The following is a 56,164-nucleotide window of genomic DNA, read 5'->3' as shown; positions in this document are numbered from 1 at the left end:
CTGGTGTCGTTTGCGATCAACCCGTCATGGCAGACGCAGCTCTTGATGTTCGCGGCGTTCGCGGCTGCGTCGGTGCCGGCGTGGCGGCATTTTGCAAAGAGCGCCGGCAGCAGCAGCCAGAGCAACCCGTTCCTCAACCGGCGGACCGAAGCGATGATCGGCCGCGAGTTCACGCTGGAAAAACCGATCGTCGACGGCACGGGCACGGTGCGGATCGACGACACGATCTGGCGCGTCGCGGGCCCCGATGCGCCGGCCGGCAGCCGCGTCAAGGTCGTGCAGGCCGATGGGGCGAGCTTGACGGTGGCTGTGGCCTAGATTTGCTTGCTCCACCGCTCGGCAAAGCGGTGGAGAGGAAGGAAGGTTTCGTTCAGCTCTTGGCCGAGCCCGGTCAGGCCGTAGCCGTCGCCCGGCAGCAGTTCGATCAGGCCGGCCTCGCGCAGTTCGGAGAGCCGGGTCTGCATGACCGTCGGCGAGGCCTCGTCGCAGGCGGTGCGCAGCGCGCGCGAGGTCAGCGCTCCCTCGCGCAGCTCCCACAGGATGCGCAGGGTCCAGCGGCGCCCGAGCAGGTCGAGCAGCGCCATCACCGGCCGGCCGGTGCGGGAGCCGCGGACCGCGCGTTTCTTCATAACAGGGGCCTGTTTCGGCATCGGGAAGCCTCTTGCGAGCTGCTACAGATATTGTAGCGTGTTGCTACATTTATTGTAGCACAGGAGTGAACGATGTCACAGACCGCGCCCCGGATCGCGCCGCTGCAGCCGCCTTATCCACCCGAGATTCAGGGGCAATTCGACCGCATCATGCGCGGCGCACCGCCGCTGATGCTGTTCCGGGTGATGGCCGGCCAGCCCCGCGCCTGGGAGAAGTTTCGCGCCGGCAGCTTGCTGGATCGCGGCCCGCTCAGCTTGCGAGAACGCGAGATCGTGATCGACCGCACCTGCGCGCGGACCGTTTGCGAGTACGAATGGGGCGTGCACGTCACGACGTTTGCCGAAGCCGCCCACCTGACCGCCGAACAGGTCCGCGCTACCGTGCTCGGCGATGCCAAGGCCGCCTGCTGGTCGGAAGCCGAACAGGTATTGATCGCAACCGCCGACGCGCTGCACGACCGCGCGACGCTTGATGAGACCGAGTTCAAGGCGCTGTCGGCGCATTATGACGACGCGAAAATCGTCGAGATCATCCAGCTCTGCGGCTTCTATCGCACGGTGTCATATCTGGCCAACGCGCTGGCATTGCCGCTGGAGGAGACGGCGGCGCGATTTCCGAAGTGAGATGTCGCCCCGGCGAACGCCTGTAGGGTGGGTTAGCCGAAGGCGTAACCCACCATCTTCGTGCGTCGTGGTTCGGTGGGTTACGCTTCGCTAACCCACCCTACGAAGTCCCCTTGGGCCTAGGCCACGCCCGCGCGCAGCAAATCATGCAGATGCACGATGCCGACCGGCTTGCTGGCGTCGGTCACGATCAAAGCGGTGATCTTCGACGAGTTGAGGATCTCCAGCGCCTCGCCCGCGAGCAGGTCACGGCCGATGGTCTTGGGATTCTTCGTCATCACCTCGTCGACGGTGGCAGTCATCAGATCGGGCCGCATGTGGCGGCGCAGATCGCCGTCGGTGACGATGCCGACGATATGGCCGCGACCGTCCGTGATGCCAACGCAGCCAAAGCCCTTCGACGACATCTCGACCAGCGCATCCGACATTTTGGTGCCGAGCGGCTTCAGCGGCACCGCGTCGCCCGAATGCATGAGGTCGCGGGTGTATTTCAACAGCGCGCCGAGCTTGCCGCCGGGATGCAGCACGCTGAAATCGACCGAGGTGAAGCCGCGGCCTTCGAGCAGCGCGATCGCCAGCGCGTCGCCGAGCGCCAGCATCATCAGCGAGGAGGTGGTCGGCGCCAGATTATGCGGGCAGGCCTCGCGCGCCTTCGGCAAGGTCAGCGCGACGTCGGCGGCCTTGCTCAGCGTCGATTCCCGGTCCGCGGTCATCGCGATCAGGGGAATGGAAAAGCGGGTGGCATAGGTGATGAGATTCTTCATCTCCGGCTGCTCGCCGGACCATGACAGCGCCAGGATGACGTCGTCAGCGGTGATCATGCCGAGATCGCCGTGGCTGGCTTCGGCGGCATGGACGAAGAAGGCCGGCGTGCCGGTAGAGGCAAAGGTCGCGGCGATCTTGCGGCCGATATGGCCCGACTTGCCGAGCCCGGTCACGATCAGCCGGCCCTTGGCGTTGCCGATGCAATCGACGGCCGCCGCGAACGGCGCGCGGAGGTCGGACTGCAGCGCCGCCGTGATGGCGGCGATGCCGCCAGCCTCGACATCGAGCGTGCGCAGGGCCGACTCGATGGCGGCGTTCGCATGATCGGTGCCGGATGATTTTGCCATCAGCGGTTTCGGCTTGGCCATGTCTCAAATCCAGGGAGGAGGGGCAGAAGCCCCCGGACCCCTCCTTAGCACGGCCGATTTGGCGATGCGACGCGGGCCGCCGGCTCTCAACGGGTCATTAACCATAATTGTTTTAACTCCATTAACGACGTTTTCCCCGCGCGCTCGGAATGCGTCGAATAAGTAGCTGACGTTGTTGGAGTATTTTCATCGTGATGGCAGGTCCAGTAAGGGGCCAAAGCAGGCGCGCGACAGTGTTCCGCGCGGTATTGCCATGCCTTGCGCTGATCGCCCTGACCGGGACCATGGCGCAGGCCCAGACCGTCACGCCTGACCTGTTCAGCCCGACCCGCAGCAGCCAGCTGATGCCGGTTGATTCGCCGCTGCGCCGGACCAGTGCCGAGGCCAACGACAAAACCAGCGACGAGGCCAACGACGCCCGGGTTCGCGACAAGGAGAAGCCCGCGCCGTCGCGCATCGGGGCGATCCCGCGCTATGGCCTGCCCGCCGCCAGCGGCGCCTCCAGCTCCGGCTACGACTCGCTCAACCGCAAGCTTCAGAAGCCGAAATATTATCCGGGCCAGGCCCGGCCGAAACCGCCGCCGGGACCCGGCAGTCGTCCACCGCTGCTGTCGAATACGCCGCTGCGGCTTTCGATTCCGCCGTCGCAGACCGCCAACAAGGCCCCGATCCCGCCCGCGATGGCCGGCACGGTGGTGGGCCAACCTGCGCGCAAGCGGCTCAAGATCGATGACGATCCGTTCGGCCCGGTCGGCGATTACGCCGGCAGCTTCCTGATCAAATCGGCGCTCGAACTCTCGGGCGGCTACAACACCAACCCGCGCCGCACCGTCGACGAGAAGGGCTCGCCGTTCTATGTGATCGCGCCGGAACTCCTCGTCATGTCCGACTGGGAGCGCCACGCGGTGGTGGCGGACTTGCGTGGATCGTTCACCGGCTACGGCAACACCTTTCCGCCGCCGGCCGACGGCACGGTTTCACCGGCGCCGGTCGTGGTCGATCGTCCGGATTTCACCGGTCATGTCGACGGCCGTCTCGACGTCTCGCGCGACACGCGGCTGCTGGCGCAGGCGCGGCTGCGTCTCGCCACCGACAATCCGGGCAGTCCGAACATTCAGGCCGGCCTGCAAAGATATCCGGTCTATGCCACGTTCGGCGGCACCTTCGGCTTCGACCAGAATTTCAACCGCCTGCAGGTTTCCGGCGGTGCCACCGTCGACCGCACCGCCTATACCTATTCCAAGCTCACCGACGGCACCTCGACCAGCAACGACGATCGCAACTTCAACCAGTTCGGCGGTGTCGGCCGCTTCAGCTACGATCTGATGCCGGGCTTGAAGCCGTTCGTGGAAGCGCAGGCCGACAGCCGCGTGCATGATCTGAGACTCGACCGCAGCGGCTTCGCGCGCGATTCCACCGGCGGCTACGTCAAAGGCGGCACCAGTTTCGAATTCTCGCGGCTGCTCACCGGCGAAATCGCGGTCGGTTACGCCGCGCGAGACTATGTCGACAGCCGCCTCAACCGCCTCGAAGGCCTGCTGACCTCGGCTTCATTGACCTGGACGGCGACACCGCTGACGACCGCCAAATTCTATTCCGACACCACGATCACCGAGACCACGCTGCCCGGCGTATCCGGCGTGCTGACGCACATCTACACCGTTGAAGTCGACCATGACTTCCGCCGCTGGCTGACCGCGATCGGCAAGTTCACCTGGGGCACGCTCGACTACCAGGGCGACAACCGCAAGGACAAGATCTACACGGTGTCCGGCGACCTCATCTACAAGATGAACCGCAATCTCTGGGTCAAGGGCACGGTCCGCCGCGATTGGCTGGATTCAAACCTCCCCGGCAACAGCACCGCCGCCACCATCGTCATGCTCGGCGTGCGTCTGCAGCACTAGGCTTTATCTCTTCGCTTGTGTGCTCGAGTGTGCTTGAGTCGAGGCAGGGAACTATGACACACTGCTAATCGGTTGTGTGACTGTGTGACAGTGTCACACCCACTAGCGCTTGACCGCGGAGCAAAGCAGCCCCACTCTGTCCGCCTTACAGAAGGAGTCTCAATGGCCCAGCGCAAGACCGCGTCTCGCAGCATTTTATCGCGAACACTGGCTACGATTATTCTCGTTGGCATTTACTGTTTCAGCATCGTCGGTGTGACGGCGCTGATGGTTGGAGGATCGACGACGGCTGCGTACGCGCAGCGCGGTAATCGTGGCGGAGGCCGCGGCCGAGGTTCCAGCCGCGGCGGTCGCGGTCACCGCGGTCACCACCACGGTTACCGTGGCCGGGGTCGCGGTTATGGTCGCGGTCGTGGCCGTGGCTATGGTTACGGCGGCGGCTACTCCGCCTGCTACTATGTTGCTGGCGTTCGGGTCTGTCCGTAACACCGACATTCCGCAAGAGTGACATCTTCAAGAATGGTGCAGTGTGCGAGGGCACGTTGCACCATTTTTGATTCCTTGCCGTTCAATTGCGGCCGGCTCCGCTTACCGCGGCAGTGTGGTCGATCCCATCAGATACTGGTCGATGGCGCGGGCGCAGAGGCGCCCCTCGCGGATCGCCCACACCACCAGCGACTGGCCACGGCGCATGTCTCCGGCGGAGAACACGTTCGGCACTGACGTCTGGTAGTCGGTCAGGTTGGCGCGAACGTTGCCGCGCTGGTCGAGGTCGACGCCGAGCGTCTTCAGCATGCCGTCATGGACCGGATGCACGAAGCCCATCGCCAGCAGCACCAGCTGCGCGTCGAGTTCGAATTCGGTGCCGGCGATCGGCTGGAATTTTTCGTTGACCTGCACGCAATGCAGCTTCTGCACCTTGCCGTCGACGCCCGAGAATTTTTGCGTCAGCACCGCGAATTCACGGCGGGCGCCTTCGGCCTGGCTCGACGAGGTCCGCATTTTCAACGGCCAGTTCGGCCAGGTCAGGCCCTTGTTTTCGTGCTCGGGCGGCGCCGGCATGATCTCGAGCTGGGTCACGGACTTCGCGCCCTGCCGGAACGACGTGCCGATGCAGTCCGAACCGGTGTCGCCACCGCCGATCACGACGACATGCTTGCCGCCGGCGAGGATGTCCGCGGCCGCCCCGAGCGGCTCGGAGGAGACGCGGCGGTTTTGTTGCGGCAGGAAATCCATCGCGAAGTGGATGCCGTCGAGGTCGCGGCCCGGGATCGGCAGATCGCGGCCGGCTTCGGCGCCGCCGGTCAGGGCCACCGCGTCGTATTGCCGATGCAACTCGCGCGGATCGATCGCGCCCGGCGAAGAGCCGCCGACATGGACACCGTAGTGGAAGGTGACGCCCTCGGCTTCCATCTGCGCCACGCGGCGGTCGATGATGTGCTTTTCCATCTTGAAATCGGGAATGCCGTAGCGGAGCAGGCCGCCGGCCTTGGCGAATTTCTCGTAGACATGGACGTCATGGCCGGCGCGCGCGAGCTGCTGCGCGGCGGCAAGGCCCGCAGGCCCGGAACCAACGATCGCGACCTTCTTGCCGGTCTTGCTGGGGGCAATTTCCGGCTTCAGCCAGCCATTGTCCCAGGCGCGATCGACGATCGCGCATTCGATGGTCTTGATGGTGACCGGGTTGTCGTCGATGTTGAGCGTGCAGGACGCCTCGCACGGCGCCGGGCAGATGCGGCCGGTGAACTCCGGGAAATTGTTGGTCGAGTGCAGATTGCGCGAGGCTTCTTCCCAATTGTCCTGATAGACGAGGTCGTTGAAATCAGGGATCTGGTTGTTGACCGGGCAGCCCGGCGTGCCCGGCTGAACCGAGCCAGTGCCGTGGCAATAGGGAATGCCGCAATTCATGCAGCGCGCGGCCTGGTCGCGGGTGTCTTTCTCGCTCAGCGGAATGACGAATTCGCGATAGTGCTGCAAGCGGTCGGCGACGGGCGCATATTTGCGGTCGTGCCGGTCGATTTCCAGAAAACCTGTGATCTTGCCCATTAAACCCAACGTTCCTGCAACTTAAGCTTCGTCGTCTTCATCGTGCTCGTCATCCCCAGGGTGCGCGCTCTTGCGCGCTTCGAAGGATAAATTTGTCGTCCCAGCCGTCCTTCGAGGCCCGAGTTTCGCTCGGGCACCTCAGGACGACGGCGTCGCCCAGTCTACGCCCCGATCGCGATTTTCGGCTCGGCGTCGGCGTTCGCCTTCAATTCCTTCAGCGCGCGGCGGTATTCCACCGGCATTACCTTGCGGAATTTCGGCAGCCAGGTCTTCCAGTCGGCGAGGATCTCTTCCGCCCTCTTCGACCCGGTCAGCTTGGCGTGGCGCGTGATCAGGACGTGCAGCCGCTCGACGTCGGAGTCGAGCAAGTTCTGGAACACGTCGACCCTGCCATGCGCTTCGAGATCGCCGGAGTGATTATAGGTGCCGGCGTTGATCAGTTCCTCCGACAGCACCGGCTCGAGCTCGACCATGGAGAGGTTGCACAGCTTCTCGAAGTCGCCGGCCTCGTCCAGCACATAGGCGATGCCGCCGGACATGCCGGCTGCGAAGTTGCGCCCGGTCTTGCCCAGCACCACAACGATGCCGCCGGTCATGTATTCGCAGCAATGGTCGCCGGCGCCTTCGACGACCGCGACCGCGCCGGAGTTACGCACCGCGAAGCGCTCGCCGGCGATGCCGCGGAAATAGCATTCACCCTCGATCGCGCCGTACATCACGGTGTTGCCGACGATGATGGACTCTTCCGGCACGATGCCGGAATTGCGCGGTGGCTTGACGATGATGCGGCCGCCCGACAGGCCCTTGCCGACATAGTCGTTGCCTTCGCCCTCAAGCTCGAAGGTGACGCCGCGCGTCAGCCAGGCGCCGAACGCCTGGCCCGCGGTGCCCTTGAGGCTGACCTGGATGGTGTCGAGCGGCAGGCCGGCATGACCGTAGATTTTGGCCAGCGTGCCCGACAGCATCGCACCGGCCGAGCGGTCGGTGTTGTTGATCTCCTCGTCGATTTTCACCGGCGCGCCGCGGTCGATGGCGGCCTGCGCCTTCTCGATCAGGCGGCGGTCGAGCACGGCTTCCAGATGATGGTCCTGGCTCTCGGCGTGGTAGATCTTCTGGCCGGGCTGCTCCTTCTGGCGCACGAACAGTTTTGAGAAGTCGAGGCCCTTGGCCTTCCAGTGCGCCACCAGCGTCGACTGGTCGAGCATCTGGGTCTGGCCGACCATCTCGTTGAAGGTTCGGTAGCCGAGCTGGGCCATGATCTCGCGGACTTCCTCGGCGACGAAGAAGAAGTAGTTGATGACGTGTTCGGGCTGGCCGGTGAAGCGCTTGCGCAGCACCGGATCCTGCGTTGCGACGCCGACCGGGCAGGTGTTGAGATGACACTTGCGCATCATGATGCAGCCGGCCGCGATCAAGGGCGCAGTGGCAAAGCCGAATTCGTCGGCGCCGAGCAGCGCGCCGATCACGACGTCACGTCCGGTGCGGAAGCCGCCGTCGACCTGGACCACGATGCGGCTGCGCAGCCGCTCGCGCACCAGCGTCTGGTGGGTTTCGGCAAGACCGATTTCCCACGGAGAGCCTGCGTGCTTGATCGAGGTCAGCGGCGACGCGCCGGTGCCGCCCTCAAAACCTGCGATCGTCACGTGGTCGGCGCGCGCCTTGGCAACGCCGGCGGCCACGGTGCCGACACCGATCTCGGAGACCAGCTTGACCGAGACCTGACCGTCCGGATTGACGTTCTTTAGGTCGTAGATCAGCTGCGCCAGATCCTCGATCGAATAGATGTCGTGGTGCGGCGGCGGCGAGATCAGGCCGACGCCCGGCGTCGAATGCCGGACGCGCGCGATCACGGCGTCGACCTTGTGGCCGGGCAATTGGCCGCCTTCGCCGGGCTTGGCGCCCTGCGCCATCTTGATCTGCATCATGTCGGAGTTGACGAGGTACTCCGTCGTCACGCCGAACCGGCCGGAGGCGACCTGCTTGATCGCCGAGCGCATCGAATCGCCGTTCGGCATCGGCTTGAAGCGATCGGCCTCTTCGCCGCCTTCGCCGGTGTTGGACTTGCCGCCGATCCGGTTCATCGCGATCGCCAGCGTCGTGTGCGCCTCGCGCGAGATCGAGCCGAAGCTCATCGCGCCGGTAGCGAAGCGCTTGACGATGTCCTTGGCGGGCTCGACCTGGTCGAGCTTGATCGGCTTGCGCTTCTCGTCCTCGGCGGACTTGATCCGGAACAGGCCGCGCAGCGTCAATAGCCGCTCGGATTGCTCGTTGAGGATCTTGGCGAACGCCTTGTAGCGCTCCAGTGAATTGCCGCGCGCGGCATGCTGCAGCATCGAGACCGATTCAGCGGTCCAGGCGTGGTCCTCGCCGCGGGTGCGGTAGGCATATTCGCCGCCGACATCGAGCGCGGTCTTGTAGACCTGCGCGTCGCCGAACGCATCGCTGTGACGGCGGCAGGTCTCCTCGGCGATTTCGGCAAGACCCACGCCTTCGACGCGGGTATGGGTGCCGGCGAAATACTTGGCGATAAAATCTGCCTTCAGGCCGACGGCGTCGAAAATCTGCGCGCCGCAATAGGACTGGTAGGTCGAGATGCCCATCTTGGACATCACCTTCAAGAGGCCCTTGCCGATCGACTTGATGTAGCGCTTGACGATCTCGTAATCGTCGAGCGAGCCGGGCAGGCGGTCCTTCATCGCGATGATGGTTTCGAACGCCAGATACGGGTTGATCGCTTCGGCGCCATAGCCGGCGAGGCACGCAAAGTGATGCACTTCGCGCGGTTCGCCGGATTCCACCACGAGGCCGACCGAGGTGCGCAGGCCGGTGCGGATCAGATGATGGTGCACGGCGGCGCAGGCCAGCAGCGAGGGGATCGGAATCCGGTCCGAGCCCGCCATGCGGTCGGACAGGATGATGATGTTGACGCCTTCGCGCACCGCGCCTTCGGCGCGCGCGCAGAGTTCGTCGAGCACTTGTTCGAGGCCGGCCGCGCCGAAGCCGGCATGGAACGTCGTGTCGAGCGTGCGCGACTTGAAATGGCTGTCGGCAACGTCGGAGATCGAGCGGATCTTTTCCAGATCCGCGTCGGTCAGGATCGGCTGGCGCACTTCGAGACGCTTGGTCGAAGCGAGGCCCTGCAGGTCGAACAGGTTCGGCCGCGGCCCGATGATTGAGACCAGGCTCATCACAAGCTCTTCGCGGATCGGATCGATCGGCGGGTTGGTGACCTGCGCGAAGTTCTGCTTGAAGTAGGTGAACAGCGGTTTCGGCCGGTCTGACAGCGCCGAGATCGGCGTGTCGTTGCCCATCGAGCCCGCGGCCTCTTCGCCGGTCGAGGCCATCGGCGTCATCAGGATGGTGACGTCTTCTTGGCTATAGCCGAACGCCTGCTGCCGGTCGAGCAGCGGCAGGTTGGAACGCATGCCCTTGCTCGAGGCGGCGGGCAATTCCTCGAGCTGGATCTGGGTGCGATGCAGCCAGTCGCTGTAGGGGTGGCTCTTGGCCAGATCAGCCTTGATTTCGTCGTCGGGAATGAGGCGGCCCTGTTCGAGGTCGACCAGCAGCATCTTGCCGGGCTGCAGCCGCCACTTGGTGATGATCTGTTCCTCGGGGATCTTGAGCACGCCCATTTCGGACGCCATCACGATGCGATCGTCCTTGGTAACGAGATAGCGCGCCGGCCGCAGGCCGTTGCGGTCCAGCGTTGCGCCGATCTGGCGGCCGTCGGTGAAGGCGATCGCGGCCGGGCCGTCCCACGGCTCCATCATCGCGGCGTGATATTCGTAGAAGGCGCGGCGCGTCTCATCCATCAGGGGGTTGCCGGCCCAGGCTTCCGGAATCATCATCATCACGGCGTGCGGCAGCGAGTAGCCGCCCTGCACCAGGAATTCGAGCGCGTTGTCGAAACAGGCGGTGTCGGATTGGCCTTCATAAGAAATCGGCCACAGCCTGGAGATGTCCTTGCCGTACAGTTCCGAATGCACCGAGGCCTGCCGCGCCGCCATCCAGTTGACGTTGCCGCGCAGCGTGTTGATTTCGCCGTTATGGGCGATCATCCGGTAGGGATGCGCCAGCGACCAGGCCGGGAAGGTGTTGGTCGAGAAGCGCTGATGCACCAGCGCCAGCGCGCTCTCGAAATCCGGCTCGTGCAGATCGGGATAATACTTGCCGAGCTGGTCGGCGAGGAACATGCCCTTGTAGATCACGGTGCGGCACGACATCGAGACCGGGTAATAGCCGGCAAGGCCGCGATCGCGGCGCTGATAGATCGCCTGCGAGATCGACTTGCGCAGGATATAGAGCCGGCGCTCGAAATCATCCTCGGTCTTGGTCGCGCCGTTGCGGCCGATGAACACCTGCATGCAGGATGGCTCGGTCGGCTTGACGGTTTCGCCGAGCGAGGAATTGTCGGTCGGCACGTCGCGCCAGCCGAGCAGCTTCAAGCCTTCGTTCTTGATCTGGTCGGCGATGATGCTCTGGATGACTTTGCGCCACGCCGTCTCCTTCGGCAGGAACAACGCACCGATCGCATACTCGCCGGGCTTCGGCAGCTTGAAGCCGATCTCGGCGGCCTTGCGCGCGAAGAACGCGTGCGGGATCTGCACCAGGATGCCGGCGCCGTCGCCGGCGCGCGGATCGGCGCCGACAGCGCCGCGATGTTCGAGGTTGCAGAGAATGTTGATCGCGTCGTCGACGATCTGATGCGACTTCCGGCCCTTGATATTGGCGATGAAGCCGACGCCGCAGGAATCCTTTTCGAGGCTCGGATCGTAGAGGCCTTCAGCCGGCGGACGCCAGCTCCACTCGCGCTGAGGCTCGGTATGATACGCGGCGTCGTCCGGTTTCGAGATAGCGGTCGCCGACAGCGTTTCTGTCACGATGTTTTCGCGCTCGAATTCCGACCCGCTCATCTTAGTCCTCTCAATCAGGTCAAGGGCCTTAACTGTCACCGGCGCACCTTGGGCGCTTGCGGCACCCACCGGGCCACCGCTCGTCCGCCGCGAGCCGAGATTTCCTAAATTCAGGCTTGGGCGTTCAACGTCCCTGAGGAACGGCCTTGCCTGTACTTGCCTGGAGCTCGAAGCCGCCAGGCTTTCGTTGCAATCCCTGTGCCGGGAATGCCCACAATTGAGACAGTGATGCTGTCCTAACTCCCGACCATGCCAAATTTTTCTCTATCACACAAGCGCGTGAAAGTCCCTTCCCGCATGGCTGATCCGTGCCTGTAACCGGCGAAACACACTGCCCCGGCTTGCCGAAACATACTGCCCCGGATTTGGGGCAAACGCGCCGCGATCCGGCCCAAGGACCGCCGAATTTCACAATGAAATTCGGTTCCGGGACGGCCGGGCAAGAGAGCGAACACGCTCCAGGCAGGGGCTAACAGGAGCAATGGATGATGAAGTTCTTCACAGGATGGGTTTTTGCGGCGGGAATGGCTCTCGCCACAACGGCCGCGCAGGCGCAGGTACCGGCGCCTTACGAGGCCGGACGCTCGCCCTATTATTCGGTATCCGACATTGGCGATCCCTATTATGCGCCGCCCCGTTATGCGCCACCGCCCCCGGCGCAATACCCCGGGCCGCGTTACGGCTACGGGCAGGGGCCGATGCTGCTGCCGCCGACCGAGGTCTACACGGTGCTGCGCGAGAGCGGGTTTTCGCCGCTCGGCATCCCGCAGCAACGCGGCCTCGTTTACACGATTTCGGTGATCGACCGGGGCGGCGATGACGGCCGCCTGATCATCGACGCGCGCACCGGCCGGATCATCCGCTTCATACCGGCGCACCGGATGGGCGATAATTTCAACGACGATCTGACCATGAATTACGGCCCCCCCGGACCGCTGCCGCCGACCCATGTCCGGGGCGCGCCGCGGTCCCCGAAGCCGGCCCCGCAGGTCGCCAGCCGCACGGTGCCGGTGCCGAAGCCGAGCCCGCTCGCGGCGGCCGCCAAGCCGGCCGCCGCTGTCGTACCGGCGGCCAAACCGGTGGCCGCCGCCCAACCAGCCACCGTCGAGCCCGCGGCCAAGCCCGCAGCGGCGGCGGAACCGGTGCAGCAATCGGCGGCAGCCCAGCCGAAATCGGCTGAAGCGCAAACGCCGCCGCCCGCGGCGGTGACGACAGGTGCGGTCCCGGCCAAGCCCGCTCCGCAGATCGCCCCGACCCAGGACATGCCCAACGTGCAAGGGCTGGAGTAGAGACCAAACCGCAGCGGCGCTTGCTGATCCCTCCCTCATATGCGCGGGGAGGGATCAGGCGAGCGGCCACCTATTCCTTATGACCCGCCGCCGCGAGGATCAGGTCGGCGATCTCTTTTGGATGCGACAGCAGCGACAGATGACCCGCGTCCAGTTCGACCGTGGTCGCCTTCATGCGCTTGGCCAGAAACCGCTCAAGGTCGGGATTAATGGTCTGGTCCTGCCTGGAGACCGCATACCATGACGGTTTGGAGTGCCAGGCGGCCACGGTGGTGCGTCCAGCAAACAGGGAAACGGCGGTCGGCTCCTGTACCGCGTAGAGCACCTCCGCCTTTTTCGGCTCCACGCCGTTGGCGAAATATTTCAGGAACGAATCCTCCGACAATTTGGTGAAGCCGTCATGTTCCCGGATCCCGGCGCGCACCGGCCCGGCCGGGAATTTTCCGGAGAGCGCGACAAAATCCTCGCCCGCATCAGGGCCGCGCGCGGCGACATAGACCAGCGCCGATACTTTCGGATCCGTTCCGGTCTCGCTGATCACGGTGCCGCCCCAGGAATGCGCGACCAGCACGGTCGGTCCGTCCTGCATCGCCAGCGCGCGGCGGGTTGCGGCGACGGAATCGGCGAGCGACGTCAGCGGATTCTGTACGGCGGTGACCTTCAGCCCCGCGGCCTGCAGATAGGGGATGACTTCCGACCAGCTCGAACCGTCCGCCCACGCCCCGTGCACCAGCACGACATTGCGCGCCACCGGCGTCGCTGCCTCGGCCTGCGCCGGGAGTGTGCCAAGCGATCCCGCAAATGCCGTGACTGCGAGCGCCGTTACCAGTTGAACCATCTTCATCGAACCTGCTCCGAGATTTTTTCAGCGTGATGCGCTGCCCATGGTTGGAGTTCGATGCGCGGGGCGTGACGTTACGGCGCTCACGGCAGTGTGAATTTCTCTGAGTTTCGATGGCGTCATTCCGGGGCGCGCAAAGCGCGAACTTCAGATGCGCAATTGCGCATCTGAAGTCTGGTCCTCCGGACCATCCCGGAATGACTGCGCCAACAAAAAACGCCCCGGTTTCCCGGGGCGTTTTCGCGTTCAGCCAATATCTGCTGAAAGCCTGATCGCGTTAGGCCGCAACCGCCGAGCTGTCGACGACCCGCGGGGTTTGGGAGCCGTTGCTGATCGGAATGCTGCGCGGCTTCTTGGCTTCGGGAATCTCGCGGACGAGATCGACATGGAGCAGGCCGTGCTCGAGCGAGGCGTTCTTGACCTGCACGAAATCGGCAAGCTGGAAGGCGCGTTCGAAGGCGCGCGCCGCGATGCCGCGGTACAGCACTTCGGATTTGTCCTGGCCGTTCTCGTTGGCAGACTTCTCGCCCTTGATCGTCAGCGTGTTTTCCTTAGCGACGATCGAAAGCTCGCCTTGCGAGAAGCCGGAGACCGCAACGCTGATGCGGTAGGCGTTCTCACCGGTGCGCTCGATGTTGTAGGGGGGATAACCGGGGCTGCCGTCTGACGCTGCCTGGTCGAGCAGGGAGAAGAAGCGGTCGAAGCCGACGGTGGAACGATAAAACGGGGCGAGATCGTAGGTACGCATAGGGTAGTCCTCCATTGAGCGACTGTTGCAGTTAACCCGCCCGCCATCGGGCCGGGCTTTCGTCCATGTGCAGCCATGTGTTTTGAAGCCAAAACACGAAATGTTCGGGTTCCCGAAACACTGGTAGCGGCCTGCACAGAAATGATATGGGAGGGGCCGAACACCGTTCAAGAGGGGCCGATTCGAGCCTCTTTTTGCCAGCCCGCCTTGATTTCCATTCCTCCTTTCCTAGCCGGTTCCCCGTCCATGACGCTCGTCTCGATCCCTGCCAATCCGGTTCCGGAGGATGTCGTCAGCGGCACCATCAAGACGCCCGACGGCGCTGAACTGCGCTTTGCACGCTGGGCGCCGCCGGCGGGCCGCAAGGGCACCGTCTGCGTCTTCACCGGCCGCAGCGAGCAGATCGAGAAATATTTCGAGACGGTGCGCGACCTGCGCGATCGCGGGTTCGCGGTGGCGATGATCGACTGGCGCGGCCAGGGTCATTCCTCGCGGCGCTTGCGCGATCCACGCAAGGGTTATGTCCGCGATTTCTCCGATTTCGAGATCGACGTCGAAACCTTCGTGCAGCAGGTGGTGCTGCCCGATTGCCCGCCGCCCTATTTCGCGCTGGCGCATTCGATGGGCGGTGCGGTGATGCTGCGCGTCGCGCATGCGGGAAAACGCTGGTTCGACCGCATGGTGCTGTCGGCGCCGATGATCGATCTGCCGGGAAGCCGGACCTCGTTTGTGGCGCGCACAATGTTGCGGGTGCTGCGGCTCGCAGGCCAGGGCGGCCGTTACGTGCCTGGAGGCAGCGACGCGCTGACCGGCACCGAGTCCTTCATCAACAATCCCTTCACCAGCGATCCCGTGCGCTTTGCCCGCAACGCCGCGATCCTGGAAGAAGACCCGACGCTGGGCATCGGCTCGCCGACCGTCGCCTGGGCCGACACGGCGTTTCGCGCGATGCACGGCTTTCGCGCGTCGAACTATCCTTCCGAAATCCGCCAGCCCATCCTGATGCTGGCCGCCAGCAGCGACACCATCGTCTCGACCGCGGCGATCGAGGAATTCGCCTATCATTTGCGCGCCGGCTCGCATCTGGTGATCGCCGGGTCCAAGCACGAGATCCTGCAGGAGCAGGACCGCTACCGCTCGCAATTCTGGGCCGCGTTCGACGCCTTCGTACCGGGCACGCCGCTGTTTAAATAGTTGCTTGCCCTGATTTGATCCGGTTCAATCGGACGCGAACCGCGCTGGCGATATTTCGAGTCTGGAGGTGCCATCATGATTCGTGGAAGCTGCCTGTGCGGCGCGGTCAGGTTTGAAGTCGATAAAGTGCGATCGATCACACACTGCCATTGTGCCAATTGCCGCAAGCTTACCGGCGCAGCATTCGCAACATACGCTCATGTCGAAGTGGACAAGTTCCGATTTTCGGCAGGCGAGGACATGACCGTGCGCTATGAATCCGCACCCGGCAGTTTCCGCTATCGTTGCAAGATCTGCGGTTGCCTGACGCCAGGCAAGGCAAGCTATCTGGAGACGGTCAGTATCCCCGCCGGTTTGTTCGACGACGATCCCAAGGTTCGGCCGCGCCTGCACGTATTTACGTCGTCGCGTGCGCCCTGGTGGACGATTCATGACGACTTGCCCCAGCATGAAAAATGGGTTCCGGGCTACGGGCCGAAGCCGTAGCGAATGCGTGGCCAGCCGCAGCGGCCGTCGGTAGTTATCTTCCGGCCTGTGGCTTCGGCAGCCGCGCCGTGATCCGCTCGGGCAACCGCCGCTCCACGAAGAGGGTCCTGACTTCCGCCACGCTGAGGTAGCGCGTCTCGCCGTCGCCCTTGCCGAGAATGTCGAGCAGGACCGGCCATTCGCCCTTCATCATGATCGGATAGGTCCAGCGCGCCTTATCGCCGTCGCGCTTCAGATTGTCCGCCATGAAGGTCTCGATCTGCTTGGCGTTCAGCCCGGGCTCGGTGCCGCCATCGGGATTACGGTATTTCTGGCCGAAGCTCGCGAAGCGTTCGATCTGCTCCAGATTGACCTGTCCATCGACTTCGAGGATGCGGGAGCCGGCGCCATGCTTGTCGAGCGGGCCGTTGCGCAATTCATCGAGAATTGCGCCTGATGTCACGCTCCTCAAGGGGTGGCCGTTTGCGATCATCGCAATGCCGTAGGTGAGCACCTTCGCCCGGATCAAACCCATTCCGGTTTTGCCGCTCGCCAGCCCGATGTCTTCGGTCAGCGTACCGAGCGGCACGATGTGGCCGTCGACATAGCCGTTCGCGACCAGCGCGCGCAGGAACGGGCAGGGATTATTCTTGGAGACGGCGATCCGCGTGGCCGGTGCTTGGTCTGGCATGGATCCAATCCTGAAAAGGCAGCGAATATGAAAAAGACAATCGGCCTCGGTCTGAAGGGGAATGGATTCGAAAAGGGAATCCGCCGGTCGTGTACTACTTCAGGGTGCAAACGATTTTCGCCGGATTCGAAGCCGTGTCAACCAGCGGCCGAAGGCGCGCCGGCCGGGATGACAATATGGCGCAAAGCAACGCGGCCGCTTCAGGAATCGGCGGCAAGCTTCGGCGCCGACTCGACGAGCGTCAATCTGGTGGAGGGAACGCCGGCCTTCAGCAGGCCGTCGCGGTAATGGGCGATGTCGTCGGGCCGTTTCCAATGGAAATTGCTCAAATGGCGTTCGACGGTAAAGCTCGGATAATTGTGCAGCAGGACCTCGGTGGCGTTGGCCGCTTCCTCGGCGCGCCCGAGCTGGGCGAGTGCGGCCGCCCGGATCGCGAGCGCCTGAAGATGATTGGGGTTGAGGTACAGCTGTTCGCGCGCCCAGGACAGCGACGCGTCATATTGGCCGACGAGGTAATGGGCGAACGCATTCACCCCTGCCCATTGATATCGGGGGTCGGAATTGCCGCGCTGCGCCGCCATCGAAATCAGTTCGATGGCCTGGCGATGGTCGCCTGCGTAAAAATAACAGAAGCCGAGAACACCGCGGGCGCCCATGTCGTAGGGGTTCAGCCCGACCGCCCGGTTCGCGGCATCCATGGAGACCTCGTGATGCCCTTCCAGGGCGTGCAGATAGGCGACGATCTGGAAGGCAAAGGACGAGCGCGGATCAAGCCTGACGCTGCTCTCGGCCAGATCCATCGCCGTGGTCCACAATTCGCGCGTGCTCTTGATCCATCCGAACTGGATGCTCTGCATCATGATGGTGGCGAGATAGGCGCGGGCGATCGACAGCGTCGGATCGAGCGCGATCGCCTCCCTGAACAGGCCGATCGAGGTTTCGAAATCGGCTTTGGTCTGCAGGTAATAATAGGAAAGCCCCTTGAGGAAGCGGTCCCATGCGGTCAGGTCGTTCGACGACGGCCGGGGAGGGGCGGAAGCCTCGGCCCGGTAGATCTCGGCCGCGATCGCCGCCGACAGGCTGGTGGTGATCTCGTCCTGCATCGCGAACAGGTCGCCCATGTCGCGGTCGTAGCGGCCGGTCCATAATTGCTCGCCGTTCTCGGGCGCGATCAGCTCGGCGGTGACGCGGATCTTGCTGCCGGCGCGGCGCACCGAGCCCTGGATCAGGTAGCTCGCGTCGATCTCGCGCGCGATCAGGCGCGTGCTCAGGTTCTTGCCCTTGAAGGAGAACGTCGAGTTGCGGCTCAGCACCCGGTAGAACGATTGCAGCGACAATGCGTGGATCAGGTCCTCGGTGAGGCCGTCGGAGAAATACTCGTCGGCGCTCTCGCTCAGATTGGCGAACGGCAGCACGCCGACGATCGCGGTCCGGTACTGCGCAGGCAGGTTCGCGGGATCCCTCGCCTCGCGGCTGCGGTGGTCGGCGCCCTCAGGCTCCCAGGACCAGACGCTGACCGGCTCCTCGATATTCTTGAACCGGTGCGGGCCGGCATCGATGAAGGGCACGCTGAGGCGCTTGCCGGCCTCGCCATAGGCCTTGCCCGACACCGCCACGCCGCCCGGGGCGGCCACCGATTCGAGCCGGACCGCGATGTTGACGTCGTCGCCGAACACCTCGTCCTCGTCGGCCATCACGTCGCCCATATGGATGCCCATACGGAATTGCATCACACGGTCGGTGGGCAAATGATGGTTTCGTTCGGCCATCATCATCTGCATCGCGACCGCGGCCTCGATGGCGCCGACGATGCTGGGAAACTCCAGCAGGAAGCCATCGCCGGTGTTCTTCACCAGACGGCCGCCATGGTTGAGGATGATCGGGTAGATCGCGGTGCGGTGAGCCTTGAAGGTGGCATGCGTGCCCGCCTCGTCGGCTCCCATCATGCGGGAATAGCCGGCGACATCAGCGCAAACGATGGCGGCTAGCCGTCTTTCCATGTATCCCTAAAACTCCCGCGCTTGCATACCACTATGCGGTCGGCCAAGCGATTCCAATGATTATTAAATACGCTGTATCTGGCGGAAGGCCGATCCAGAAGTGATAGTAACGCAATCCAATTGCGATTGGCATGCGCTGGACCAATGGATTGTCACGAGGGAACTGGTCAAAATCATGGGCGAGCTGCTCGGCATAAACGAACTCTGGTTGTTCATCCTCTCGGGGTTGCTGCTTAATGTCACGCCGGGGCCTGATACCGCCTACATCATCGGCCGCAGCATCCAGTTGGGCTGGCGTGGCGGGGCGGCGGCCGCGCTCGGCATCTGCAGTGGCTGTCTGGTTCACGTGTTCGGTGCCGCGATTGGCCTGTCCGCGCTGCTGATGACGTCGGCGGCCGCCTTTACGGTCCTGAAGCTGGTCGGCGCGGCCTATCTGGTGTTTACGGGCCTCCAGATGCTGCTGTCGCGCGCGCCCCCAATTGCTGAAGCAGCCGTGCAGGACGGGACGGTCTCGCTGCGCCGCGTGTTCTGGCAGGGGGCCTTGACCAACGTCCTCAATCCCAAGGTCGCACTGTTCTTCCTGGCGTTCCTGCCACAATTCGTGGCCGCCGATTCGCCGCACAAGACGGCGGCCTTCCTGGCCCTCGGCCTGATCTTCATCTTCAACGGCACCATGTGGTGCCTCGGCGTCGCAGCCTTTGCGTCGAAGGCCGCCTCCCGCATCAGGCACTCCCAGCGCGTGATCGCCTGGATCAACCGCGTGCTCGGCGGGATGTTTATCTATCTCGGGATTCGCGTGGCGATGCTGCAGACCCGCTGATCTACCCCATTTGGGTGAGGCGCCTTTCAGGCCAGTTCGCGTCAGGAAAACGCGTCAAAGCAAGATAGCTGGAACCTGGTTCTGATCCAGCCAGAACCGGGTTTTAGCCGTGAATTTTCAGAAACCCGCCGACGGCGAGATAGAGCCCGAGGAAGATCATCGCGATCAGGAACCAGCGGCGGAACACGTCCGGCTGCATCCGCGTTCGCACCGCCTGGCCGATGAACATGCCGGCAAAGGACGCCGCCATCGCCACCGCGCCCGGCAGCGCGGATGCGGCCGTCAGCAGGCCCGCCGCGGTGATGTTGAAGGCGAGCGCCACGGTGGCGACCGTGAAGAACACGCCGAGCGCCTGCACCAGTTCGTCCTTCTGCATGCCGATCGCCTGCATGAACGGCATTGACGGGATGACCTGAACGCCGGTCGCGGCCGAGATCACGCCGGTGACAAGGCCGACGATGCCGCCGATCCACTTCTCGTCGCGTTGCGCGACCTTGAAGCTGAATTTGCACAGGCCGACGATGGCATAGATCACCAGCAGCACGCCGAGGATGACGGTGCCATAGGCCGCATAGGGCCCGGTCAAGAGCCCGCCGTTGAGCCAGATGCCGATCACGGTGCCGACCATCAGCGGCCACAGCCGCCGCATGATGTCGCGCAGATACGGGCCGCCGAAGGTTTGCCAGATATTGGTGACGATCGCCGGAACGATCACGATCGCGATCGCCTGGCCGGGCGGCATCGTTACCGCGAGCAGCCCCATCGACACCGTCGGCAGGCCGAGCCCGATGACGCCCTTGATGAAACCGGCGAGCAGGAACGCGGCCGCGATGAGAATGAGCATGGAATCGATCATGCGGCCACATTGACCGATCGTGCTATCAGGCACAATCTGGAGATTACGGAGACAGCATTCGGCCCGTCCGAAGGCAGATATCGGAATTCGTGATGCGCTTCGATCTGGTCGACCTACAGCTCTTCATCGCGGTGGCCGAGACGCGCAGCATCACCAATGGCGCGAACCGCGTGCATCTGGCGCTGGCCTCGGCCAGCGCGCGCATCAAGGGCCTGGAAGCCGCGCTCGGCGTGTCACTGCTGCAGCGTGGCCGCCGCGGCGTCGAACTGACGCCGGCCGGCGAAAGCCTGCTCGATCATGCTCGCATCGTCATGCACAATGTGGACGCGATGCGCGGCGATCTCGCCGCGTTCTCGCGCGGCGTCAAGGCCACCGTCCGCTTCCTCGCCAACACCTCCGGCCTGTCGGAATATCTGCCGAAGGCGCTGGCCGCGTTCCTGAGCCAGCATCCGCATATCTCGATCGACGTCGAGGAGCGCGAAAGCGCCGACATTGCGCGCGCCATCGCCAGCGGCGCCGCCGATCTCGGGCTTGCCGCCGAACACGCGCTGCCCGACAACATCGAGCGGATCCCCTACAGCGAAGACCGCCTGGTGCTGGTCACCGCGCGCCAGGACGAATTGTCGAACCGGCGGCAGGTCGATTTCCGCGAGGTGGTGGAGCGGGATTTCGTCGGCCTGATCACCTCGAGCGCGCTGCACGCCCATGTCACCGGCCACGCCGCGCGGCTCGGTGCACGCTTGCGGTTTCGCGCCCGGCTCAACAATTTCGATGCGATCGGGCAGATGGTTTCTGCCGGCATCGGTGTCGCCGTGATGCCGGAAGTAGCGGCCAGGCGCTGCGCGCGGTCGATGAAGATCAGCGTCGTCAGGATCAGGGATCCCTGGGCCAACCGCAGGCTTGCGATCTGCGCCCGCAGTTTCAAGTCGCTGCCGAAGCCGGCGCAGCAGTTGGTGGAACATCTGCGCAAGATGGCGCCGAAGTAATTTGGAGAAAGAGAATGCTCAAGGTCTGGGGACGCCGCAGTTCATTCAACGTCCAGAAAGTCATGTGGCTGATCGGTGAGTTTGAACTCGCGCATGAACATATCGACGCCGGCGGCTCGGCGGGCGGACTCGATGCGCCGGCGTTTCTGGCGATGAACCCGCACGGCCGCATTCCCGTGATCAAGGACGGCGAGACCATTGTGTGGGAATCGCATGCGATTCTCCGCTATCTGGCCGCGCGCCACGGCGCTGGAAGCTTCTGGTCCGATGATCCCGTCGTCCGCGGCGCGGTCGACGGCTGGATGGACTGGTCGCAAACCGCGCTGCAACCGGATTTCCTCACCGGTGTGTTCTGGGGATTTTACCGGACACCGGAAGACAAGCGAAACTGGCCGGCGATCAAGGCCGCATTGGCGCGTTGCGCCAGGGATTTCGAAAAACTCGACCGGTTGCTGGAGGGGCGTAGCTTCCTGCTCGGCGAGGCCTTGTCGCTTGCCGACATCACGGCCGGGACGTCGCTCTACCGTTACTTCGAGCTGGAAATCGACCGCCCGTCATTGCCGCAGGTCGAGCGCTGGTATCGCGCCTTGCAAACGCGCGAGGCGTACCGGACCCACATCATGATTCCGTTCGGGGAATTATTCGGGCGGCTGGATTACTGAGGGCCTCCTCGCCAATCGGCGACATTCCGGCAGCCCGACGGCGAACAGCGGCCATCAGCGCTTATGAGATTCCTATATCGCGCGCAGCTTTGTCATATCGACTTTATATGCCAACGGACCAATCTCTATCGTGCTGTCGGAAGTCACTACCGAGCGGAATGGAGAGTGCGCCTCGCCGTACTGCTGGCGCTCTTTGTTCGTGGCCCTGCGTCCCAGCCAGGAGTCGAAGCGATGGTCGATATTGAATCGAAGCTGCCGTTGGACATTGCACCGGCGTCCGATACCGATAGCCTCCAGGGCCCGATAGCTTCGCCGGTGATGCGCTACCTTGCTGCAATCGCAATGATCGCCCTCGCGACGGTCGTCGCGATCGGTGTGGACAGCAAGATCGCGATCCCCAATTTGTCGCTCGTATTCGTCGTACCGGTGATCATCGCGGGCGTTAGCCTCGGCCTCGGACCGGCTCTCTGTTCGGCGATCCTTGGCGCCCTTGCTTTCAATTTCTTCTTCATTGATCCTCGCTACTCACTCGCCGTCGACGATGTGGCAAACATCTGGGCGATCGGGCTATTGTTCGTGGTCGGCCTCATTGCGAGTGGCGTTGCCTTCACCTCTGGCCGGAGGGCGATCGAGGCGGCCTCGTTAAGAAGGCAGGCGACGGCGCTGCAAAACTATAGCCGTGACGTCGTCGCGGCCGACGATACCAACGCGATCGTCTCGATCGCTTCCCAGGCCCTTGAAGCGATCTTCCAGGTTCCCGCTGTCGTGATGCTTGTTACCGGGGACAGGGTCGTTTCCCTCAAGGCAGCCGGCGACGTGGAACCCCAGGAGGCCGAACTGAATGCGGCGCGATCATCGCTGTCGACGGGAACTGTCCAGCGTGGCGAAGTCTATCCGAATCTGGCGTCGCGCTTCGACTTTTGGCCCGTAAAGACGGCCGGAGGCCCGAATGCCGTCATTGGACTGGCGTTCGACCCGGATGAACGTCCTTCGGCGCCGGATACGCTCGTCAACATCGTTGCGAGTGTTTTGGCCCTGGTGCTAGATCGTCAACATGCACGGGCTGGAAGCCCCGCTGAATAGGTCGTCCGGAGGAAGTTCGTTGTGAGCGTCGTGGCTGCCCACCTGTATCGCAACGGCAAGAGTGCAAGGGCCGTTTCGCTGGACGAGCCCATCGATTGCAAGGGCAAGCCCGAGTTTGTCTGGATCGGGTTGTTCGAGCCTTCGAAACGAGAGCTTGAGCAACTCGAGAAGAACTACGGGCTTCATCCGCTCGCGATCGAGGACGCGTTCAAGGCAAACCAACTGCCGAAAGTTGACGTCTACGGCGACCAGCTGTTTGTCATGACGCGCACGGCTCATCTTGAGCAGGATCACATCGCCTATGGCGAAACAGCGATCTTTGTCGGAAAGAATTTTATCATTACGGTTCGGCATGGCTCGGCGCGGGCGCACAGCGAACTGCGCGCCCAACTCGAAGCGGCTCCCAGCTTGCTGAGACATGGTCCGGATTATGTCCTGCACGCCATCCTCGACTTCATCGTTGATGGATACCTGCCGGTGGTCGAGACGATCGAGGAACACGTTCTCAAGATGGAGCAAAGCGCGCTTGACAGCTTTCTCAGTCGCGCAGACGTCAAACGGCTGTTCGGGCTGCGTCAGGAACTGATCCGCTTTCAGCGAATTATCGGCCCCATGATGGAGGTCTGCGGCCGGCTCGTCCACCTTGAGACACCGTGCCTCGATGCCAACGCCCGGCCCTATTTTCAAGACGTCCTGGACCACGTGCGGCGCGTCGAGGCGATGGTGAACTCGTTGCGAGACGTGCTGACCTCGGTCTTCGAAGTGAGCAATCTATTGGAGCAGCAGCGTCAGAGCGCGATTACGCGGCAGCTGGCCGCGTGGGCCGCGATCCTGGCCGTGCCCACCGCGATCGCCGGAATCTACGGCATGAATTTCGAAAACATGCCCGAGTTGAAGACGCAGTACGGCTACTTTGTCGTGGTCGGAATTATCGCCCTGCTTTGCGCGGTGCTTTATGCGCGTTTCAAACGCGCTCGATGGCTCTGATACGAGTTTGTGGTTCGCCGCATGACCGAGTTGGGGGCAATTGATAGATCACGCTGCGGCCGAATGTCCGCTATCCCGCCAAAAGCGGCAATAAGTCATCACTTCTTGCGCCAGATATCCAGCAATGCGTCGGCCTTCGTTCGCAGCGGCAATCGTTCGTTGGTCAGCGCATCGAGGAAACCGGCAATGCGCTGCGACTTTGCCAGCGTATAGAGCGTGAGCGCGGCGAAAGCGGTTGCCGTTACGGCTACGTAAATTGCCTTCGCCGCGAGATGATGGTCGGTTGCGGCGATCAGGCTGCTCATGCCGAGGAAGCCTGTCGTGGTGGTGCCGATCAGGCCGATCATGGTCACGACGGTCAGCCTGAGGAAGATGTTCGACTGGCGACGCAGCAGATCGCTGTCGAGATAGGCGCCCATATCCTTCAGCTCTTCGCGAATATCGACGTACAGGCGGTCGGTGCCGAGGTGTTTGACCAGGGCGTGGAACACCTCGCGCGTCTGCACGTGCTCCGATACGTCGTGAAACCAGTAGCGGTGGGTGAAGCGAAGGAATATTTCGAGTAGGCCCCTGATCTCGGCGCGGAATCGTCGCACGGTTTCCTGCTGCTCGATATTGAGGCGCGTCACAGCGTGCACCAGGCGGTCGGATATCATCAGCAAGGCGCCCTTGTGCATGTGCGCGATCAGCGCCAGCAGAAAGAACTGATGACGGAACTGGCCAAGAACGCCGCGCTCCGCATCCAGGAATACGGGCCTCGCGGCGTCGCCGACGATGAGGAACGCGTGATCGCAACACATCACGCGTGTGCGCAGCCGGGCGTCGGATTGCGTTTCGTCATAGTACCTGTCGTAGCAATGGTTTTCTTCGAAGCTCGCCAGATATTTCTCGGAGTAGGGCAGCGCATGCCGGTCGCCGGGCGCGTTCGCGTAGGCCAGCCGGGCAAAGTCTGCCCGCGTCAGTTGCTCCGGATGTTCGACGGCGAGATAAGCCATCAACGGCATGCGGTAATATTCGAGTTGGCGGAACCGCAGCGCGCCCGCCTGATCGGAGTGATGGGCCGCCATCGGGTTGAGCAAATATTGCCAGTGCGCCGCGAGCGGCGGCGCCCGCTCGCGACACACCGATGCCAGATACTGTTTTCTGTCCTCGTAGTCCGACACCGCGAGCACGCGCCCGTCTGCCGCCAGCCATTCCACCTTGCGGGGGCAGTTGATGCCGTCTCCCTCTGCGGTCCAGCCCGCGGGATAGGCGCGGCCGAACCGGTGCAGCGAGTCCTGCACCACGTCGAGCGGCACGTCGGAGCCGGATACTTCGACGGCAAGAATGACAAGGTCGACGTCATAGAAAAAGTAGAGATCGACGTGCCGGACGTCGAACACCACAGGTGCGTCCCGTTCGGGGAAGAGTATCCTCACCGCTGCCACGTCCGTCCGGCGGTAGGCTTTTATCGGGGATTCGCCGTAGGCGGCCATGGAGCGGCGCTTGGCGCCTTCGCCGTAGAGCAGACGCTGCACATAGGGCAGGAACGTCACGAACTCGCGATAGTGCCGTTCCTGGAAGGCGTCGGGATCGGCGCAGAATTCGTCATCCACTTCCTTCCAGATCCGGCCGGCATCCTTCTCGAGCAGCTCCCAGTGATGATGGATCTGCGAGCCTTCCTTCAGCGGCAGCAGTTGAAGCGGCCAGAGCAGGATCTGGTGAAACGTACGCACCAGCGGTGTGGATTCGGGCGTGGATTCGATCGGGTCCGATGCCAGGCGCGCCTTGGAGTCCACCTTGGAGTCCAGCCCGCCGATCCTTTGCGACACCATGGCGCGTCCTCGACATTCGGTTTGGAGGCCAGAATACTGAACCATACCGCAAAAGCACCAAGCACTGTCCGCGCGTTGCTGTCGCACGCCGAAAGCGGACGACGCCAAATTCCGCATTGCAGCGGGAATGCCGCAAAGGCCAATAGACGACATTCCCGAAAGGAGTAGGCTGGCGAGCGTCTCATGCTTTTCTCAGGAGGTCACATGATACGGCACCTTTTCTTTGCCATCACCTTCATCGGCACCGGAATGCTCCTCAATGCACGGGCAGAAGCAGTTTCACCCTTGCGGTGCGAGGACCGAGCGGCAAATTGCGTTGGCAGATGTGCCAACCCCACTGGCGGGGGCGGTGACTGGCGAGGACATCAGAACAAATGCATGCGCTACTGCGAGCAGCAGGTGGGCAGGTGTCTGGCCCGCGCGCAATGACTCGCCGCTAGTAGCGCCTGGTGTTGGCGGAGATGCCAGAAAGATTTCGTTGCGGCGTCTTTTTTCTGCCTCCCGCGCAGAAACGAGAGCGGCAGCAAGGCGTGAGCACAGCGCCGTTCTTGAAGAGAATTACGCCTGGAGAGAATTACTTCGCCGTCTCCAGTCCGGCCTCCTTGATCACCTTCGACCACTTCTTGATTTCAGAGTCGATGAAGCCGCGGAAATGTTCCGGGCTGTCGCCGGCAACCGTGAGGCCCTGATCGGCGAGTTTTGCCTTGACGCTCGGATCGGCCATCGCCTCGTTGGCGATGCGGTTCAGCTCAGTGATGATCTTCTCGGGCGTGCCGCCCGGCGCGATCATGCCGTACCAGTTCTCGATCAACAGATCGGGCATGCCGACTTCCGCCGTGGTCGGCACGTCGGGCGCGGTCGGGGCGCGGGTGGGGGCGCCCAATGCAATTGGCTTCAGGGAGCCCGCCTTGATATGCGGCAGGATCACCGGCAGGTCGAGGAACGTCATCTGCACCTGCTGGCCGAGCAGGTCGTTGATGGCGGGCGCGGCGCCGCGATACGGCACATGCACGATGTCGAGTTTTGCGGTCAGCTTGAACAGTTCGCCGGCCAGATGCGGCAGGCCGCCGACGCCGGCGGAGGCAAAATTGAGCTTGCCGGGCTGCGCCTTGGCGAGGGCGATCAGTTCGGCCATGTTGTTGGCCGGAACGTTGCTGGCAACGACCAGCATTTCCGGCACGGTCACAACAAGCGTGACCGGTGCGAGCTCCTTCCGCACGTCGTAGGGCATTTTCTCAAGCGACGGGTTGATGACGAGCGAACTCGCGCTGGTGATGGCGATGGTGTAGCCGTCGGGCGCAGCTTTCGCGACCGCGTCGGTGCCCAGCACTCCGGCCTGTCCGCTGCGATTTTCGATCACGATCGGCTGCTTGACCAGTTCCGACATGCGCTGGCCGACCACGCGGGCGATGATGTCGTTCGGCCCGCCGGGTGGGAACGGCACGATCAGTTTGATTGGTTTGGTTGGAAAATCCTGTGCTGAGCCCGCGGCCGGCAATAGCAGCAGCGACAATCCGGTCGCCAGCGCGCCCCAAATCCTCATGCAAGCCTCCCTGCGCAGATGTCTAAAGCGTCTGTCGCGTCGCGGCTTATAGCAGATTTTTTGTACCCCGGGTTACGTCATCGCTTGGTCAAGGCACGAGTTCGTCGGTGGCCGCGAGGCGGACGGGTTTTTGGGAAATGAGATTGCACCAGACCCAATGATGATGCCGCATGACGCTGACCGCATCGAGGTGGGGGCGGTCGCTCAAGGTGTGGGCATCGGTCACTACGACGACGTTGTGCTGGTTCGAGACGGCGGATCGGACGGTCGCATCGACGCACAGATCGGTGGCCCAGCCGGTCACCAGCACGCGGTCGGGTGCGATCCTGCCGAGGCGGGCCTGCAACTCGGCGCCGGCGAAGGGGTCGTTCATGCTCTTCTGAACGACGACATCGGCTGGATCCCTGATGAGTTCGGGAAGCAGCGCCCAGCCCGGCGATTGCGGTTCGAAATCGTCACCGGCATCGCCGCAGTGCTGAATGAAGATGACCATGCCGGACTGCGCGCGCACGCTGGCGGCGAGCCGGTTGATGCGGTCGATGACCCCTGGCAGATCGTGCTTGGGATCGCCGCTCCGCAGCCCGACCTGCATGTCCACGATCAGCAGTGCGTCCATGCGGTGCCTTCCGTGGCCTGGAGCACGATCGCCGGCCAAACCGTTTGTCCCGAGGAAAAAGCCTGCCCCGCACTCGATGCGGGGTGGAACCGGTTTTCCGGGGGGCAACACCAAGTGTTTGCCCGAAGATCGTCTTTAAAAAGAATGCGCTAGCTGTTGAGTAGTTTCATCGCCGCTTCGTGCACGCGGGCGTCGCCGGCGGCGATGATGCGGCCGCCGCTTTGGGCGGGCTTGCCGTCCCAGGTGGTGACGATGCCGCCGGCGCCGGTGATGATCGGGATCAAGGCGGCGATGTCATAGGGTTTCAGCTCGGTCTCGACCACGAGGTCGAGATGACCGGCCGCCAGCATGCAATAGGAATAGCAATCGCCGCCATAGCGCGTCAGCTTCACCGCCTCTTCGACGCGGCCGAAGGCGGCCCGGTCGGCGGCGTTCATCAGCAGCGGGCTGGTGGTGTAGGAGGTCGCATCCTTCAGCGAGGCGCAGCGCCGCACGGAAAGCTTCCGCTCGCCGGAAGGGCCGGAATAATGCGCCGAGCCGCTGTCGCCGGAAAAACGCTCGCCGATATAAGGCTGGTGCATCATCCCGAACACCGGTGTGCCCCGGTGCATCAGCGCGATCAGCGTGCCCCAGATCGGGAATCCCGCGATGAAGGATTTGGTGCCGTCGATCGGATCGAGCACCCAGACATATTCGGCGTTTTCCTGCTCGTTGCCGAATTCCTCGCCGACGATGCCGTGCTGGGGAAAGTTGCCCTTGATCAGCCGGCGCATGACAGCCTCGGCGGCGCGGTCGGCCTCGGTGACGGGATCGAAATCCTTGGCGCTCTTGTTGTCGATCGAAAGCGAGGTCCGAAAGAATGGCAGAATGGTTTCGCCGGAGGCGGTCGCGAGGCGGCCGATAAAGGCTGTGAAATCGATGACCGTCACGGCAGTTCCTTGAAAGGGCGGAGGGATGTTCAAGCGTTCCCGTTCTTGCCTAGCTCAATCCTGCGATGGGCGCACGATTAACGGAATGTTATTCCCATCTCATCCGACTAAGGGCCCCCCTTCATCCGACTCAGGGTCCCCCTTGGGGTTTCGAATCGGCTTCGTTTAGGCATGCATTTTTGGTGACACGGCTATTCACAACATCGAGATTTGTGAATTGTGGCCGCTCCGTAACACCGGGTTCCCACGGAATACTCCTCGCAAGCCATTGAATATTAAAGTAAAGTTGTATTTAACTGACCTGTTGCATAACGGCCAGCCTCGCCGGGATTACGCTGGCAAAGTTTCGAAAGGACTTGCGTTTTGTGCAGCGCGGCCGCATATTGTTGCGGTGCGGTAGGGCCTCGCCCTATCGCTGCCCTCCTTGGGCGTTTCCTCCCTAGACTTGGGCCGCTTGTTCATTCAAGCGGCCCTTTTTTCTTTTGGAGCCGGTTTCTCTTTCTCGTCATTACGGGGCGCGCGCAGCGCGCGCCCGGAATCTATCGGGCGGCAAGTTACGTCGACGAATGGATTCCGGGTCTGCGCCAGGAGGCGCATCCCGGAATGACGAGAGAGATGCTTACTCCGCCGCGGCCTGGAACGGCCCGAGGTCGCCGAGCGGTACGGTGGCCAGCGCGTCGGCCAGAACGGCGAAATCGGCGGCCACCTGCGCAAAGCGCGGTGAGCGCTCGCGGCGGCGTTCATCCATATAGATCGCGCGGTTGAGTTCGAGCTGCACGGTGTGCAATCCGCTTGCCGGGTTGCCGTAATGCTCGGTGATGAATCCGCCGGCATAGGGCTTGTTGCGGCCGATCGAATAGCCGAGCCCGCTCATGACGTCCTCGACGACGTCGGGCAGCAGCGCGGCGCAGCTGGTGCCGTAGCGGTCGCCGATCACGATATCGGGCCGCCGCGGCTCGTCGCGCGACACGCCGATCGACGGCATCGAGTGGCAATCCACCAGGATCACGGTGCCGAACGCCTGGTGCGCCTTGTTGATCAGCCGCCGCAACGCGCGGTGGTAGGGCTTGTAGAGCGCCTCGATCCGGCCCAGCGCCTCATCGACATTGAGCCGCTCGCGGTAAATCTCCTGACCGTCGCCGACCACGCGCGGGATGGTGCCGAGACCGCCGGCGACCCGCATCGAGCGGGTATTGGCAAAGCTCGGCAGCCGGCCGGTAAACATGCGCGGATCGAGCTCATAGGGCTCGCGGTTCACATCGACATAGGAACGCGGGAAATTGACCCGCACCGTCGGAAAACCGCGATCGCTCAAATCGGCGATCAGTTCGTCCATGAACGAATCCTCGGAGCGGCGCAATGCTGCCAGATCGATCCGGGACGCGTTGAGGAATTCCAGCGGATAGACCGAGCCGGAATGCGGGGAATTGAAGATGATCGGCCCCCGCCAGCTGGCCGGCTCCACGATCTCGAACGGAGGCGACAGTTCGCCATCAAACTGGGTCATCGTCGGGCGCCGTCCTTGGATCCGTGCTTCCCAGGCAGTCGATCAAGACAGTCGATCAAGTCTCGCGATAGAGCAACCGATTCTGCCGGAAAACCAGAGATTTTATGAGAATGCATTGTCGGTAATCACAATCATTCTGCCAAGTGAAAAAAGCCGCAATGGTGCTGGAACACATCTCAAATGCGGAAAACGCCTGCCTTGATTGATCTCTGGCGCGTTCCGGTACAGAAATAGCGCCGCTCTGCGTGACCTGCACACTGCTGCCTTTCACCCGATCTTTACCGTCTGTCGGGCTTAGTGTGCGGACTGCCCCTCCAAGCCGGATTCGACGACAGACCGCCATGCACAAAATCCTCCTCGCCGAAGACGACAACGACATGCGCCGCTTCCTGGTCAAGGCGCTGGAAAACGCCGGATTTCAGGTCTCGCCCCATGATAACGGCCTGTCGGCCTATCAGCGGCTGCGCGAGGAGCCGTTCGAGATGCTGCTGACCGATATCGTGATGCCCGAAATGGACGGCATCGAGCTGGCGCGCCGCGCCTCGGAACTCGACCCCGATATCAAGATCATGTTCATCACTGGCTTTGCGGCCGTTGCGCTGAATTCCGATTCGGAAGCCCCGAAAAACGCTAAGGTGCTGGCCAAGCCGGTCCATCTTCGCGAATTGGTCAGCGAAGTGAACAAGATGCTGGCGGCCTGATTCGGACTATTCAAAAGCGTTTTCGAGCGAAGTGGGTACCGGTTCGCGTGAAGAAAACGCGTCAAAACAAGAAGTTTTACCTCGAAATCACACCGGAAATTACCCAGAAGCGTCCTTGCGGGGGCGCTTTGGAGCCGATATACGGACCGCACCCAATACGATCAAAGCTGGAGCGGGATGGTCATCCCAATCTAGGGCGCGTAGCTCAGCGGGAGAGCACTACCTTGACATGGTAGGGGTCACAGGTTCGATCCCTGTCGCGCCCACCAGCCTTCGCTCGCTTCGCGAGCTACGGCTCGGCAAGCCGGAACGTATCGTAGCGAAGCGAGCGAAGGCTGCCTCGCCGAAGCCCCTTGGCGTAGGCGGGCTGGCGCCGCGATCTCCGCTCCACCTCACATCCCCAAATTCTTCATCGCCGCCGCCACGGCCGCGCCCACCAGCATGGCGCTAAGCGCGCTGCGGGTGACGGCGGCCACGATCGCGGCCGCCGCGACGGCCATCCAGATCCGCGGCGCCGCGGCCAGCGTTGTCGGGACGACGATCGAAATCAGAACCGATACCGCCATGTATTTGAGGAACGCCTCGATGCGCGGCGTGATTTCGACGTAAGACATGATCCAGACGCCGCCGACCCGCGTCGCCATCGTGATCAATGTCAGCAGCAGGACAGCGGCCACCGCCGCAACAATATCAACCATGGCGCCAGGTTCCGACGATCCCGCCGGCCAGCGCGCCCGCGATGATATGCCAGCCCGGCGGCAGAACATAGGTCCCGATCACGGCGACCGCCGCCGCCGCGAGCCACGGATACAGGTCTTTGGCCCCCTTCCATTGGCCGACGACGACGGCCGCGAAATACGTCACCATGACCGCATCGAAGCCGAAGCGCGTGAGATCGCCGAGAAATGAACCCGCGAGGGCGCCGACCGCTGTGCTGGCGATCCATATCAGCCACATCGCGATGCCGCTGCCGAACAGAACGCCGGCGTCGATTTCTCCCCGCTCGCGCGCGGACATCGCATAGGCAAAATTGGCGTCGCTGAGCCAGAGCAGCGCCCCCAGCCGTCGCATGACCGGAATCTGCAGCAGCCACGGCGCGAGCGCCGCGCCGAGGAGAATGTGCCGGGCGTTGACGGCGAGCACGGTGAGCGCCAGCGTCGCCAGCGGCAACGGCGCATACCAGAGATCCAGCAGCGCGAACTGCGAGGCGCCTGCATAGATCGCAATGCTCATCAGGACGCTGACTTCGGGCGGGATGTTCTTGGCGGAAGCGGCGACGCCAAACGCGATGCCGAACGGGATCAGGAATACGGCGATCGGTGCGATTTCAACGCAGCCACGCCACACGCCTTTTGCGGTGAAGCGTGGACGTTGTGCCGATTCGGTTGCCGTCGTCTGCGCCGCCATGCGGCTATTTGAAAGCGAAGCGCTGGTTTGGTCAATCGGGTCGGCGCCTGTTGCGGTTGTATCAATCCACCACTGCAACCAGTCGTATCCTTCAATCCCTGCGCTGCTCATTGGTCGTCTGTCGCAAATCCATCAGCGCGCCAAGAACGGCCGGCGAATGCAGGGCGGCAAATGTCTCGCGTGGGCTGAGGAATGTGGCCGCCTCGTCGAAGGTTTCGGCATCCTCGATCTTGGCGCGCGCGATCGCGAGATGCGGATCGACCTCGCCGCGATTCCGCGGCCTTGGGCCGGACAGATTGCCTAGATGCGCCTCGCGCAGGTCGGCGTCACGGCGCAGTTCGAGAAGCGGGCAGGAAACCGCCCGGTGCGAGGCGCTGGCCAGTTCGTTGGCCCGCAGCAAGACCTGCGGTGGCGAGGTCTCCTCCGGTGTCTTGAACAGGCTGGAAGCAGCGCCTGCGCTGGCCGAGGAAGACAGCGTGGCAAGCGGAATGGCAAGCAGGAGGCCGAGAATGACCGGCATCATCCATAGCAGCAGCGGCAACGACACCGCGTAGGCGCTGATCGCCATCGCGACGCCAAAGAATGTCGGAACCGAATATTTGCGAAGCGTATCCTGACGCGACACCACGCCGTCGTCGCGGCGTTGAACCTGCCATCCGGCATCGCGCCCCAGCAGGATCTCTCCGACCGCGGACGATTGGAAGACCATCATCACCGGCGCCGTCAGGCCCGAAAGGAATGTCTCGGCGCAAATCCCCGCAAGGGCCCGAAAGCCGCCGCCGAACTTTCTTCGCTCGTCACGATGGGTGAGCATGACGATATAGGCGAGCAGTTTGGGCAGAATCAGCATGCCCATCGTGGCGACGAATACCCAGGCCGCCAGGATCGGATCCTGCGCGGGCCAGGTCGGAAACAGCGAAAATCCCTTCGGAAAATATTCCGGCCTGACAAACTGCGCCTGCAACGAGACCAGGATGCCGAGTCCCAGAAAGATGAACCAGAGCGGCGCCGTCAGGTAGGATCCGATCCCGGTCAGGAGATGGAGCCGTGAGACCCAGTGCAGGCCGCGCGACGGCAGCACTGCCAGATGTTGCAGATTGCCCTGACACCAACGCCGGTCGCGGGCGGCGAAATCCAGCAGCGATGGCGGGCATTCCTCGTAACTGCCGCCGAGCGTGGGCGCCATATGGATGGCCCAGCCGCCACGCCGCATGAACGCGGCCTCGATGAAATCATGGCTGAGGATGTGCCCGCCGAACGGCTTGCGGCCCCTCAGTTCGGGAAGGGCGGCGTAGCGCGCAAAGGCGCTGATGCGGATGATGGCGTTGTGCCCCCAGTAGTTGCCTTCGGATCCATGCCACCAGGCAATGCCGGCGGCGATCAGCGGACCGTACAACCGCCCGGCAAACTGCTGCCATCGCGCGAACAACGTTCTGGCGTTGACCACGATCGGCAGCGTCTGGATCAGCGCGACGTGTCGATGTTGCTCCATCGCGGCGACAAGCCGCACGATGGTGTCCCCCGTCATCAGGCTGTCGGCATCCAGAATAAGCATGCACTCATAGTCGGAGCCAAACCGCCTGACCCAATCCTCGATATTGCCGGATTTCCGCGCGGTGTTTTCCGGACGGTGACGATAGAAAATCCTGGCTGACGGCCCGGCTTCATGCCGGAGTCGAAGAAAACACTTTTCCTCGGCGATCCAGATCCCGGGATCGGTCGTGTCACTCAGAACGAACCAGTCGAACTGGCAAGCGTATCCGGTTTCCTCGACCGATTCGCAAATGGCGCGCAGCCGGGCCAGAACGCGATAGGGGTCCTCATTGTAGGTGGGCAGCAACATCGCGGTCCGGCTTTCGATCGCCGGCAGGGCCGCGCTGGCGTCGATGCCGAGTTCGTCCTTGCGTCGAAACAGCAGCACGAAGAAACCGGCGATCGCCGACGTGAAGGAAAACGCAATCCATGCAAACAACAGCACGAACAACACGAGGATCATCCACTCCAGGATCGTCACGCCTCCGACCTGGAGCACCTGGTACATTTCGTAGCAGCCGGCCAGGGTCAGCATGACGGTGCCGGCAAGGATGCATGCGCGCCTGGGCCATGCCGTCGTGAAATCCGCGGCTTGGGCTTGCGGTTGGAAGCGCTGCTGCTGCGGGAGCGCCATTTCCATTGGCGCCTCCCGCGGCAGGAATTGATTGGAGGGATCGCTGCGCTGAAGCGATCCGTGGACCTTCCCTAGGGTGTCCATCGATATACCCAGACCTCCGATACCGGCTCGTTCTCCTGCATGAGCGATGCGCGTATCTCGACGGGGTTCTTCTCCTTCAGGAGTTCGAAACTCAAACGCCAGCCGCCCGAGGCCGGATTCGGCTGGGTAACGATGTTCTGGATCTTGGCCTTCTCCGCGGTCACAACGCCCCGCAGAACCTTTGGATCGACGGACTTCAACTTGTCGCCGATCAAGTCCAGCACGAACAGCGTCGCGTTATCGCCTCTTGCGCCGATGCCGGTTCGGGAAAACCGCGCCAGCGGGGACGGCTTCGGAATATCGGGGCCCCAGTTCAGCCGATAGGTGTAGGTGTGTTCGCCCTTGGCCTGCAAAGCGGCCTTGGGTTGCCAAAAGCTCGCAATATTGTCGTGCACTTCTTCCTTGGTCGGAATTTCGATCAGCTTGACCGAACCTTCGCCCCAGTCTCCGATCGGCTCCGCCCACAGACTTGGCCGCCGCTCGAAACTGGATTCGAGGTCCTGGTAGGCGAGAAAATCCCGCTGGCGCTGCATCAACCCGAAGCCATGCGGGTTGAGGTCGGCGAAGGCGCTGATCTGAAGATCCCTGGGATTGTGCAGCGGCCGCCAAAGCTCCTCGCCGCGGCCGTTGGACACGAACAGCCCGTCGGAATCATGGACGGATGGCCTGAAGTCGTCGACGTCCTTGCGGTCGTTCGGTCCGAAAAAGAACATGCTCGTCATCGGCATCAGGCCGGCGCGCTCCAGATTCACTCTGGGATAGATCGCCATTTCCACGTCGAAGACGGTGGCATCGCCGGGCCGGATGGTGAAGCGATAGGCCGCCGCCGCACTTTCGCTGTCGAGCAGGGCGTGCACCACAATGGATTTGGCGTTGGCTGCCGGCTTCTCGATCCAGAATGCCTTGAACGACGGAAACTCTTCGCCCTTGGCTTCGCCGGTGTTGATCGCAAGCCCGCGGGCCGACAGCCCATACAATTGGCCCTTGGCGACGGCCCGGAAGTAGCTCGCGCCGAGGAAGACACAAACCTCGTCATAATAGTCGGGCTTGTTGATCGGCGCATGAAGCCGAAAGCCGGCAAAGCCGAGATCGACACCTGCGCCGGGCGGCGCCAGCTTGCCGAATGAAAAAAGGTCGGGCTGGTAGGCGATCTTCGCTGCCTGGCCGTCCTTTACCTCAAAGATATCGACCCGGTTGGCGTAGAAAAATCCCCGATGAAAGAACTGCGCTTCGAAATGCAGCTTTTCGCCGCGCCAGAGCGCGCGTTCCGGCAAGAACCGTATTGCCCGGTAACGATCGTAATCCAGATCCTTCAGATTATCCGGCAGCTTGTTGTCGGGCGCCTTGAACGCTTTGCCGGCGAGATCACGGGCCATTTGCCGCACAAGAGACCGGTCGAACGGCATCGGCTGCGCGTGCGCGGAGGTCAGGAGTCCTGGCGCCGCGATCGATACGAGCGGCAGGGCGGAAGCTGCAAGGAAATCTCTGCGGTTCACAAAATCACTCGTGGTTGCTGGCGACCATGAGCAACGCAGTGCAGCAATAACGGTTCCTGCGCACGGAACCTGATTGCCGGTTTTTCCTGCTCCAGCAGGGCTTAGTTGGCCAATGTGTGGCTTATTCGCGTGACCACGCGGTCCCATTGCCGTTTTTCCGCGGCGGGATAATTGATCAGGACGCAATTCATATAGCCGGCCGAACGGTTACAGCGGTTGTACCAAATCCGGTCGTTGCGGATGCTGGACACCACGAAGAAGTTCGGCGTCACTCTTTTGTAGATGATGCCAGGCGGCGGATTCTTCTTCGCCAGAAACGCCGCGGGCGAGTCGTTTTCGGGATTTGCAACCGATTGGATGGTCAAATCAGCGCGGCGATCGTCGGTGTAGAAACGCCGCCCGGTTCCACCATCCGGCAGTTCGGCGTCCGTGCTGAAAATCGTCACCGGAATTTCGACGTTGGTTCCGGTGCTGGGGATTACATACCTCTGCCACTCCACGTTGGCTGCCAGGACGGTCGCCGGGAGGAGAACGGGAACAAGAGCCGTGAACAGGCGGAACGTGCGCACCAGGAGATCTCCGGTTCGATCGAAGCACAATCGAGCCGATCGGCATTCGTTCCATAATGGACTGCACGTTCGGTGAGGACGTCGACCCGGGGCAGAGCCCGGAAGTCGGGCTAAGCCAAACCTTTGCCCGCGATATGCCGTCCCGCGATGTACCCGAACGTCAGCGCCGGCCCGAGCGTAATCCCCGCGCCCGGATAGTTGCCGCCCATGATGCTCGCCATGTCGTTGCCGACAGCGTAGAGGCCCGCGATCGGCTGGCCGTCGGCGCCGAGCGCCTGGGCGTTCGCGTCGGTCCGGATGCCGGCATAGGTGCCGAGATCGCCGATCACCATCTTGATCGCATAGAACGGCCCGTCCTTGATCGGCGCGATGCAGGGGTTGGGGCCGTGCAGCGCGTCGCCTTGGTAGCGGTTGTAGGCGCGCGAGCCTTTTCCGAACGCCGGGTCCTGTCCATCGATGGCGGACTTGTTGAATTCGGCGACCGTCGCCTCGAGTCCCCTGGCGTCAATGCCCGCTTGCGCAGCGAGTTCGGCCAGCGTCGCGCCGCGCTTGAGATAGCCGGTGCGCAAGTGATGGCCGAGCGGCATCGGAAACGGCGGTACGCAGCCAAGGCCGTATTTGCGCAAGGCGCGATGATCGCACAACAGGAACGCCGCGATCTCCTCGCCGGGTTTTGCGACCTTCATCATGTCCTGCACGAAGTCGTGGTAGGAATTGCCTTCGTTGGCAAAGCGCACGCCTTCGCGCGTCACCGCGATCACGCCGGGTTTGGCGCGGTCGATGAAATGCGGCATCACGCCCTTGCTGCCGTCCTTGCGCGTGGTGATCGAGACCGGCACCCAGGCCGCGGCGTTGGGCAATGAATCCTCGGCGCGTCCGCCGGCGGATTCCGCCAAACGCAAGCCGTCGCCGGTGTTGCCGATCGGGCCGGGCGAATAATGCTCGTTGCCGGTCGGCGCATGCGGGAACATCGCCTTGCGCCTCGCCACATCGTGCGGAAAGCCGCCGCAGGCGAGGATGACGCCGCGCTTTGCATGAATGCGAATCTTGCGCCCGTCGCGTTCGACGATGGCGCCGCGCACCGCGCCGCTATCGCTGATCAGTTCGCGCACCGGCGACGCCAGCCATAGCGGGATCTTCAAATCGAACGCCGATTTGGCGAGGCGTCCGGCCAGCGCATTGCCGTTGGTGAGGTTCATGCCGCGGCCGTGGCGGATCACGTCGACCAGATGCTTCGACAGCCGCTTGGCGACGAACAGCGCCGAGGTCAGCGACTTGGTCGCGCGCATGAAGTGGACGATCTCCTTGCCGGAGCCCAGCATCATGCCGAACACGGTGAGTTCGGGCAGGGGCGCGCCGATATCCTTGAGGTGCTCGCCGAGTTCACTTCCGTCGAACGGCCGCGTCACCATCGAGCGGCCGCCTTGCGTGCCGCCCGGCGCTTCTGCGTGATAATCCGGAAAGGTCAGCGGCATGTCGAAACGCACCGCGGTCTTTGTGGTGAAAAAATCCACCGCTTCGGGACCGGAGGTCAGAAACGCATCGACGCGGGCGGCATCGTAGGAATTTCCGGCCTCATGCCGCAGATAGGTCCGCGCCTGCTCGGGGCTTTCGACGATGCCCCAGTTGCGGGCCAGCGAGGTGCCGGGAATCCACAGCCAGCCGCCGGAACGCGCGGTGGTGCCGCCAAAGCGCGGCTCCTTCTCGACGACCAGGACCTTGAGCCCCTGATGCCCCGCGGTGACCGCCGCCGACAGGCCGGCACAGCCCGAGCCGACCACCAGCACGTCGCATTCGTAAGTTTCTTGTTGTTCGTTGCCCGCCACGCGATCCACCCATTGTTCTTGTTCTGGGCGGACATTGGAGGCGGATAGATTTGTCTGTCAATGCGCGCTTCTCCCCTCTCCCCTTGTGGGAGAGGGTGGCTTCGCGAAGCGAAGACGGGTGAGGGGTTCTTTCACCACGGTACGGCTTGGATGGGGATAGAGACCCCTCATCCGGCGCTTCGCACCACCTTCTCCCACAAGGGGAGAAGGAAATAAGGAGCACCTCACTTGGCAAACGGGTTCTGCCAGCCTCCGCGACTCGCCGGAGCGCGCGGCGGATAGGCCGCTTCGAGATAGCCGAGGACCACGGCGCGATCCTTGTCGTCGAGCGGCGGCATGTTGTGCCGCCTGATCATCAGGTTGATCGAGTCCTCCCACTGCGCGCGCGTCAAACCTTGCTGGGCCACGAGCTTGAAGCCATGGCAGGCGGTGCAGGCGTAGAAGGTCTCGTCGCGGCCGGTCCCGGCGGCAAATTCCTCCGGGCTTTCATCACGCGGCGTGAAGGCGGTCTGGGCGATCGCCGGCGTCATCCACAGCAGTGCGGCGACAGCCATTCCCAAAGGTCGCAGCATCAGCCCACCAGCACCGCGATCCGGTGCATGGCGTTGCCGCCATAGCCTTGCGGATTCCAGAAACCGGCCTGGTGCGGCTGCATCGTCCCCTTGGAGTCGGTCGCGCGCGTCCAGATTTCAAAATAGCCGTCGGAAGCCAGCTTCACGCTCGCGGTCCAGCGCTGCCAATCATACTTGTTTTTCGGCTTTTCCAGTTTGGCCCGCTGCCAGCTCGCCCCGAAGTCGATCGAGACGTCGATCTGCTTCACCGTGAGATCACCAGCCCATGACGCGCCGCGCAGTTTCAGCTCCTTCGTCCCGGCCGCGAACTTGGCGCCGTTCGCCGGGCTGGTGATGACAGAGCGAGCTGGCATCGATTCCAGGATCCGGAAATTCGCCGGATCGCCCTTGTCGCCGGGGATCATCGGCTTGATCGGAACGCGATAGGAAAATTCCGTCATGCCCGGGCCGTCATGCTCCTTGTCGCGGATAGTGATCTTGGTCAGCCATTTCTGCGACGCCGAGCCCGGCCATCCCGGCACGATCAGGCGCACCGGCCCGCCATGAATGTTCGGCAGCGGCTGGCCGTTCATGGCCCACACGATCAGCGTGTTCGGATCCATCGCCTTCTCGATCCGCACGCCCCGCGAGATGCTCGGTTTGCTGGCGTCGCCCGACAGATGCAGGTCGGCCGCATAATGCGCGGTGTATTTTGCGCTTGGCTTCAGCCCCGCGCTCTTGAGCACATCGGCAAGCGGCACGCCGGTCCATTCGGCACAGCCGACCCCGCCATTGCTCCACTGGTTGCCGCGCGCCGGCGGCGAGAATGCCCCGCGACCGTTGCCGCCGCACTCCAGCACGATGCGCCGCGTCACCGCCTTGTATTTCGATTTCAACTCGCCGAGCGTGATCTCGATCTTGTTGTTGACCTCGCCGTCGATGGTGATTTTCCAGGCATCGGGATTCTTCGTCTCGTCCGGCAGCTGCCCGTTGTTGCGGATGAAGAATTTCTCGATCGGCGTGGTGTCGTCGTCGAGCAGGCTCTCCGGCGTCTCCGCCACCAGCGGCTTGTCGCCGAGCAGGATGAGCTTTTCATTCTTGCCGGGGAATTTCAGATATTGCGGCCCCTTCGGCGCGGCGGCCGCGGGCGCCGTGCCTTGTGCATAGGCGGCGGAAAAGTCGGCGCCGCCGCCGGAAATGCCGAGGGTGACGCCGAAGGCAGCAAGACCCGTCGTCCCCAGGAATCTGCGCCGATCGATCTGCATGCTGTTCTCGCTGCTGGCGGCCTTTCGCTCCGTATGCGTCATAACGTTTCTCCCCCGGTCCTTGTTTCTTGCGGGTTCAGCCGGAATCTTTCCCGGCCCCGCTTGACGCGAGTATTTGCGCTTTGCCGCCGTGCCGCAAGGCCGCGCATATCGCTCGCTATGCGTCCACCCAATGTCTGCCACCCGGTCGGTTTCCACGCTCGACCCTTGCGCTGCCGGGGCATCGGCGGCACATTTGCGGCGCGGCGGAACGGTCGCCAATAACGAGATATCCCAGGGAAACGCCATGGCGGCCACGCGGATCGACTGCGACATCCATCCCGCGGTGGGCGGAACCCGCACCACGCTGCTGCCCTATCTCGATGATCACTGGAAAGAGCAGGTCGTCAGCCGCGCCATCGACGGCCTCGATCTCAATTCCTATCCGCCGAGCATGCCGCTGTCCGGCCGCGCCGACTGGCGCCCCGCCACGGGCAAACCGGGCAGTGATTTGGCGATGGTGCAGCGCGGTGCATTCGACCAGCTCGGCGCCAGCCACGCCATCTGCAACGTGCTCTACGGCGCGCAGGCGGTGTTCGATCCCTATATGGCCGCCGCCTTCTGCAAGGCGATCAACGACTGGATCGCGGCCGAGTGGCTGTCGAAGGACAAGCGGCTGCGCGCCTCGATCGTCGTGCCGATGCAGGCGCCGGATCTCGCGGTCGAGGAAATCGAGCGGCTTGCCGGCGATCAGCGGTTTGTCTCCGTGCTGGTGCTGGCGCAGGGCGATCAGCTGCTCGGCAAGCGGCACTTCTGGCCGGTGTACCAGGCGGCCGAGAAACACAAACTCCCCATCGCCATCCATGCCGGCAGCCAGTATCGCGGCGCGCCGAGTTCGATCGGCTGGCCGTCCTACCGCTACGAATTTTATTTGATGGAGGCGCAGGCGTTTCAGGCCCAGATACTGAGTCTGGTCTATGAAGGCGTGTTCGGCAAATTCCCCGGCCTCAAAGTGGTGCTGATGGAATCAGGCGTCAGCTGGCTGCCCGCCTTCATGTGGCGCGCCAACAAGACCTGGCGCGGCGTGCGCGTCGAGGTGCCCTGGGTCGAGCGCGAGCCGGCCTCGATCATCCGCGACCATTTTCGCGTGACGATGCAGCCGTTCGATGGCCCGCCGGATGCGGCTGGTGTCGCCGATATCATCGAGCAGATCGGTTCCGACAAGATGTTCCTGTTTGCGTCCGATTATCCGCACTGGCAGTTCGACGGCGATGACGCCATGCCGCCGCATCTGCCGGCCAGTATCGTTTCGCGTATGTGCGTCGACAATCCACTTGAAACGTTTCCGCGGCTGAAGCTTGCGGCTTGAACTACCTCATAAGGAGGATCGCATGAGCGACGTCATCGACCGCCCGATTCTGGAACAGGAAGTCGCCGCCAAGAGCCGGCTGCGCATCATCGATTGCGACGTGCATCCAAGCATCCATGCGCATACCGACCTCGACCAGTTCATGACGAAGCGCTGGCAACAGCACTTCAGGGAATATGGCAGCCATCTGCGTACGCCCTATATCGGCACCACGCCCTATCCGCGCTCCTCGCCCTTGATCGCGCGGCGTGACGCGTGGCCGCCGACCGGCGGGCCTCCCGGCTCCGATCTCGCCTTCATGCAGAAGCAGCACCTCGATCCGCTCGATGTCGAGTACGGCATTTTGCAGGTGCTCGACCTCTTCATCTTCTCGCAGCAGAACCTGGAATTCGGGGCCGCGATCCAGCGCGCCATCAACGACTGGCAGCTTGCCTTCTGGTCCGATCGCGATCCGCGATTGAAAGCCTCGATCCTCGCCGGCCAGGACGACACGGCGCTTGCGATCGCCGAGATCGAGCGTTGCGCCAAGATCGGCCGCTACGTGCAGATCAATGTCTGCCCGCGCGCCAACGAACCGCTGGGACGGCGGCGTTACTGGCCGATCTATGAGCGCGCCCAGGAACTCGGCCTGCCGCTCGGCATTCACGTCGGCGGCTATGGCGGGCACGCGCCGACCGGCGGCGGCTGGCCGTCATATTATGCCGAGGAGCACCAGAGCAACGCGCATACCATGGCGTCGATGCTCTGCAGCCTCGTGCTCGAAGGCATTCCCGAACGTTTCCCCAAACTGAAGATCGTGTTCATCGAAGGTGGCTTCGGCTGGATCCCGCCTGCCATGTGGCGGATGGACCGGCATTTTGAAACCTTCCGCAGCGAGGTGCCGCATCTGAAGCGCAAGCCGTCGGAATATGTGAAGGAGCATTTCTGGTTCACGACACAGCCGATCGACGAGCCGGATGAGGCAAAACATTTGCGCTCACTGATCGAATGGGTCGGTGTCGATCGCCTGCTGTTCTCGTCGGATTATCCGCACTGGGATTTTGACGATCCGCGCTTCGCGTTCAGGACACCGCTGTCGGAGATCGAGCGGCAGAAAATCTTCAGCAGCAATGCCCGCGCGGTCTATAAGTTATGATGGTTTAAGCGAGACATGACCCGGCACATCGTCGCCCGCACGTCAGACATCCCGCCCGGCGGCAACAAGGTCTTTGGCGTCGAGGGCCGCGACATCGTCGTGTTCCACGTCAATGGCGAGTTCTTTGCGCTGCTCAATCGCTGTCCGCACGCTGGTGCGCCGCTGGAGAAGGCGGCGTGCGTGGCGCGGTTGACCTCGCCGGAGCCCGGCGTCTATCAGCGCTCGCGCGTCGGCGAGTTGCTCCGATGCGCCTGGCACGGCTGGGAATTCGACATGCGCAACGGCCAATCCTATTTCGATCCGAAGCGCGTCAAGATCCGTTCCTACCCGGTTGCGATCGAACGCGGCGAAGAGCTTACTCAAGAACTTGCCAAAGGTCTTGAAGACCTCGAGAAGGGCCCCTATGTGGCCGAGACCTTTGCGGTCCATGTCGAGGACAGCTACGTCATCATCGAGACCTGAACCGCCGCAACATCTTTCTCTTTTTCATCCCACCGAAGGAAAAAGCATCCCATGACGCACGCCATTCGTTTTCACAAGACCGGCGGTCCCGAGGTTCTGGTCTGGGAGGAAGTCCAGGTTGGCAAGCCCGGTCCGGGCGAGGCGCGCATCCGCCACACCGCGGTCGGTTTGAACTTCGTCGACATCTACAACCGTTCGGGGGTCTATCCTCAGCAGCTGCCGAGCGGGCTCGGCAGCGAGGGCGCCGGCGTGGTCGAGGAAGTCGGCAGCGGCGTCACCGATCTGAAGCCCGGCGATCGCGTCGCCTACGGTGCCTCACCGCTCGGGGCCTATTCCGAGGCGCGGCTGATTCCTGCCGATCGGCTGCTGAAACTGCCCGATGGGATCGATGACAAGACCGCGGCCGCGATGATGCTGAAGGGCCTGACGACGCAGTACCTGATCCGCCAGACCTATCGCGTCAAATCCGGCGATACCATCCTGCTGCATGCCGCCGCCGGCGGCGTCGGCCTGATCCTCGGCCAGTGGGCCAAGCATCTCGGCGCCACCGTGATCGGCACCGTCGGCAGCGAGGAGAAGGCGAAGCTCGCGCAGGCCCATGGCTGCGCCCACACGATCATCTACACCAAGGAGGATTTCGTGAAACGCGTCGACGAAATCACCGGCGGCGCCAAGGTGCCGGTGGTTTATGATTCCGTCGGCAAGGACACGTTCCTGAAATCGCTCGATTGTCTTGCGCCGCTTGGCGTCGCCGCGCTGTTCGGTGCGGCCTCCGGTCCGGTCGAACCGCTCAATCTCGGCCTGCTGGCTGCGAAGGGATCGCTCTACGTCACCCGCCCGACGCTGTTCACCTACGCCGCCAAGCGCGAAAATCTCGTCGCGATGGCCAACGAACTGTTCGAGGTCGTGAAATCAGGCGCGGTCAAGATCGAGGTGCATCAGACCTATCCGCTAAAGGACGCGGCAAAGGCGCATGCCGATCTCGCTGCACGCAAGACCACCGGGTCGACGGTTCTGACGGTGTGAGGCTGCCGCTTTTCGTCATGGCCGGGCTTGACCACCATCCACGACTTTGCCGGTATACAAAAGTAAGTCGTGGATGCCCGGGTCAAGCCCGGGCATGACGGCGTTCCTCGTTGGTCTGACCGACCACGTAAAACTTTACTAAAATCCGCCTTCACGCCCGCACGGCCCCTCAACGCCTCCTGTGTATCTCTGGTTGCGATAACTCAGGGGCTGAGATGACGGATTTCTGGATAGTCGGCGGCTTGATGGCGGGGGCGTTCGCGTCGCCGCTGTATTTCCTTGCCATGCGGTGGCTCACCAGATCGCAACGCGCCGCTTTCTTTGTCCTGATCGGCGCGCTTCTGCTGGCGGTTTCAGCGCAGATCTACAACAGCGCGATCGCGGGACATTATTTGTCGCTGGCCGACATCCTCGCGATGTTCAGGCCGCTGTCCTTCCTCGCGCTGACGCTGGGCTGGTTCGTGTGCGGCTTACTCCATGCGCTGGCTTTCCTCGGCCGGGCATGGGCGCCGCAGCCGGCGCGGCCGGCATCGTTGCACAACTAGGACATGGACTCATTAACGCGCAGCCCTGGACGGATCGCCGCAAGCTGAACGACAGCCGCCGCTTCCAAACTATTTCGCATTCAATCGAGGTCTCAAGCCAATGGATGATGACGACGACAGTTGGCTAGCCGAATTATTTGAGCGCGCAGGCGACCCGGACCGTGCAAAACAGCTGCCGGCCTGGGCCCTGCTGTTCCACTCGCCGTTCGACCGTTCCGACGACGCCACGTCGTGGATCGGCGGCGCGCCCAAAGCGCCGCGCAATTTCGAATGGCCGAAAGACACGGACGGAACGCCGCTCCACTTCATTGCCCAGATTGACCTCGCGTCGTTGAAGGCTGAACCGCAGACCGGATCGCGGCCGCCGGGATTGCCGGCCGAAGGTGCCCTGCTGGTCTTCATCGGAAAATCCTGGGCCTGCCGGATCCTGAGCGCAGCCCAGATTTCCCAGGCGGTAATCCTTCCGCCGCCCGACGACCTCGCGCCGGTCAGAAAGCACGGATTCTTCGGCGAAGGTCGAACGTTTCTCCGCCGGCCCGTCACCCCGACTGCGTATCTCGACACCGGCGACGAACGCCCGGCGTCACTCGCGGATCGCTTCAAATCGCCGCTCGACTGGATCGTCAATTGGGGTATCGCCGCGCTCGAAGCTGAGTGGGTCATCCGCAGCCTCACATTCGATCTGAACGACGGCTTGCAGTTCTTCGCCTGGCGGGAACGCTTGCCTCAGGATCAGGCCCGCGAACAGGATCTCAAGGAGGTCATCCGCAACAAGGTTGCGCATTACGGCGTCCTCAAACGCAAGGCGCCGAGCGTGATCGCGGCCCTCGAATCCTGGCGCGACCTTGCGCTCTCAAAGACCCAGGACGAGACTATCGACAGGGACGCATTGGGCGCAATCATGCGCTTGCGCCTTGAGCTGCATAACGAGATGCAGCCGCACATGTCGAAGCACATGCTCGCGGGCAGGGCCGTGGCGGTCTGGGACGCGATCCTGCGGCAGCATCCGCGCCTCCGCCATGGCGAAAGCTATGACGAACTCCCGTCGTGTTACCGTCCCTTCGTCGAGATGCGCGAGACCGGCTGGCGCGGCCACCGGCTGTTCGGGATCGAGCCGGAGTTTTCAAACAATTGGGAAGATTTGCGCGGGCAGGATTGCGTCATCAGCATCTTCGCCGATGAGCTGCTCGAGACAAAATCGGAGCACGAGTACGGGCTCTCGATCTGGTGCCCGCGCGACCGCATCGCGCAAGGCCTGTTCGACGAGGGCCAATTGATCCGCCATTGCGCCGTTTAACCGCCCTGATTAATGAGTACGCGGCCTAGGTCAGCCCCTTCACCATCGCCCGCACGATCACTGCGATCTCCGCGCGCAGCGCCTCGACCGGCACCGCGATCAGCTTCTGTTCGAGGCCGAGCAGCACCATGCCGTGCACCGCGGAGAACAGGCTGCGCGCGGTGACGCCGAGTTCGCCTGGAGATCGTGACGGCAGCAACGAAGCGAGCGGCTGGAAGATGTGACGGAACAGCTCCATCTGCTCGCTGACCGCCCATTCCGGTATCGGTTTGCCCGGCGTCATGCGGTGTTCGAACAGCGCGCGCCAGAGTTCGAGATTTTCGGCGGCGAAATCGCAATAGGCGACCGCAATGCGCACCAGCGTCTCGGTCGGCGAGGGGGGACCCGCGCTTTCGGCCTCGCTCAGCGTAGCATCGAGCCGCCGCAGCGTGCGCGATCCCACCAGCAGGACCAGTTCGTCCATATCGTCGACCAGATTATAGACCGCGCCATTGGCGCAGCCGATTTCCCGCGCCAGTTCTCGCGTCTTCAGGGCCCCCAAACCGCCCGCGGAAATGCTCCGTTCCGCCGCCAGGATCAAATCCTCGCGTAATTTTGCTCGTCTTTCCAGTACTTTAGACATGTCTTCCATTTTTCTTGAGCAATGCTCAAAATAGTTCTTGAGCAATGCTCAAGATGTGCTACAACACGTTCATGAGCAACGCTCATAACACAGGGAGCTGCAAATGTTCAAAACTGTTTTGACGCTTTTCCGGGGCAGCGTGGCTGCGGCGGAAGAAGAACTGGAGGACCGCTCGGCGCTTCTGATCCTCGACCAGCAGATGCGCGACGCCGCCGCGGCGGTCGAGCGTTCCAAGCGCACGTTGGCGCTGGCGATCGCCGGCGATCAGCAGGAGGGCCGCCGGCTCGACGCCACCAACGCCCGGATCGCCGATCTCGAAGTGCGCACCACCGCGGCGCTTGATGCCGGCCGGGAAGATCTCGCCCGCGAGGCCGCGCAAGCCATCGCCAATCTCGAAGCCGACCGCGACGCCGCGATGACCGCGCGCACGCTGTTCGCGTCCGAAATCACGCGGATGAAGCGCCAGGTCGCCGGTGCGGAGTCGCGGATCACCGAGCTCGATCGCGGTCGCCGCATCGCCCGTGCGTCCGAAGCGGTTCGCGCCATGCGCCGCGGCGGGGTGGAAGCGACGCGGCCTTACGAGGCCACGCTGCCGGAAGCCGAGCGGACGCTGAAGCGTCTGCGCGAACGGCAGATGGAAGCCCAGGCCGCCGACGAAGCCCTGATCGAACTCGACGCCGCCTCTGGACCGCTGGCGACCGCCGAGAAGCTCGCCGAACAGGGCTTTGGACCACGACTGAAGTCGACCGCTGACGACGTGCTCGCGCGGCTGAGCGCCAAGCGTGCGCAAACGACCTGAACTTACTTTGTGAACCGAGCTCAATCGAACTCAGTGCCGTAACACCCAACTTCAAACGTCCACACACAGGAGATTATCATGAACCAGAATGTCCAACCCCACAGCAATGCCTGGGTCACCTTCACCTATGTTTCGTTCGCCGCCTCCGTCTTCATGGTCGCCGTCGGCCTGTTCTATCTGCCGATCGATCTCTGGATGAAGGGCTATCTCACGATGGGCATCATCATGATGGTCCAGTGCTGCGTCACCCTGACCAAGACCGTCCGTGACATGCACGAAAGCGGCAAGCTGGTGAACCGCATCGAAGATGCGAAAGCCGAGCGCCTGCTGATGGAAGTTTCGAAGGCCGCGTAAACCTGTGGCGCGTGCTGGCGAACGCGGGCGGTGGATGCTTTTAGCGTCCGCCGCTCGTTTCCCCCGGGGGGCGCCCCGGCCTATCAACGATTGTGTCGAAGCCGTATCCCGCGCGAACTCCACGCCAAGGCATGAGAAAGGTAACGACGATGCACGTATCTTCTGAGAATTCTCTCGATGATGATAGCATGCGCGGCGGGCCGGCATGGGCCGATCCACCGTCGCCGCGACGGGCGCTCGTGTTCCTGTTGCTGGGTCCGATCCTTGGAGTTCTCGTCGCCTTGGCACCCGACGTTGCGAGCGGGGGACTTAACGCCTGGCTCGTGCTTATCGGCAAGCAGGTGTTTGTCATCGCCCTGCTGGTATCGGCAATCACCGGGCTCGTCGACGGCATCCTGTCCCGCACCTTGTCGATCTTCTTGCGGGCGCCCCTGATCGCGATCGTCGGCGCCGTGGCCGCCATTGGTCTGCCGGCCGCTTTGCTCGGACCGCTGCCGCAGGAGATGTCGGTGTCGCTTGCGATCGGCGGCGCATTCTGTATGGGCGTATGCTCAGTGCTGTCGCACGAATATGGCCGTAGCCATCTGCAATGAAGGACTGACTTCAATGAGCCGACCGTTTGTCTTCCTGCTGCTGGGCCCGTTGTCGGTCGTTCTGACGACCTGGGTCGCGGTTGGAATGCCCTTTGAAAGCTTTGTCCCGCCCATCGCGTTGGCGTTGTTCTTCTTCACCTTGCCGGTATCGGCGATCGTGGGGATCCTTGATGGACAACTGGCCCGCGCGATGCCGCTTCTGCTGAGGGCGCCCGTGACGGCGCTGGTCGGCGCGGCGGCGGCCATGCTGCTGCCGCGCGCCCTGCTTGGACCGATGCCGCAGGACATGTCGGTGCCGTTCGGGCTCGGCGGCGCATTCTGCATGGGCGTGTGCTCGTTGCTTGCGCACGACTATAACGCCAACAAAACCCGGCCCGACGACGTCAGCGGTTCCACGTCATGAATCATTTGAAATGGCCGCTCAATCTATCGTTTACCCTTGCGCAACCTGAGGGTGCTTTAATCATATCTCCTTAACTGGCGCGGGCGCAGAAATCGCTGGCGGAAGTTCCGCAACGGGATTTTCGTCACCGGGCCGGGACCGGGGTCCTTCATTTCAGCCGCATCAGCAGGATGGCGCCATGAACCAGAACGTCCAGCACCACAGCAACGCGTGGGTCACCTTCACCTATGTCTCGTTCGCGGCCTCGGCCTTCATGGTCGCCGTCGGCGTCTACTTCCTCCCAGTCGATCTCTGGATCAAGGGCTATCTCACGATGGGCATCCTGATGCTCGTGCAGTGCTGCGTCACCCTGACCAAGACGGTGCGCGACATGCACGAGAGCGACCGGATGGTGAACCGTCTCGAGGACGCCAAGGCCGAGCGGCTGCTGATGGAAGTTTCCAAATCAACGTAATCGGTCCACGTAACCTGAGCGCCGTGGCTGGCGAAGGCAGACGGCGGGTGCTTCGGCATCCGCCGTTTGTCGTCCGGCACGATGTCTGCCTCGATGTCTGCCTTGATGTTTGCCCTGCGGATTGTTTGACGCCGCCAACACATCGTTTACCCTCTCGCCACCGCAACGTGCCGCACTCATGGCTCCTTAACGGGCCCGGCGCACAAATCCGGATCGGGTGCGGGCAGGTGGCATGGCGTCTTCTGGGAGCGGCAATTCGGCGATCCGTCATGGCCTCGGGCAGATCAGCTCCGCGGCCGGGCGCCTGCGCAGCTATGGCGCGTTCTGGCTGAAGGCGTTCTCGCAGGAAACCATAGATCTCACCTTGCGCACCCATACCGGCCTGCAGACGCGGATCGTCGAAAGCCCGGGTCTGTCGCTATCGCAACAGGATCTCGACGCACTGGTCGCGGATTTGCGCACCGTCGCCGGCAAGACCCTGCCGGCGGGCAGCCTCACCTACGGCATCTTCTCCGGCGAGCGCGAACGCCTGTCGCGCGCTATCGTCACGCTGATCCGTGAAGAAGCCACCGGCCGCCCGATCGCCTTCAACGCGCTGTCGGTGATGTCCGTCGAGCTCGACGGCGAGGAGCAAGAGGTCACCCATCTCGGCCTCGTGATGGTCGACCCTGACGTGCAGGGGCAGGGGCTGTCCTGGGTTCTGTACGGCCTGACCACGCTGGTGCTGTTCGCCCGCGACGGGTTTCGTCCGAAATGGATCTCGAACGTCACGCAGGTGCCTTCCGTGTTCGGCATGGTCTGCGACACGTTTTCGGATGTATACCCTTCGGCCGATGCCGGCGCACGGCAGAGCTTTGCCCATCTGCAACTGGCGCGCGGCATCATGCGGCACCATCGCGCGGTGTTCGGCGTCGGTGATGAGGCCGGGTTCGACGAGACGCGCTTCGTCATCACCGACGCCTATACCGGCGGATCTGACGCGCTGAAGAAATCCTGGGACGTCGCGCCAAAGCATCGCGACGAGCACTACAACGCGTATTGCCTGCGCGAGCTTGACTACGCCAGGGGCGACGATGTGCTGCAGCTCGGCCGCGTCGATCTCGCCGGCGCGCGGCGCTACCTGCAGCGCGAGGTGCCGGCCGGTTCGATGCCGGCGCTGCTGGCGGCCTCGGCCGTGCTGGCGCTGCAACGCCTGGTGCTTCCTGTGATGCACTGGATGGACGATACGCGCGCGTTCGGCACCCTGCGGCCGCGAGGGAGCGGCCGATGAGCCCGATGCCATCAGGCGTGATCGCCGATTCCATCGTCAATCTCTGCGGCGCGCTCGGGCTTTGCGTCGCCATGTTCGCGCTCTATCGGCGCGATCCCAGGAGCCCATTGACCCTGCGCCTGCTCCTGCTGCTTGGCGTGGTCGCGCTATTGTTCTTCACACGCGGCATTGCCTGGTGGACCGGCAGCGCGCTGCTCGATCGGCTCTCTTTGATTCCGGCAGCGCTGCTGCCGCTCGGCGCGCTGATTGTCACCGAAGGCATTTTGCGGCGTCACGCGCCGCGTGCGGCCAAGATCGCGGCATTGGCGGGCGCTGTCGTGATCGGCCTCGGCGGCGTGTTCGGGCTGGAGAGCTACACGACGCCTTATGCGATCGCGCTGGCGATATTCCAACTTACGGGATTTGTCGTTTGTGCGTGGCTGTTGGCGACGCGGGATCGTACCTCGCTGCTGGCCTCCGAAAACCGCAGCATCGGCCGCCTCGCGGCCGGCGCGCTGATCGTGATCCCCTTCATCGTCACGGATTATCAGGCGCTCGCGCCTGATATGCCGGTTCGGCTCGGCGCGCTCGGCGCGCTATTGGTCGTCACCGCCGTCCTGATCGCAGGCAGCGGCACCGAAACGCGGCGGCAGGGTATCCTGATGACGGCGCTGCGGCTGGTGAGTTCCGCATTGCTGGGTGCGGCAGCCGCCTGCGTGTCGCCGGATGTCGATGCCGCGCAGATCATGCGCTTTTGCGCGATCGCGATTGCGGGCGTGCTGACCATCGGCCTGATGACCGATACGCTGCGCGCGCTGTTCGAAGCGCAGGTGCCCGGCGTTTTGAATTCCGTCGCGGCGTCCGCGGCCCGTACCCGCGACGAATTGATCGAGGAACTGGCGCGCCATCCGATGTTCGAAAGTGCCCGGCGCTACCGCGAAAGCGACCTTGCCGCCTACGATCCGCCACTGCTGCGGAACCTGCTCTCGACGCGCCGGGTGTTGCGCCGTCCCGAAGCGCCATGGGGGCTTGCCGCGACGGATCCCGCGGTCGAACGGTTGATGTCGCTGATGAAGGCCGGCAATGCCACGCATGTGATTATTTTGTCGCATCAACCGGTCGATCTGCTGGTGCTGGCCGTTCCCGTCATTTCCGCCGATCCCGCCACCGAAACCGCGCTCGCGCTGGTGCGGCGCATCCTCGCATTGACGCCGGAAGCGGCGTGACTGGCGACATCAAAATGTGTTAGGTGCCTGACATGTTACGCGGCAAGCGTTCTTCATGACAGGTGCGGCTGATGGACAAGCAAGCGATGCGCGAGGAGGCCGAGCGCCTGATCCGCGAGACCATGGAAAAGAGAAACCTGACCATCAAGCAGGGCAATACGCGGATCGAGACGACTTGCGGCAAATGCGGCGCGCCAAACCGCCTGCAGGCCGAAAAAGGTGCCACCCGCGTCAAATTCGCCTGCAAGCAATGCGGCCACAAGCAAGAGACGCTGTGACGCCAGGCCGTCATTGCGAGCGCAGCGAAGCAATCCATGCTTCGGCTTGGAGCGCCATGGATTGCTTCGATGCGCTCGCAATGACGAAGACAATGAATCCCTATTCCTGGTTCAGAACAGGCCCGGCAGCAACATGGCGACCCGTTCGCGATACTTGCGATATTCGTCGCCGAAGAACGCGACCAGGTCGCGCTCTTCCAGCCAGATGCCGACGAAGATGTAGGCCGTCGTCACGGACGCGAACAGCAAATGCCCCAGCGTCATGACAGGCGTTGACCAGAAGGCGATGATAAAGCCGAGGTAGATCGGATGCCGGATCAGGCTGTACAGCCCCGGCGTCCTGAACGCGATGGGCGCGGTCAGGCGTCCGGCGAAATGCGCCACCACCTGCGTCAATCCGAACAGCTCGAAATGGCTGATCAGGAAGGTGCTGTAGAGCACGATAAGCCAGCCCATGAAGCCAATCGCGGTCACGACGGCGGCGAACACGGGGCCTTCGATGTTCCAGACCACCGCCGGCATCGGCTGCCACTGCCAGAACAGCAGGATCAGGCTGAGGCTGGCGAGCAGGACGTAGGTAGAGCGCTCGATCGCCGGTGAGGCGAAGCGCGCGAACAGTCTTTTGAAGCCCTGCCGCGCCATGCCGCTGTGCTGCACGGCGAAGATCGACATCAGGATCAGGTTGATCAGCAACGCCGTCGGCAGCGAAGCGGCCGGGCCGCTATTGATTGTCTTGGGCACGACCAATTGCGAGACGAAGCCGACCGCGTACAGGAACGTGCCGAGGAAAATCAGATAGGCGAGGCCGCCGTAACAGAGGGCCAGCATTCTCATCGCAAAGGAAGGGATGGCAGGAGGCGTACCTGTTTGCATCGTAATCGACATCTTCAATCTCCTTAGAAATATGCAGTTACTCGGAAATCGCTTCGTTCAAGCCGTGTCAGGCGGCGCGCTTGCGCTGCCTCGCTGCAGCCAGGACCTGGTCGAGCGGGCCGCAGTAGATGCGGGCCTTGTCCAGTCGGCGTTGATCGAGCTTGCGCTGCGCGATCGACGCGGCCTCTCGCTCATGGTGGGCGATCGCGGCCGCCACCTGGCCATTGAGGAAGCGCCTCAGGCGCGCGGCCAGGACGAGGATCTTCCTCAGCAGGGTTGGCGTCGTCGTGGATTGGAACGGCGCAAGCGCCCGCATGGCATGATGCTGGCCGCGTTGCCGTGCGGCAACGGGCCGTCTGGCGGAATATCCGTAAGCGTGGAAATCAGATGAGCCGATCATGGGTCGTCTCCGGTTGTATGATCCTTGACCCGTCTGTAAATTGAACTGCGCCCTCACGCTTGGCGGACTCCTTCAGGAGACGTTGGTTTTTCCTCCGCCAGAGGTTGATTTCGATCTGCAATGCTGAGGATTGTGGCGCGGCCTCGGCTGAGGTGGTAATGAAATACCGATTTTCCAATTTCGAGATCGACCTTGGCCAACACGAGCTGCGCCGCGAGGGTGTGTCCGTCCACATCGAGCCTCAGGTCTTCGATGTCATTGTCCATCTGGTGCGCAACCATGACCGGGTTGTCAGCAAGGATGAGTTGATCGACACGGTCTGGCATGGCCGGGTGATCTCGGAAGCCGCGTTCTCCAGCCGCATCAATGGCGCAAGACGCGTGCTTGGCGACAACGGAACGGATCAGCTTTTTATCAGGACATTGCACCGGCGCGGCTTCCGGTTCGTCGGCGATGTTCAGGCGGTCGCCGCGTCGGATGCCGATGCGGTCAGGCTTGCGCCTGACGATACCGCGTCAGCGAGTGTCGCTCCCGCGCGGGTCTCGATTGCCACCGACGTGTCTCATCTCGACGATGTCGTCTCGGAAGTCGTAAAGGCGGAAGCCACCGCGCGATCGTCGATCGCGGTGCTGCCGTTTGAGAACATGTCGAATGACCCGGAGAACGACTATTTCAGCTACGGCCTGACCGAAGACATCATCCGCCTGCTGGCGCGCAATCGCTGGCTTTCCGTGATCTCGCGCCACTCAACGGTCGGATTCGGGGGGCGCGTGGTCGATGCGCGTGAGGTCGGTGACCAGCTCGGCGTGAGTTATGTGATGTCCGGCAGCGTTCGCAAGAGTCGCGACGCGGTCAGGATCACGGCGGAACTGGCCCGTGCTGCAGACGGAAAACAGCTTTGGTCCGACAAATACGATCTCCAGCTCGAGAATATTTTCGATATCCAGGAAGAAATGGCGCGGCAGATCGCGGCCACGATCGAACCGGAGCTGTCGAAGGTCGAGCAGCAGCTCGCTGCCCGCAAGGCGCCGGAAAGCCTGGATGCCTGGGATTGCTACCAGCGCGGCCTATGGAATCTATGGCGATTTACCACACCGGGGTTTGACCAGGCGGAGGCCTATTTCAGGCGCGCGATCGAAGCCGATCCGGATTTCGCCCGCGGCCATGGCGCGCTCGGCTACGTCAATGTTCAGCGCTCGCTGTATGACGATCCCAGGGATCGCCCGGCGCGGCTGGAGACGGCGTTGCGCCAGGCGCGTGTCTCCGTGGCGCTCGACGACCTCGATTGTTTTTGTCACTGCGTGCTCGGCCGCGCGCTGTGCCTGACCCGTCAGAATGATGAAGCGCTGGCAGCGATCGACCTGTCGCTGGAACTCAATCCAAGCTTTGCGCAAGGGTATTTTGCGCAAGGGTTCAATCTACTGTGGTACGGGCGGGAGATCGAAGCGGAAACGCTGCTCGATCGAGCGACCATGCTCAGTCCGCGCGACAGCCATCTTTGGAGTTTCCACCACGTGCGCTCCTGGGCGCATTTCTCGCTCGGTGAGTACGACATCGCCGTCGAGTTTGCCCGCAGGGCAACCCGGCAGCCCAATGTCCCGTATCGGGCGTTTGCAACACTGGCAGCCTCGCTCGGCCGTCTCGGCGAAAAGGCGCAGGCCGAAGCCGTGGCCGCTGAACTCCTGCAACGCAAGCCGGGCTACAAAACCGATACCGCGCGGCAGGAGCTCTTCTTCTGCAATGATCAGGGCTTCATCGACCGGTTCATCGCGGGCCTGCGCGTCGCCGGCATATCCGGCGGCTAGGAAAGCGGCTATTTCACCCGCAGCTTGAGCGGGATGACCTGCTTGTCGGAGCAGGTCATGGTGCCGTTGTAGCCATCAGACAATGGTCCGCTGGCCGTGCATTCGGTGCCCGGCATCGACAATGTCGCGTTCAATTGGGACGAAGCCGAAATCTGCAGCCGCATTTCGCCCTTTTTCTCCACCGGGCCGTCCTGCGTGCACAGGCCGATATGCTTCAGCACGAGCGGGCCACGGTAGTCCCTGATGCGCCCGGATGCCGTTTCGGTGACGGTGGCAGTCACTTCCCATTCCCCGAGAAAGCCGGAAGTGCCGCTCACCTCGAGCGCGCGCGCCGGCCACAACGTCGCCATGACGCCCAGCATGACAGCCGGACCGAATGCTTTCACAACCTGCTCCCGTGCGAGTTGGCCTATGATCCTTATCACTTATCGCCAGGTCGGGTAAGGGAGCAGAAATTGCAGGATGGGTTGAGCCCTCCGCGAAACCCATCACCTTCATAGCCTACGAGTGATGGGTATCGCTTCGCTCCACCCATCCTACGCGGTGCCCCGCGCTGATTGTTGGGTGCGACAATTCAACCCGACGGGCAAATCAGTTCTGAGTTTCAGAAATCGTGTCAAGCCCCGAAATAAAAAATATTTCTGTTTACCGGAAGGCAAATCAGGTGCATATCTTTGCCCATCCCGTCCTACTCAGAAGGGCGTCGGCCGTCGTCACGGACGTTGGGCGGGTTGCGGTGGACGCTTGTTTACGCTGAGACGATGGCGTGGATTAAGCGTACGGCAAAACCGTGTGGTCCTGGCACCCGTTGTAGGTGTCAAGCTGTCGGGTAGGCGAAAGCTGAACGACAGCGACGGAGTCAACCAAGAACTCGTCTCCGGGGAGATCACGGCATAAGCCGTAAAGCCATTGCGCAGGGAAGGCC

General features: G+C 63.0%; 52 protein-coding genes, 1 tRNA gene and 1 pseudogene (1 of these 54 cut by a window edge). 28 read left to right on the top strand and 26 right to left on the bottom strand.

Going from position 1 to position 56,164, the window contains the following annotated elements; all coding sequences use genetic code 11:
• On the top strand, positions 1-318 hold the 3' portion of the coding sequence (locus JQ609_RS31365; RefSeq protein ID WP_212276543.1) for an NfeD family protein. The gene continues 129 nt to the left of window position 1, outside the view; the window shows 318 of its 447 coding nt (coding positions 130-447); its start codon lies beyond the left edge, outside the window; its stop codon occupies positions 316-318.
• Here JQ609_RS31365 and JQ609_RS31360 read toward each other — a convergent pair.
• Complete coding sequence (locus JQ609_RS31360; protein WP_212276542.1) at positions 315-650, bottom strand: helix-turn-helix domain-containing protein; 336 nt, start codon at positions 648-650, stop codon at positions 315-317. The genes JQ609_RS31365 and JQ609_RS31360 overlap by 4 nt on opposite strands.
• 72 nt (positions 651-722) lie before the next feature.
• Between JQ609_RS31360 and JQ609_RS31355 the strand changes: the two genes are divergently transcribed.
• Positions 723-1,274 (top strand): carboxymuconolactone decarboxylase family protein, encoded by a 552-nt coding sequence (locus JQ609_RS31355; protein WP_212276541.1) that lies wholly within the window; start codon positions 723-725, stop codon positions 1,272-1,274.
• A 119-nt stretch (positions 1,275-1,393) separates the two neighbouring features.
• On the opposite strand, the gene JQ609_RS31350 is transcribed toward JQ609_RS31355, so the two are convergent.
• Positions 1,394-2,407, bottom strand: a complete 1,014-nt coding sequence (locus tag JQ609_RS31350) for an SIS domain-containing protein (protein ID WP_192738163.1) — start codon at positions 2,405-2,407, stop codon at positions 1,394-1,396.
• A gap of 194 nt (positions 2,408-2,601) precedes the next feature.
• Between JQ609_RS31350 and JQ609_RS31345 the strand changes: the two genes are divergently transcribed.
• The gene (locus tag JQ609_RS31345) at positions 2,602-4,314 is read left to right on the top strand and encodes an outer membrane beta-barrel protein (protein WP_212276540.1); all 1,713 of its coding nucleotides are present in this window, start codon (positions 2,602-2,604) and stop codon (positions 4,312-4,314) included.
• Between the two features lie 588 nt (positions 4,315-4,902).
• On the opposite strand, the gene JQ609_RS31340 is transcribed toward JQ609_RS31345, so the two are convergent.
• Complete coding sequence (locus JQ609_RS31340) at positions 4,903-6,360, bottom strand: glutamate synthase subunit beta (protein ID WP_212276539.1); 1,458 nt, start codon at positions 6,358-6,360, stop codon at positions 4,903-4,905.
• A 161-nt stretch (positions 6,361-6,521) separates the two neighbouring features.
• Positions 6,522-11,273: a glutamate synthase large subunit gene (gltB, locus tag JQ609_RS31335; RefSeq protein ID WP_212276538.1), complete on the bottom strand. Its 4,752-nt coding sequence runs from the start codon at positions 11,271-11,273 to the stop codon at positions 6,522-6,524.
• 485 nt (positions 11,274-11,758) lie between these two features.
• On the opposite strand from gltB, the gene JQ609_RS31330 reads away from it, so the two are divergent.
• A complete protein-coding gene (locus tag JQ609_RS31330) occupies positions 11,759-12,562 on the top strand; it encodes a hypothetical protein (protein WP_312014917.1) in 804 nt (267 codons plus the stop codon).
• A 70-nt stretch (positions 12,563-12,632) separates the two neighbouring features.
• Here JQ609_RS31330 and JQ609_RS31325 read toward each other — a convergent pair whose 3' ends face one another.
• The gene (locus JQ609_RS31325) at positions 12,633-13,406 is read right to left on the bottom strand and encodes an alpha/beta fold hydrolase (protein ID WP_212276537.1); all 774 of its coding nucleotides are present in this window, start codon (positions 13,404-13,406) and stop codon (positions 12,633-12,635) included.
• Positions 13,407-13,680: 274 nt separating this feature from the next.
• Complete coding sequence (locus JQ609_RS31320; RefSeq protein ID WP_212211474.1) at positions 13,681-14,151, bottom strand: Hsp20 family protein; 471 nt, start codon at positions 14,149-14,151, stop codon at positions 13,681-13,683.
• A 246-nt stretch (positions 14,152-14,397) separates the two neighbouring features.
• Between JQ609_RS31320 and JQ609_RS31315 the strand changes: the two genes are divergently transcribed.
• Positions 14,398-15,345 carry an alpha/beta fold hydrolase gene (locus tag JQ609_RS31315; RefSeq protein WP_212211473.1) on the top strand — a complete coding sequence of 316 codons (948 nt, stop codon included), beginning with the start codon at positions 14,398-14,400 and terminating at the stop codon, positions 15,343-15,345.
• 75 nt (positions 15,346-15,420) lie between these two features.
• A complete protein-coding gene (locus JQ609_RS31310) occupies positions 15,421-15,831 on the top strand; it encodes a GFA family protein (protein WP_212211472.1) in 411 nt (136 codons plus the stop codon).
• A 49-nt stretch (positions 15,832-15,880) separates the two neighbouring features.
• Here the strand turns inward: JQ609_RS31310 and JQ609_RS31305 are convergent.
• Both JQ609_RS31305 and JQ609_RS31300 read right to left on the bottom strand, forming a co-directional pair.
• Positions 15,881-16,501, bottom strand: a pseudogene (locus tag JQ609_RS31305) (cytochrome C); the annotation flags it as partial.
• Positions 16,502-16,701: 200 nt separating this feature from the next.
• On the bottom strand, positions 16,702-18,501 hold the full coding sequence (locus JQ609_RS31300) for an adenylate/guanylate cyclase domain-containing protein (RefSeq protein ID WP_212276535.1): 1,800 nt from the start codon (positions 18,499-18,501) through the stop codon (positions 16,702-16,704).
• Positions 18,502-18,685: 184 nt separating this feature from the next.
• Between JQ609_RS31300 and JQ609_RS31295 the strand changes: the two genes are divergently transcribed.
• On the top strand, positions 18,686-19,321 hold the full coding sequence (locus tag JQ609_RS31295) for a LysE family translocator (protein WP_212276547.1): 636 nt from the start codon (positions 18,686-18,688) through the stop codon (positions 19,319-19,321).
• A gap of 103 nt (positions 19,322-19,424) precedes the next feature.
• Here JQ609_RS31295 and JQ609_RS31290 read toward each other — a convergent pair whose 3' ends face one another.
• Entirely contained in the window at positions 19,425-20,177 is a 753-nt protein-coding gene (locus tag JQ609_RS31290) for a sulfite exporter TauE/SafE family protein (RefSeq protein ID WP_212276534.1), read from the bottom strand.
• Between the two features lie 92 nt (positions 20,178-20,269).
• Between JQ609_RS31290 and JQ609_RS31285 the strand changes: the two genes are divergently transcribed.
• The 4 genes from JQ609_RS31285 (at position 20,270) to corA (ending at position 23,895) form a co-directional block, all read left to right on the top strand.
• Positions 20,270-21,163 carry a LysR substrate-binding domain-containing protein gene (locus tag JQ609_RS31285; protein WP_212276533.1) on the top strand — a complete coding sequence of 298 codons (894 nt, stop codon included), beginning with the start codon at positions 20,270-20,272 and terminating at the stop codon, positions 21,161-21,163.
• Between the two features lie 14 nt (positions 21,164-21,177).
• Positions 21,178-21,825: a glutathione S-transferase family protein gene (locus tag JQ609_RS31280; protein WP_212276532.1), complete on the top strand. Its 648-nt coding sequence runs from the start codon at positions 21,178-21,180 to the stop codon at positions 21,823-21,825.
• Positions 21,826-22,056: 231 nt separating this feature from the next.
• Complete coding sequence (locus JQ609_RS31275; RefSeq protein WP_212276531.1) at positions 22,057-22,908, top strand: DUF4118 domain-containing protein; 852 nt, start codon at positions 22,057-22,059, stop codon at positions 22,906-22,908.
• A 21-nt stretch (positions 22,909-22,929) separates the two neighbouring features.
• On the top strand, positions 22,930-23,895 hold the full coding sequence (gene corA / locus JQ609_RS31270) for a magnesium/cobalt transporter CorA (protein ID WP_212276530.1): 966 nt from the start codon (positions 22,930-22,932) through the stop codon (positions 23,893-23,895).
• A gap of 98 nt (positions 23,896-23,993) precedes the next feature.
• Here the strand turns inward: corA and JQ609_RS31265 are convergent, their stop codons facing one another.
• The 5 genes from JQ609_RS31265 to JQ609_RS31245 form a co-directional block, all read right to left on the bottom strand.
• Positions 23,994-25,709 carry a hypothetical protein gene (locus tag JQ609_RS31265; protein WP_212276529.1) on the bottom strand — a complete coding sequence of 572 codons (1,716 nt, stop codon included), beginning with the start codon at positions 25,707-25,709 and terminating at the stop codon, positions 23,994-23,996.
• A gap of 574 nt (positions 25,710-26,283) precedes the next feature.
• On the bottom strand, positions 26,284-27,252 hold the full coding sequence (locus tag JQ609_RS31260; protein ID WP_212276528.1) for a tripartite tricarboxylate transporter substrate binding protein: 969 nt from the start codon (positions 27,250-27,252) through the stop codon (positions 26,284-26,286).
• 88 nt (positions 27,253-27,340) lie between these two features.
• Positions 27,341-27,868, bottom strand: coding sequence for an isochorismatase family protein (locus JQ609_RS31255; protein WP_212211453.1), 528 nt, complete (start codon positions 27,866-27,868; stop codon positions 27,341-27,343).
• Between the two features lie 149 nt (positions 27,869-28,017).
• Positions 28,018-28,797 carry a histidinol-phosphatase gene (gene hisN / locus JQ609_RS31250; RefSeq protein WP_212211452.1) on the bottom strand — a complete coding sequence of 260 codons (780 nt, stop codon included), beginning with the start codon at positions 28,795-28,797 and terminating at the stop codon, positions 28,018-28,020.
• Between the two features lie 619 nt (positions 28,798-29,416).
• The gene (locus tag JQ609_RS31245; RefSeq protein ID WP_212276527.1) at positions 29,417-30,304 is read right to left on the bottom strand and encodes an N-formylglutamate amidohydrolase; all 888 of its coding nucleotides are present in this window, start codon (positions 30,302-30,304) and stop codon (positions 29,417-29,419) included.
• Positions 30,305-30,645: 341 nt separating this feature from the next.
• Here JQ609_RS31245 and cpdR point away from each other — a divergent pair, with 341 nt between their 5' ends.
• Together cpdR and JQ609_RS31235 are read left to right on the top strand one after the other, a co-directional pair.
• Complete coding sequence (gene cpdR, locus JQ609_RS31240) at positions 30,646-31,005, top strand: cell cycle two-component system response regulator CpdR (protein ID WP_074823489.1); 360 nt, start codon at positions 30,646-30,648, stop codon at positions 31,003-31,005.
• A gap of 194 nt (positions 31,006-31,199) precedes the next feature.
• Positions 31,200-31,274, top strand: a tRNA-Val gene (locus JQ609_RS31235).
• A 123-nt stretch (positions 31,275-31,397) separates the two neighbouring features.
• Here the strand turns inward: JQ609_RS31235 and JQ609_RS31230 are convergent.
• The 8 genes from JQ609_RS31230 to JQ609_RS31195 form a co-directional block, all read right to left on the bottom strand.
• Positions 31,398-31,703, bottom strand: coding sequence for an AzlD family protein (locus JQ609_RS31230; protein ID WP_212276526.1), 306 nt, complete (start codon positions 31,701-31,703; stop codon positions 31,398-31,400).
• A complete protein-coding gene (locus tag JQ609_RS31225; RefSeq protein WP_212211438.1) occupies positions 31,696-32,412 on the bottom strand; it encodes an AzlC family ABC transporter permease in 717 nt (238 codons plus the stop codon). The genes JQ609_RS31230 and JQ609_RS31225 overlap by 8 nt, the downstream gene beginning before the upstream one ends.
• 91 nt (positions 32,413-32,503) lie before the next feature.
• Complete coding sequence (gene mdoH / locus JQ609_RS31220; RefSeq protein WP_212276525.1) at positions 32,504-34,663, bottom strand: glucans biosynthesis glucosyltransferase MdoH; 2,160 nt, start codon at positions 34,661-34,663, stop codon at positions 32,504-32,506.
• The gene (locus tag JQ609_RS31215; RefSeq protein WP_312014916.1) at positions 34,651-36,159 is read right to left on the bottom strand and encodes a glucan biosynthesis protein G; all 1,509 of its coding nucleotides are present in this window, start codon (positions 36,157-36,159) and stop codon (positions 34,651-34,653) included. The genes mdoH and JQ609_RS31215 overlap by 13 nt, the downstream gene beginning before the upstream one ends.
• Positions 36,160-36,260: 101 nt before the next feature.
• Positions 36,261-36,728: a hypothetical protein gene (locus JQ609_RS31210; RefSeq protein ID WP_409411212.1), complete on the bottom strand. Its 468-nt coding sequence runs from the start codon at positions 36,726-36,728 to the stop codon at positions 36,261-36,263.
• 110 nt (positions 36,729-36,838) lie between these two features.
• Positions 36,839-38,554, bottom strand: a complete 1,716-nt coding sequence (locus JQ609_RS31205) for an FAD-dependent oxidoreductase (protein WP_212276524.1) — start codon at positions 38,552-38,554, stop codon at positions 36,839-36,841.
• Between the two features lie 224 nt (positions 38,555-38,778).
• A complete protein-coding gene (locus JQ609_RS31200) occupies positions 38,779-39,108 on the bottom strand; it encodes a hypothetical protein (RefSeq protein WP_249128619.1) in 330 nt (109 codons plus the stop codon).
• A gap of 17 nt (positions 39,109-39,125) precedes the next feature.
• Entirely contained in the window at positions 39,126-40,412 is a 1,287-nt protein-coding gene (locus JQ609_RS31195; protein ID WP_212276522.1) for a sulfite oxidase, read from the bottom strand.
• A 244-nt stretch (positions 40,413-40,656) separates the two neighbouring features.
• Between JQ609_RS31195 and JQ609_RS31190 the strand changes: the two genes are divergently transcribed.
• The 6 genes from JQ609_RS31190 (at position 40,657) to JQ609_RS31165 (ending at position 46,183) form a co-directional block, all read left to right on the top strand.
• Complete coding sequence (locus tag JQ609_RS31190; RefSeq protein WP_212211429.1) at positions 40,657-41,718, top strand: amidohydrolase family protein; 1,062 nt, start codon at positions 40,657-40,659, stop codon at positions 41,716-41,718.
• A gap of 22 nt (positions 41,719-41,740) precedes the next feature.
• Positions 41,741-42,853 (top strand): amidohydrolase family protein, encoded by a 1,113-nt coding sequence (locus tag JQ609_RS31185; protein ID WP_212276521.1) that lies wholly within the window; start codon positions 41,741-41,743, stop codon positions 42,851-42,853.
• A 15-nt stretch (positions 42,854-42,868) separates the two neighbouring features.
• Complete coding sequence (locus JQ609_RS31180; RefSeq protein WP_192740362.1) at positions 42,869-43,315, top strand: Rieske (2Fe-2S) protein; 447 nt, start codon at positions 42,869-42,871, stop codon at positions 43,313-43,315.
• A 51-nt stretch (positions 43,316-43,366) separates the two neighbouring features.
• Positions 43,367-44,341, top strand: a complete 975-nt coding sequence (locus JQ609_RS31175) for a quinone oxidoreductase family protein (protein ID WP_192740361.1) — start codon at positions 43,367-43,369, stop codon at positions 44,339-44,341.
• Between the two features lie 215 nt (positions 44,342-44,556).
• A complete protein-coding gene (locus JQ609_RS31170; protein ID WP_212276520.1) occupies positions 44,557-44,886 on the top strand; it encodes a hypothetical protein in 330 nt (109 codons plus the stop codon).
• A 100-nt stretch (positions 44,887-44,986) separates the two neighbouring features.
• A complete protein-coding gene (locus tag JQ609_RS31165; protein WP_212276519.1) occupies positions 44,987-46,183 on the top strand; it encodes a DUF1963 domain-containing protein in 1,197 nt (398 codons plus the stop codon).
• A gap of 25 nt (positions 46,184-46,208) precedes the next feature.
• Here the strand turns inward: JQ609_RS31165 and JQ609_RS31160 are convergent, their stop codons facing one another.
• Entirely contained in the window at positions 46,209-46,805 is a 597-nt protein-coding gene (locus tag JQ609_RS31160) for a TetR/AcrR family transcriptional regulator (RefSeq protein ID WP_212276518.1), read from the bottom strand.
• A 103-nt stretch (positions 46,806-46,908) separates the two neighbouring features.
• Here JQ609_RS31160 and JQ609_RS31155 point away from each other — a divergent pair, with 103 nt between their 5' ends.
• From JQ609_RS31155 to JQ609_RS31120, 8 genes are all read left to right on the top strand, one after another.
• Positions 46,909-47,604: a PspA/IM30 family protein gene (locus JQ609_RS31155; RefSeq protein WP_212276517.1), complete on the top strand. Its 696-nt coding sequence runs from the start codon at positions 46,909-46,911 to the stop codon at positions 47,602-47,604.
• Between the two features lie 78 nt (positions 47,605-47,682).
• Entirely contained in the window at positions 47,683-47,958 is a 276-nt protein-coding gene (locus JQ609_RS31150) for a YiaA/YiaB family inner membrane protein (protein ID WP_192740356.1), read from the top strand.
• 188 nt (positions 47,959-48,146) lie between these two features.
• Positions 48,147-48,551, top strand: coding sequence for a hypothetical protein (locus JQ609_RS31145; RefSeq protein ID WP_212276516.1), 405 nt, complete (start codon positions 48,147-48,149; stop codon positions 48,549-48,551).
• A gap of 13 nt (positions 48,552-48,564) precedes the next feature.
• Complete coding sequence (locus JQ609_RS31140) at positions 48,565-48,954, top strand: hypothetical protein (protein ID WP_212276515.1); 390 nt, start codon at positions 48,565-48,567, stop codon at positions 48,952-48,954.
• A 178-nt stretch (positions 48,955-49,132) separates the two neighbouring features.
• Positions 49,133-49,408, top strand: coding sequence for a YiaA/YiaB family inner membrane protein (locus JQ609_RS31135; protein WP_192740352.1), 276 nt, complete (start codon positions 49,133-49,135; stop codon positions 49,406-49,408).
• 232 nt (positions 49,409-49,640) lie between these two features.
• Positions 49,641-50,678: a hypothetical protein gene (locus JQ609_RS31130; protein ID WP_212276514.1), complete on the top strand. Its 1,038-nt coding sequence runs from the start codon at positions 49,641-49,643 to the stop codon at positions 50,676-50,678.
• A 5-nt stretch (positions 50,679-50,683) separates the two neighbouring features.
• Entirely contained in the window at positions 50,684-51,883 is a 1,200-nt protein-coding gene (locus JQ609_RS31125; RefSeq protein ID WP_212276545.1) for a hypothetical protein, read from the top strand.
• Positions 51,884-51,954: 71 nt separating this feature from the next.
• A complete protein-coding gene (locus JQ609_RS31120; protein ID WP_192740350.1) occupies positions 51,955-52,161 on the top strand; it encodes a hypothetical protein in 207 nt (68 codons plus the stop codon).
• Positions 52,162-52,272: 111 nt separating this feature from the next.
• Here the strand turns inward: JQ609_RS31120 and mddA are convergent, their stop codons facing one another.
• A complete protein-coding gene (mddA, locus tag JQ609_RS31115; RefSeq protein WP_212276513.1) occupies positions 52,273-53,046 on the bottom strand; it encodes a methanethiol S-methyltransferase in 774 nt (257 codons plus the stop codon).
• A 55-nt stretch (positions 53,047-53,101) separates the two neighbouring features.
• Positions 53,102-53,434 (bottom strand): hypothetical protein, encoded by a 333-nt coding sequence (locus tag JQ609_RS31110; protein WP_212276512.1) that lies wholly within the window; start codon positions 53,432-53,434, stop codon positions 53,102-53,104.
• A 158-nt stretch (positions 53,435-53,592) separates the two neighbouring features.
• Between JQ609_RS31110 and JQ609_RS31105 the strand changes: the two genes are divergently transcribed.
• Positions 53,593-55,239, top strand: a complete 1,647-nt coding sequence (locus JQ609_RS31105) for a winged helix-turn-helix domain-containing tetratricopeptide repeat protein (RefSeq protein ID WP_212276511.1) — start codon at positions 53,593-53,595, stop codon at positions 55,237-55,239.
• A gap of 8 nt (positions 55,240-55,247) precedes the next feature.
• Here JQ609_RS31105 and JQ609_RS31100 read toward each other — a convergent pair whose 3' ends face one another.
• The gene (locus tag JQ609_RS31100; protein ID WP_212276510.1) at positions 55,248-55,625 is read right to left on the bottom strand and encodes a hypothetical protein; all 378 of its coding nucleotides are present in this window, start codon (positions 55,623-55,625) and stop codon (positions 55,248-55,250) included.
• Positions 55,626-56,164 lie beyond the last annotated feature (539 nt).

It is taken from the genome of Bradyrhizobium sp. AUGA SZCCT0169 (assembly GCF_018130085.1).
Classification (GTDB): domain Bacteria; phylum Pseudomonadota; class Alphaproteobacteria; order Rhizobiales; family Xanthobacteraceae; genus Bradyrhizobium.
Note: the sequence above shows the minus strand (reverse complement) of the source record. Positions and strands in the feature narration are given on the sequence as shown.

What these genes read in the sequence shown, in the direction of transcription:
- JQ609_RS31280 (WP_212276532.1), top strand. Translation starts at nt 21,178, where the DNA reads ATGCTCAAGGTCTGGGGACGCCGCAGTTCATTCAACGTCCAGAAAGTC.
- JQ609_RS31260 (WP_212276528.1), bottom strand. Translation starts at nt 27,252, where the DNA reads ATGAGGATTTGGGGCGCGCTGGCGACCGGATTGTCGCTGCTGCTATTG.
- JQ609_RS31275 (WP_212276531.1), top strand. Translation starts at nt 22,057, where the DNA reads ATGGTCGATATTGAATCGAAGCTGCCGTTGGACATTGCACCGGCGTCC.
- JQ609_RS31360 (WP_212276542.1), bottom strand. Translation starts at nt 650, where the DNA reads ATGCCGAAACAGGCCCCTGTTATGAAGAAACGCGCGGTCCGCGGCTCC.
- JQ609_RS31345 (WP_212276540.1), top strand. Translation starts at nt 2,602, where the DNA reads ATGGCAGGTCCAGTAAGGGGCCAAAGCAGGCGCGCGACAGTGTTCCGC.
- JQ609_RS31160 (WP_212276518.1), bottom strand. Translation starts at nt 46,805, where the DNA reads ATGTCTAAAGTACTGGAAAGACGAGCAAAATTACGCGAGGATTTGATC.
- JQ609_RS31350 (WP_192738163.1), bottom strand. Translation starts at nt 2,407, where the DNA reads ATGGCCAAGCCGAAACCGCTGATGGCAAAATCATCCGGCACCGATCAT.
- JQ609_RS31320 (WP_212211474.1), bottom strand. Translation starts at nt 14,151, where the DNA reads ATGCGTACCTACGATCTCGCCCCGTTTTATCGTTCCACCGTCGGCTTC.
- JQ609_RS31330 (WP_312014917.1), top strand. Translation starts at nt 11,759, where the DNA reads ATGATGAAGTTCTTCACAGGATGGGTTTTTGCGGCGGGAATGGCTCTC.
- JQ609_RS31125 (WP_212276545.1), top strand. Translation starts at nt 50,684, where the DNA reads ATGCCATCAGGCGTGATCGCCGATTCCATCGTCAATCTCTGCGGCGCG.
- JQ609_RS31200 (WP_249128619.1), bottom strand. Translation starts at nt 39,108, where the DNA reads ATGGCTGTCGCCGCACTGCTGTGGATGACGCCGGCGATCGCCCAGACC.
- JQ609_RS31190 (WP_212211429.1), top strand. Translation starts at nt 40,657, where the DNA reads ATGGCGGCCACGCGGATCGACTGCGACATCCATCCCGCGGTGGGCGGA.
- JQ609_RS31315 (WP_212211473.1), top strand. Translation starts at nt 14,398, where the DNA reads ATGACGCTCGTCTCGATCCCTGCCAATCCGGTTCCGGAGGATGTCGTC.
- JQ609_RS31110 (WP_212276512.1), bottom strand. Translation starts at nt 53,434, where the DNA reads ATGATCGGCTCATCTGATTTCCACGCTTACGGATATTCCGCCAGACGG.
- JQ609_RS31225 (WP_212211438.1), bottom strand. Translation starts at nt 32,412, where the DNA reads ATGGCGGCGCAGACGACGGCAACCGAATCGGCACAACGTCCACGCTTC.
- JQ609_RS31170 (WP_212276520.1), top strand. Translation starts at nt 44,557, where the DNA reads ATGACGGATTTCTGGATAGTCGGCGGCTTGATGGCGGGGGCGTTCGCG.
- JQ609_RS31135 (WP_192740352.1), top strand. Translation starts at nt 49,133, where the DNA reads ATGAACCAGAACGTCCAGCACCACAGCAACGCGTGGGTCACCTTCACC.
- mddA (WP_212276513.1), bottom strand. Translation starts at nt 53,046, where the DNA reads ATGTCGATTACGATGCAAACAGGTACGCCTCCTGCCATCCCTTCCTTT.
- JQ609_RS31130 (WP_212276514.1), top strand. Translation starts at nt 49,641, where the DNA reads ATGGCGTCTTCTGGGAGCGGCAATTCGGCGATCCGTCATGGCCTCGGG.
- JQ609_RS31310 (WP_212211472.1), top strand. Translation starts at nt 15,421, where the DNA reads ATGATTCGTGGAAGCTGCCTGTGCGGCGCGGTCAGGTTTGAAGTCGAT.
- mdoH (WP_212276525.1), bottom strand. Translation starts at nt 34,663, where the DNA reads ATGGACACCCTAGGGAAGGTCCACGGATCGCTTCAGCGCAGCGATCCC.
- JQ609_RS31150 (WP_192740356.1), top strand. Translation starts at nt 47,683, where the DNA reads ATGAACCAGAATGTCCAACCCCACAGCAATGCCTGGGTCACCTTCACC.
- JQ609_RS31325 (WP_212276537.1), bottom strand. Translation starts at nt 13,406, where the DNA reads ATGAAGATGGTTCAACTGGTAACGGCGCTCGCAGTCACGGCATTTGCG.
- JQ609_RS31140 (WP_212276515.1), top strand. Translation starts at nt 48,565, where the DNA reads ATGAGCCGACCGTTTGTCTTCCTGCTGCTGGGCCCGTTGTCGGTCGTT.
- JQ609_RS31185 (WP_212276521.1), top strand. Translation starts at nt 41,741, where the DNA reads ATGAGCGACGTCATCGACCGCCCGATTCTGGAACAGGAAGTCGCCGCC.
- JQ609_RS31180 (WP_192740362.1), top strand. Translation starts at nt 42,869, where the DNA reads ATGACCCGGCACATCGTCGCCCGCACGTCAGACATCCCGCCCGGCGGC.
- JQ609_RS31255 (WP_212211453.1), bottom strand. Translation starts at nt 27,868, where the DNA reads ATGGACGCACTGCTGATCGTGGACATGCAGGTCGGGCTGCGGAGCGGC.
- cpdR (WP_074823489.1), top strand. Translation starts at nt 30,646, where the DNA reads ATGCACAAAATCCTCCTCGCCGAAGACGACAACGACATGCGCCGCTTC.
- JQ609_RS31300 (WP_212276535.1), bottom strand. Translation starts at nt 18,501, where the DNA reads ATGGAAAGACGGCTAGCCGCCATCGTTTGCGCTGATGTCGCCGGCTAT.
- JQ609_RS31120 (WP_192740350.1), top strand. Translation starts at nt 51,955, where the DNA reads ATGGACAAGCAAGCGATGCGCGAGGAGGCCGAGCGCCTGATCCGCGAG.
- JQ609_RS31285 (WP_212276533.1), top strand. Translation starts at nt 20,270, where the DNA reads ATGCGCTTCGATCTGGTCGACCTACAGCTCTTCATCGCGGTGGCCGAG.
- JQ609_RS31145 (WP_212276516.1), top strand. Translation starts at nt 48,147, where the DNA reads ATGCGCGGCGGGCCGGCATGGGCCGATCCACCGTCGCCGCGACGGGCG.
- JQ609_RS31265 (WP_212276529.1), bottom strand. Translation starts at nt 25,709, where the DNA reads ATGGTGTCGCAAAGGATCGGCGGGCTGGACTCCAAGGTGGACTCCAAG.
- JQ609_RS31165 (WP_212276519.1), top strand. Translation starts at nt 44,987, where the DNA reads ATGGATGATGACGACGACAGTTGGCTAGCCGAATTATTTGAGCGCGCA.
- JQ609_RS31340 (WP_212276539.1), bottom strand. Translation starts at nt 6,360, where the DNA reads ATGGGCAAGATCACAGGTTTTCTGGAAATCGACCGGCACGACCGCAAA.
- JQ609_RS31105 (WP_212276511.1), top strand. Translation starts at nt 53,593, where the DNA reads ATGAAATACCGATTTTCCAATTTCGAGATCGACCTTGGCCAACACGAG.
- JQ609_RS31290 (WP_212276534.1), bottom strand. Translation starts at nt 20,177, where the DNA reads ATGATCGATTCCATGCTCATTCTCATCGCGGCCGCGTTCCTGCTCGCC.
- JQ609_RS31245 (WP_212276527.1), bottom strand. Translation starts at nt 30,304, where the DNA reads ATGACCCAGTTTGATGGCGAACTGTCGCCTCCGTTCGAGATCGTGGAG.
- gltB (WP_212276538.1), bottom strand. Translation starts at nt 11,273, where the DNA reads ATGAGCGGGTCGGAATTCGAGCGCGAAAACATCGTGACAGAAACGCTG.
- JQ609_RS31195 (WP_212276522.1), bottom strand. Translation starts at nt 40,412, where the DNA reads ATGACGCATACGGAGCGAAAGGCCGCCAGCAGCGAGAACAGCATGCAG.
- JQ609_RS31175 (WP_192740361.1), top strand. Translation starts at nt 43,367, where the DNA reads ATGACGCACGCCATTCGTTTTCACAAGACCGGCGGTCCCGAGGTTCTG.
- JQ609_RS31230 (WP_212276526.1), bottom strand. Translation starts at nt 31,703, where the DNA reads ATGGTTGATATTGTTGCGGCGGTGGCCGCTGTCCTGCTGCTGACATTG.
- JQ609_RS31355 (WP_212276541.1), top strand. Translation starts at nt 723, where the DNA reads ATGTCACAGACCGCGCCCCGGATCGCGCCGCTGCAGCCGCCTTATCCA.
- JQ609_RS31155 (WP_212276517.1), top strand. Translation starts at nt 46,909, where the DNA reads ATGTTCAAAACTGTTTTGACGCTTTTCCGGGGCAGCGTGGCTGCGGCG.